General features: G+C 73.0%; 50 protein-coding genes and 1 pseudogene (1 of these 51 only partly in view). 25 read left to right on the plus strand and 26 right to left on the minus strand.

Annotated features, from left to right (window positions below):
* From BLU82_RS19950 to BLU82_RS19995, 10 genes and pseudogenes are all read left to right on the plus strand, one after another.
* A protein-coding gene (locus tag BLU82_RS19950) for a DUF4389 domain-containing protein (RefSeq protein ID WP_092622844.1) crosses the window boundary here: on the plus strand, positions 1–74 show its end. It extends 574 nt beyond the left edge of the window; the window shows 74 of its 648 coding nt (coding positions 575–648); the start codon falls outside the window, past its left edge; it ends in the stop codon at positions 72–74.
* 53 nt (positions 75–127) lie between these two features.
* Positions 128–808, plus strand: coding sequence for a response regulator transcription factor (locus BLU82_RS19955; protein WP_092622845.1), 681 nt, complete (start codon positions 128–130; stop codon positions 806–808).
* Complete coding sequence (locus BLU82_RS19960; RefSeq protein WP_092622846.1) at positions 805–2,211, plus strand: ATP-binding protein; 1,407 nt, start codon at positions 805–807, stop codon at positions 2,209–2,211. The genes BLU82_RS19955 and BLU82_RS19960 overlap by 4 nt, the downstream gene beginning before the upstream one ends.
* Before the next feature lie 66 nt (positions 2,212–2,277).
* Complete coding sequence (locus tag BLU82_RS19965; RefSeq protein WP_092622847.1) at positions 2,278–2,832, plus strand: hypothetical protein; 555 nt, start codon at positions 2,278–2,280, stop codon at positions 2,830–2,832.
* Positions 2,829–3,965: a peptidoglycan-binding protein gene (locus tag BLU82_RS19970; protein ID WP_092622848.1), complete on the plus strand. Its 1,137-nt coding sequence runs from the start codon at positions 2,829–2,831 to the stop codon at positions 3,963–3,965. Before BLU82_RS19965 ends, BLU82_RS19970 begins: the two co-directional genes overlap by 4 nt.
* On the plus strand, positions 3,962–4,669 hold the full coding sequence (locus BLU82_RS19975; protein ID WP_092622849.1) for an ABC transporter ATP-binding protein: 708 nt from the start codon (positions 3,962–3,964) through the stop codon (positions 4,667–4,669). Before BLU82_RS19970 ends, BLU82_RS19975 begins: the two co-directional genes overlap by 4 nt.
* The gene (locus tag BLU82_RS19980; RefSeq protein ID WP_092622850.1) at positions 4,666–5,859 is read left to right on the plus strand and encodes an ABC transporter permease; all 1,194 of its coding nucleotides are present in this window, start codon (positions 4,666–4,668) and stop codon (positions 5,857–5,859) included. Before BLU82_RS19975 ends, BLU82_RS19980 begins: the two co-directional genes overlap by 4 nt.
* A 155-nt stretch (positions 5,860–6,014) precedes the next feature.
* A complete protein-coding gene (locus BLU82_RS19985) occupies positions 6,015–7,493 on the plus strand; it encodes a carboxypeptidase regulatory-like domain-containing protein (protein WP_092622851.1) in 1,479 nt (492 codons plus the stop codon).
* Positions 7,494–7,514: 21 nt separating this feature from the next.
* Positions 7,515–7,865, plus strand: a pseudogene (locus BLU82_RS19990) (DNA polymerase ligase N-terminal domain-containing protein); the annotation flags it as partial.
* Between the two features lie 80 nt (positions 7,866–7,945).
* The gene (locus BLU82_RS19995) at positions 7,946–8,428 is read left to right on the plus strand and encodes a VOC family protein (protein WP_092622853.1); all 483 of its coding nucleotides are present in this window, start codon (positions 7,946–7,948) and stop codon (positions 8,426–8,428) included.
* Between the two features lie 268 nt (positions 8,429–8,696).
* Here the strand turns inward: BLU82_RS19995 and BLU82_RS20000 are convergent, their stop codons facing one another.
* From BLU82_RS20000 to BLU82_RS20055, 12 genes are all read right to left on the minus strand, one after another.
* Positions 8,697–9,839 carry a zinc-binding dehydrogenase gene (locus tag BLU82_RS20000; protein WP_092622854.1) on the minus strand — a complete coding sequence of 381 codons (1,143 nt, stop codon included), beginning with the start codon at positions 9,837–9,839 and terminating at the stop codon, positions 8,697–8,699.
* On the minus strand, positions 9,836–10,672 hold the full coding sequence (locus tag BLU82_RS20005) for an amidohydrolase family protein (protein ID WP_092622855.1): 837 nt from the start codon (positions 10,670–10,672) through the stop codon (positions 9,836–9,838). Before BLU82_RS20005 ends, BLU82_RS20000 begins: the two co-directional genes overlap by 4 nt.
* A 13-nt stretch (positions 10,673–10,685) precedes the next feature.
* Entirely contained in the window at positions 10,686–11,552 is an 867-nt protein-coding gene (locus BLU82_RS20010) for an IclR family transcriptional regulator (protein ID WP_092622856.1), read from the minus strand.
* Positions 11,549–13,165 (minus strand): amidohydrolase family protein, encoded by a 1,617-nt coding sequence (locus tag BLU82_RS20015; RefSeq protein WP_157741144.1) that lies wholly within the window; start codon positions 13,163–13,165, stop codon positions 11,549–11,551. The genes BLU82_RS20010 and BLU82_RS20015 overlap by 4 nt, the downstream gene beginning before the upstream one ends.
* A complete protein-coding gene (locus BLU82_RS20020) occupies positions 13,162–14,205 on the minus strand; it encodes an ABC transporter ATP-binding protein (RefSeq protein WP_092622857.1) in 1,044 nt (347 codons plus the stop codon). Before BLU82_RS20020 ends, BLU82_RS20015 begins: the two co-directional genes overlap by 4 nt.
* Entirely contained in the window at positions 14,202–15,206 is a 1,005-nt protein-coding gene (locus tag BLU82_RS20025) for an ABC transporter ATP-binding protein (RefSeq protein ID WP_092622858.1), read from the minus strand. Before BLU82_RS20025 ends, BLU82_RS20020 begins: the two co-directional genes overlap by 4 nt.
* Complete coding sequence (gene opp4C, locus BLU82_RS20030; protein WP_197682345.1) at positions 15,206–16,156, minus strand: oligopeptide ABC transporter permease; 951 nt, start codon at positions 16,154–16,156, stop codon at positions 15,206–15,208. Before opp4C ends, BLU82_RS20025 begins: the two co-directional genes overlap by 1 nt.
* A 4-nt stretch (positions 16,157–16,160) precedes the next feature.
* A complete protein-coding gene (locus tag BLU82_RS20035) occupies positions 16,161–17,120 on the minus strand; it encodes an ABC transporter permease (protein WP_092622859.1) in 960 nt (319 codons plus the stop codon).
* 63 nt (positions 17,121–17,183) lie between these two features.
* A complete protein-coding gene (locus tag BLU82_RS20040) occupies positions 17,184–18,836 on the minus strand; it encodes an ABC transporter substrate-binding protein (RefSeq protein ID WP_092622860.1) in 1,653 nt (550 codons plus the stop codon).
* 53 nt (positions 18,837–18,889) lie between these two features.
* Entirely contained in the window at positions 18,890–19,762 is an 873-nt protein-coding gene (locus tag BLU82_RS20045; RefSeq protein WP_157741145.1) for a fumarylacetoacetate hydrolase family protein, read from the minus strand.
* On the minus strand, positions 19,759–20,697 hold the full coding sequence (locus BLU82_RS20050; protein WP_092622861.1) for a Gfo/Idh/MocA family protein: 939 nt from the start codon (positions 20,695–20,697) through the stop codon (positions 19,759–19,761). The genes BLU82_RS20045 and BLU82_RS20050 overlap by 4 nt, the downstream gene beginning before the upstream one ends.
* Positions 20,694–21,725 carry a Gfo/Idh/MocA family protein gene (locus tag BLU82_RS20055; protein WP_157741146.1) on the minus strand — a complete coding sequence of 344 codons (1,032 nt, stop codon included), beginning with the start codon at positions 21,723–21,725 and terminating at the stop codon, positions 20,694–20,696. The genes BLU82_RS20050 and BLU82_RS20055 overlap by 4 nt, the downstream gene beginning before the upstream one ends.
* Positions 21,726–21,926: 201 nt before the next feature.
* On the opposite strand from BLU82_RS20055, the gene BLU82_RS20060 reads away from it, so the two are divergent.
* Positions 21,927–23,279 carry an aspartate aminotransferase family protein gene (locus BLU82_RS20060; RefSeq protein ID WP_092622863.1) on the plus strand — a complete coding sequence of 451 codons (1,353 nt, stop codon included), beginning with the start codon at positions 21,927–21,929 and terminating at the stop codon, positions 23,277–23,279.
* Here BLU82_RS20060 and BLU82_RS20065 read toward each other — a convergent pair.
* Both BLU82_RS20065 and BLU82_RS20070 read right to left on the minus strand, forming a co-directional pair.
* Entirely contained in the window at positions 23,276–24,037 is a 762-nt protein-coding gene (locus BLU82_RS20065) for a helix-turn-helix transcriptional regulator (RefSeq protein WP_092622864.1), read from the minus strand. The two genes, BLU82_RS20060 and BLU82_RS20065, sit on opposite strands and share 4 nt — an antisense overlap.
* 1,066 nt (positions 24,038–25,103) lie before the next feature.
* A complete protein-coding gene (locus BLU82_RS20070) occupies positions 25,104–25,943 on the minus strand; it encodes an IclR family transcriptional regulator (RefSeq protein ID WP_092622865.1) in 840 nt (279 codons plus the stop codon).
* Between the two features lie 235 nt (positions 25,944–26,178).
* On the opposite strand from BLU82_RS20070, the gene BLU82_RS20075 reads away from it, so the two are divergent.
* A complete protein-coding gene (locus BLU82_RS20075; protein ID WP_157741147.1) occupies positions 26,179–28,371 on the plus strand; it encodes a hypothetical protein in 2,193 nt (730 codons plus the stop codon).
* 9 nt (positions 28,372–28,380) lie between these two features.
* Positions 28,381–29,211, plus strand: coding sequence for an amidohydrolase family protein (locus BLU82_RS20080; protein ID WP_092622867.1), 831 nt, complete (start codon positions 28,381–28,383; stop codon positions 29,209–29,211).
* A 14-nt stretch (positions 29,212–29,225) separates the two neighbouring features.
* On the opposite strand, the gene BLU82_RS20085 is transcribed toward BLU82_RS20080, so the two are convergent.
* Genes BLU82_RS20085 through BLU82_RS20100 form a run of 4 tightly spaced genes read right to left on the minus strand, consistent with a single transcriptional unit; the run spans position 29,226 to position 35,692 of the window.
* Positions 29,226–30,155, minus strand: a complete 930-nt coding sequence (locus tag BLU82_RS20085; RefSeq protein ID WP_092622868.1) for a dihydrodipicolinate synthase family protein — start codon at positions 30,153–30,155, stop codon at positions 29,226–29,228.
* Positions 30,155–31,486, minus strand: a complete 1,332-nt coding sequence (locus BLU82_RS20090; RefSeq protein ID WP_092622869.1) for a prolyl oligopeptidase family serine peptidase — start codon at positions 31,484–31,486, stop codon at positions 30,155–30,157. Before BLU82_RS20090 ends, BLU82_RS20085 begins: the two co-directional genes overlap by 1 nt.
* 12 nt (positions 31,487–31,498) lie before the next feature.
* Positions 31,499–33,571: a carbohydrate binding domain-containing protein gene (locus BLU82_RS20095; RefSeq protein ID WP_092622870.1), complete on the minus strand. Its 2,073-nt coding sequence runs from the start codon at positions 33,569–33,571 to the stop codon at positions 31,499–31,501.
* Positions 33,572–33,580: 9 nt separating this feature from the next.
* Entirely contained in the window at positions 33,581–35,692 is a 2,112-nt protein-coding gene (locus BLU82_RS20100) for a hypothetical protein (protein WP_092622871.1), read from the minus strand.
* Positions 35,693–35,859: 167 nt separating this feature from the next.
* Between BLU82_RS20100 and BLU82_RS20105 the strand changes: the two genes are divergently transcribed.
* The 8 genes from BLU82_RS20105 to BLU82_RS20140 all read left to right on the plus strand — a co-directional run bounded on the left by BLU82_RS20105 (position 35,860) and on the right by BLU82_RS20140 (position 45,522).
* Positions 35,860–37,080 carry a mandelate racemase/muconate lactonizing enzyme family protein gene (locus BLU82_RS20105; protein ID WP_172885653.1) on the plus strand — a complete coding sequence of 407 codons (1,221 nt, stop codon included), beginning with the start codon at positions 35,860–35,862 and terminating at the stop codon, positions 37,078–37,080.
* 4 nt (positions 37,081–37,084) lie between these two features.
* A complete protein-coding gene (locus tag BLU82_RS20110; RefSeq protein WP_092622873.1) occupies positions 37,085–38,101 on the plus strand; it encodes an NAD(P)-dependent oxidoreductase in 1,017 nt (338 codons plus the stop codon).
* 267 nt (positions 38,102–38,368) lie between these two features.
* On the plus strand, positions 38,369–40,501 hold the full coding sequence (locus BLU82_RS20115; RefSeq protein WP_172885654.1) for an exo-alpha-sialidase: 2,133 nt from the start codon (positions 38,369–38,371) through the stop codon (positions 40,499–40,501).
* A gap of 94 nt (positions 40,502–40,595) precedes the next feature.
* Positions 40,596–42,683, plus strand: coding sequence for an alpha-galactosidase (locus tag BLU82_RS20120; protein WP_092622875.1), 2,088 nt, complete (start codon positions 40,596–40,598; stop codon positions 42,681–42,683).
* A gap of 91 nt (positions 42,684–42,774) precedes the next feature.
* Entirely contained in the window at positions 42,775–43,617 is an 843-nt protein-coding gene (locus tag BLU82_RS20125; RefSeq protein ID WP_157741148.1) for a PIG-L deacetylase family protein, read from the plus strand.
* 5 nt (positions 43,618–43,622) lie between these two features.
* On the plus strand, positions 43,623–44,771 hold the full coding sequence (locus tag BLU82_RS20130; RefSeq protein ID WP_092622877.1) for an alanine racemase: 1,149 nt from the start codon (positions 43,623–43,625) through the stop codon (positions 44,769–44,771).
* Positions 44,772–44,798: 27 nt separating this feature from the next.
* The gene (locus BLU82_RS20135) at positions 44,799–45,107 is read left to right on the plus strand and encodes a ribbon-helix-helix protein, CopG family (RefSeq protein WP_092622878.1); all 309 of its coding nucleotides are present in this window, start codon (positions 44,799–44,801) and stop codon (positions 45,105–45,107) included.
* Between the two features lies 1 nt (position 45,108).
* A complete protein-coding gene (locus BLU82_RS20140) occupies positions 45,109–45,522 on the plus strand; it encodes a type II toxin-antitoxin system VapC family toxin (protein WP_092622879.1) in 414 nt (137 codons plus the stop codon).
* On the opposite strand, the gene BLU82_RS20145 is transcribed toward BLU82_RS20140, so the two are convergent.
* Genes BLU82_RS20145 through BLU82_RS20155 form a run of 3 tightly spaced genes read right to left on the minus strand, consistent with a single transcriptional unit; the run spans position 45,512 to position 47,308 of the window.
* Entirely contained in the window at positions 45,512–45,907 is a 396-nt protein-coding gene (locus tag BLU82_RS20145) for an NUDIX domain-containing protein (RefSeq protein WP_092622880.1), read from the minus strand. The genes BLU82_RS20140 and BLU82_RS20145 overlap by 11 nt on opposite strands.
* A 19-nt stretch (positions 45,908–45,926) precedes the next feature.
* On the minus strand, positions 45,927–46,310 hold the full coding sequence (locus BLU82_RS35185; protein WP_197682347.1) for a hypothetical protein: 384 nt from the start codon (positions 46,308–46,310) through the stop codon (positions 45,927–45,929).
* Positions 46,310–47,308: a DMT family transporter gene (locus BLU82_RS20155; RefSeq protein WP_092622881.1), complete on the minus strand. Its 999-nt coding sequence runs from the start codon at positions 47,306–47,308 to the stop codon at positions 46,310–46,312. Before BLU82_RS20155 ends, BLU82_RS35185 begins: the two co-directional genes overlap by 1 nt.
* A 177-nt stretch (positions 47,309–47,485) precedes the next feature.
* Between BLU82_RS20155 and BLU82_RS20160 the strand changes: the two genes are divergently transcribed.
* Positions 47,486–48,082, plus strand: a complete 597-nt coding sequence (locus BLU82_RS20160; RefSeq protein WP_197682348.1) for a LysE family translocator — start codon at positions 47,486–47,488, stop codon at positions 48,080–48,082.
* On the opposite strand, the gene BLU82_RS20165 is transcribed toward BLU82_RS20160, so the two are convergent.
* The 4 genes from BLU82_RS20165 to BLU82_RS20180 all read right to left on the minus strand — a co-directional run bounded on the left by BLU82_RS20165 (position 48,075) and on the right by BLU82_RS20180 (position 54,365).
* A complete protein-coding gene (locus BLU82_RS20165) occupies positions 48,075–48,617 on the minus strand; it encodes a mismatch-specific DNA-glycosylase (protein ID WP_092622883.1) in 543 nt (180 codons plus the stop codon). The genes BLU82_RS20160 and BLU82_RS20165 overlap by 8 nt on opposite strands.
* Positions 48,618–48,719: 102 nt before the next feature.
* The gene (locus BLU82_RS20170) at positions 48,720–49,517 is read right to left on the minus strand and encodes an alpha/beta fold hydrolase (protein ID WP_092622884.1); all 798 of its coding nucleotides are present in this window, start codon (positions 49,515–49,517) and stop codon (positions 48,720–48,722) included.
* Between the two features lie 108 nt (positions 49,518–49,625).
* Positions 49,626–52,277: a M64 family metallopeptidase gene (locus tag BLU82_RS20175; protein WP_092622885.1), complete on the minus strand. Its 2,652-nt coding sequence runs from the start codon at positions 52,275–52,277 to the stop codon at positions 49,626–49,628.
* 162 nt (positions 52,278–52,439) lie between these two features.
* Positions 52,440–54,365, minus strand: a complete 1,926-nt coding sequence (locus BLU82_RS20180; RefSeq protein WP_231947540.1) for a primary-amine oxidase — start codon at positions 54,363–54,365, stop codon at positions 52,440–52,442.
* Positions 54,366–54,668: 303 nt separating this feature from the next.
* Here BLU82_RS20180 and BLU82_RS20185 point away from each other — a divergent pair, with 303 nt between their 5' ends.
* The 3 genes from BLU82_RS20185 (at position 54,669) to BLU82_RS20195 (ending at position 57,203) form a co-directional block, all read left to right on the plus strand.
* Positions 54,669–55,292, plus strand: coding sequence for a GPP34 family phosphoprotein (locus BLU82_RS20185; protein WP_157741149.1), 624 nt, complete (start codon positions 54,669–54,671; stop codon positions 55,290–55,292).
* A gap of 100 nt (positions 55,293–55,392) precedes the next feature.
* A complete protein-coding gene (locus BLU82_RS20190; RefSeq protein WP_370246325.1) occupies positions 55,393–56,886 on the plus strand; it encodes an APC family permease in 1,494 nt (497 codons plus the stop codon).
* A gap of 113 nt (positions 56,887–56,999) precedes the next feature.
* Positions 57,000–57,203: a hypothetical protein gene (locus BLU82_RS20195; RefSeq protein WP_092622888.1), complete on the plus strand. Its 204-nt coding sequence runs from the start codon at positions 57,000–57,002 to the stop codon at positions 57,201–57,203.
* Here BLU82_RS20195 and BLU82_RS20200 read toward each other — a convergent pair.
* Positions 57,200–57,580 carry a helix-turn-helix domain-containing protein gene (locus BLU82_RS20200; protein WP_092622889.1) on the minus strand — a complete coding sequence of 127 codons (381 nt, stop codon included), beginning with the start codon at positions 57,578–57,580 and terminating at the stop codon, positions 57,200–57,202. The genes BLU82_RS20195 and BLU82_RS20200 overlap by 4 nt on opposite strands.
* Between the last annotated feature and the right edge of the window lie 91 nt (positions 57,581–57,671).

The raw sequence follows: 57,671 nt of genomic DNA on the forward strand, positions 1-57,671 counted from the left end.
GGCAGAACCGCGTCACCGGGTACGCCGTCACGCTCGTGACGGACCAGTACCCGCCGTTCCGGCTGGCGCCCTGACCGGCGCCGGCGCTTCTCAGGCTGCTCTTAACCTCGCATCGCACACTGGGACCGTGCGGGTCCTTGTCGTCGACGACGAGCCGGTGCTCCGGGAGTCCCTGGCGCGGTCGCTGCGCTTCGAGGGCTACGCCGTCACGACCGCGGCCGACGGGGTCGAGGCGCTGCACCGGTTACCCGACGTGCGCCCGGACGTGCTCGTGGTGGACGTGATGATGCCGCACCTCGACGGCATCGAGGTGTGCCGCCGGCTGCGCCGCGACGGCGACCGCACCCCCGTCCTGATGCTCACCGCCCGCGACGCCGTGCGCGACCGCGTGCTCGGCCTGGACGCCGGCGCCGACGACTACCTGGTGAAGCCGTTCGCCCACGAGGAGCTGCTGGCGCGGCTGCGAGCGATGCTGCGGCGCACGGGATCGACGGCGGACGAGGCGCCGCTGGCGGTCGGCGACCTGCGGCTGGACCCGCAGACGTGGCAGGTGCGGCGGGCGGACCGGGACATTTCGCTGACGCGGACGGAGTTCGGCCTGCTGGAGCTGCTCATGCGGCACCCCCGCCAGGTGCTAACGCGCGCCCAGCTGTACGAGGGCGTCTGGGGCTGCGACCTGGACGGGTCGACGAACTCACTGGACGTCTACATCGGCTACCTGCGCAGGAAGCTGGAGTCCGGCGGCGAGGCGCGGATGCTGCACACCGTCCGCGGCGTCGGCTACACCCTGCGCGCGGTGGGGCCGTGACGCTGCGCGCGCGGCTGGCGCTGCTGACGTCGGCCGCGGTGGCGCTGGCGGTGGTCGCGGCCTCGGTCGCGGCCTGGCTGCTGATCCGGGCCAGCCTGTTGGACGAGATCGACCAGCGGCTGCTGTCGCGCATCCCCGACGTCGAGGAGATGGCGCGGACGGCCGCCGAGCTGCCGCAGGGCTCCCGGCACCGAATCTCACTGGTGATGGGGAATGAACCACTCGGGCTGCAGACCATCACCCCGGACGGCGCCGTCGAGCCCGGGCTGCCGCCGGGCAACGACCCGGGCGCGCTGGTCCTGGACGACGAGGAACAGCGCATGCTGGCCGGCGAGATCGAGAGCCCGTTGCTGCGCAGCGAGACCATCGACGGCGAGGACGTCCGGGTGATGACGGCGTCGCTGGACGCCGGCGGCGCGTTGCGGCTGGTGCAGCCGTTGGCGAACGTGCACGACACGCTGACCAGGATCGCCTGGCTGCTGGCCGGCATCACCGGCGTCGGCGTGGCCGCGGCCGCCGCGCTGGGCTGGACGACGGCCCGCACCGGGCTGCGTCCGATCGACCGGCTGGTCGACGCCGCGGAGCAGGTCGCGACGACGAAGGACCTCGCGCACCGCATCGACCCGCCGGGCAACCACCGCGACGAGGTCGCGCGGCTGGCCGGCTCGGTGAACGCGATGCTGGCCGCGCTGGACGACGCCCGGACGCAGCAGCGGCAGCTGGTGGAGGACGCCGGCCACGAGCTGCGCACCCCGCTGACGACGCTGCGCAACGACCTCGGCGTGCTGTTGCGCAGCGAGCAGCACCCGGACCGCCGCCTGGCGCCGTCCGACCGGGCCGGACTGCTGCGCGATCTGGAGGCGGAGGCGGCCGCGCTGTCCGACATGGTCGGCGAGATCGTGGAGCTGGCCCGCGGCGGCGCCGAGCCGGAGCCGCTGCTGGAGACCGACCTGCGCGCACTGGTCGACCGGGCCGCCGCCCGCACCCGGCGGATCGACCCGGCCGTCACGGTCACCGTCGCCGGCCGCCCGTTCGAGGCGGTCGTGCACCCGGTGTTGCTGGAGCGCGCGGTCGCGAACCTGATCCGCAACGCCGTCCAGGTCAGCCCGCCGGGCGGCGCCGTCGAGGTGCTGCTGGACGAGACCGCCGACGGCGCGCGGGTGCGGGTGCTGGACCGCGGACCGGGCATCTCCGACGGCGACCTGCCGCGGATCTTCGACCGCTTCTACCGCGGCCAGGCCGCCCGCGAACGGCACGGCTCCGGGCTGGGGCTGGCCATCGTCGCGCAGGCGGCGGAGCTGCACGGCGGCTCCGTGACGGCCGGACGGCGCAAGGGCGGCGGCGCCGCGTTCAGCCTGGTGCTGCCGCAGCCGATTCTCAGCCCGCTCTTAGACCGGCCCTAAGGACGTCTCATGCCGCGCCGGGAGCGTGGGTGTCGCACAGACAACCACGACGTCCCGGAGGACATCATGACCCGATCCACCCGGCGCGGTTCCCGCCTGCTGCCGGTCGTCGCCCTGGTGCTGACCGTCGCGCTGACGGCGTGCGGTTCCGACGACGGCGGCGACGACGACGTGAGCGCGGCCGGCACCGGTGGCGGCGGCAGCACGTCGGACGGCGGAGGCGGCAGCGGCGGCGTGACCGACCCGGAGCAGGCCGAGCTGGACTTCTACGCGTGCATGCGCGAGAACGGCGTCGACATGCCCGACCCGGACCCGGGCCAGCCCGGCGTCCAGCTGCAGCTGCCACCGGGCTCCGAGGCGGCCATGGAGGAGTGCCGGTCGCTGCTGCCCAACGGCGGCGAGATGCAGGAGACCAGCCCCGACGACCTGGAGTCGCTGCGCGCCTTCACCGAGTGCATGCGCGAGAACGGCGTCGACATGCCCGACCCCGCCGCCGACGGCAGGCTGACCATGCCCGCGGGCGTCGACCCGCAGAGCGCGGAGTTCCAGGCCGCCATGACGACCTGCCAGCCCGAGCTCGACGGCGCGCCGATCCGGATCGGCCCGGGCGGCGGCCGGTGACCGCGACCCTCGACCACCAGGACGACCTCGACGCCGAGCTGGACCGGCCTCGACGGGGCAGGGCGAAGCTGGTCTGGCTGACGCTCGGCGTCGTCGCCGCGGCCGGGGCCGGCGGTGCGTATTGGTACCTGCCGCGCGACGACGGCGGCGAGGCGGTGGACGCGGCCACCGGACCGGCCGCGACCGCCGAGGTGGTGCGCGACACCATCGCCGCCACCGAGACGTGGTCCGGCACGCTCGGCCACGGCGACGCGCTCGGCGTCCCGGCCGCCCAGGGCACGCTCACGCGGGTCGCGGCCACCGACACCGAGGTCACCCGCGGCACCGAGCTGTTCCGTCTGGACGAACAGCCGGTGACGGCGTTGCTCGGGACGATCCCGATGTACCGCGACCTGGGGATCGGCGACGAGGGGATCGACGTGGAGCAACTGGAGGCGAACCTGGAGGCCCTCGGGTACGACGGGTTCACGGCCGACGACGAGTACACCGGCAACACCGCCGAGGCGGTCGAGGAGTGGCAGGAGGACGTCGGCGCCCCCGAAACAGGGACAGTGGCCCGGTCCGACGTCGTGTTCCTGCCCGAGGGCGGCCGCGTCGGGACGGTGTACGGCGACCTCGGCGCCCCGGTCACCCCGGGGTCACCGGTCCTCGACGTCACCGGCACCGACCAGGTCGCGACGCTCGAGGTGGACGTCGCCGACCGTGACCTGCTCGCCGTCGGCACCGCCGTCACCGTCGTCCTGCCTGGCGGCGCCGAGACCGCCGGGACCGTGACCGCGGCGACGGTGGTGGAGGCGCCCCCGGCGGCCGGCGCGCCGGGCGAGGAGGAGGCGGCGAGCGCCGAGGACGCCGTCGTCGAGGTCGAGGTGGCGCTGGCCGAGCCGGTGGACGCCGCGCTGGTCGGCTCGCCGGTCGACGTGGTGCGGCCGGTGGACGAGCGGCCGGACGTGCTGGTGGTGCCGGTGACGGCGTTGCTGGCGGTCGCGGGCGGCGGGTACGGCCTGGAGGTGATCGCGGCCGACGGCACGACGTCGGTCGTCCCGGTCGAGCTGGGGCTGTTCGCCGACGGCCGGGTCGAGGTCGTCGGCGACGGCATCGCGGAGGGCGACGTCGTGGGGGTGGCCGGGCGATGACCGTCACAACCGCGGAGCCGGTGATCCGGCTGCGCGACGTCCACCGCCGCTACCCCGGCCGGCCGCCGGTGCGGGCGCTCGACGGCGTCAGCCTGAGCGTCGCGCCCGGCGAGCTGGTCGCGATCGTCGGGCCGTCCGGGTCGGGGAAGTCCACGCTGCTGAACATCCTCGGCACGCTGGACCGGGCCGACGCCGGCGAGGTGCGCATCGACGGGCGCGACGTCGGCACGCTGTCCGACAAGCAGCTGTCGGCGCTGCGGGCGCACTCGATCGGGTTCGTGTTCCAGCAGTTCTTCCTCTCCCCCGGCGTCAGCGCGCTGGACAACGTCGCCGACGGGCTGCTGTACACGGGGGTGTCGCTGCGCGAGCGGCGCCGCCGGGCGGCCCGCACGCTGTCCCGCGTCGGGCTGGCCGACCGGCTGCGGCACCGCGGGAACGAGTTGTCCGGCGGGCAGCGGCAGCGGGTCGCGGTGGCCCGGGCGCTGGTCGGGCGGCCGTCGTTCCTGCTGGCCGACGAGCCGACCGGCGCGCTGGACTCCGCGTCCGGCGCGGCGGTGCTCAAGCTGCTGCACGAGCTGCACGACGGCGGCACGACCGTCATCGTCATCACCCACGACCACGGGGTGGCGGCCGAGCTCCCGCGTCAGGTGCACATCCTGGACGGGCGGATCGAGTCCGACGAGTCCGTCGCGGTGGCGACGTGAGCGCGGCACGGTCGCGGCTGCGCCCGCGCGACACCGTCCGGGTGGCGTTCTCCGGGCTGCGGGCGCGGCCGCTGCGTGCGGTGCTGTCGGCGCTGGGCATCGCGGTCGGCATCGCGGCGATGGTCGCCGTCGTCGGGATCTCCGCGTCCAGCCGCGAGCAGGTGAACCAGCAGCTCGACGCGCTCGGCACCAACCTGCTGACGGTCGCGCCGAGCCAGTCGTTCGTCAGCGAGGCGGAGCTGCCGCGCGAGGCCGTCGACATGGTCGGCCGGCTCGACGACGTCGACTCGGTGAGCGCGGCCGGGATCGTCCCGGACACCGCGGTGTACCGCAACGACGAGATCGACCCGAACCAGACCAACGCGATCGCCGTCAGCGCGGCCCGGACCGACCTGCTGGACACCGTCAGCGCGACGGTGGCCTCCGGCCGCTGGCTGGACGACGTGCTCAGCGCGTTCCCGGTGGTGGTGCTGGGCGCCGACACGGCGGAGCTGCTCGGGATCTCGCGCACCGACGGCGACGTGCAGGTGTGGCTGGGCGGCGAGTGGTTCACCGTCGCGGGCGTGCTCGACCCGGTGCCGCTGGCGCCGGAGCTGGACACGTCGGCGCTGATCGGCTGGCCGGTCGCGGAGTCGCTGCTCGGCTTCGACGGCGCGCCGACGACGGTGTACCAGCGGGTGGCCGAGGGATCGGTCGACGAGGTGCGGGCGCTGCTGCCGGCCACCGTCGACCCCGCGGCGCCGGAGGAGGTCGCCGTCAGCCGGCCGTCCGACGCGCTGGCCGCACAGGCCGCGACCGACGAGACGCTGACAACGCTGCTGCTGGCGCTGGGCGGGGTCGCGCTGCTGGTCGGCGGCATCGGGGTGGCGAACACGATGGTCATCGCGGTGCTGGAACGGCGCTCGGAGGTCGGGCTGCGGCGGGCGCTGGGCGCCACCCGGGCGCACATCCGGCGGCAGTTCCTCGGCGAGTCGGTGCTGCTGGCGGCGCTCGGCGGCGGTGGCGGCGCGCTGCTCGGCGGCGCGGCGACGGCGGCGTTCGCGTCGAGCCGGGAGTGGCCGTTCGCGCTGCCGGTGTGGGTGCTCGCGGGCGCGGCCGGCGCGACCATCGTCGTCGGGGCGCTGGCCGGGGCCTACCCGGCGGCGCGCGCGGCCCGGATGCCACCGACGGCGGCGCTGTCGTCGGTGTGAGCCCGGGGTGATTGCCCGCCCGGCTGGGAGGGCTTCCCACCCTACGGGCGGGCACCGACAACCCCGCCCGTTTGCCCGAATCGGTGGCGGCGGGCGGGGACCGTGGGTTGAATGACCGCGTTCACCTGCTGGAATGCGAAGGGACAAACGGGGACATGCGGCGCGGCCTGGGACGAGTGGCGGCGGTCGCCGCGACAGCGGGGGCGCTGATGCTGGCGACCGTCGGGACGGCGTACGCGGAGGCGTCGTACGGCGAGATCACGCTGACGGGCGGCGGCGGCGACTACTCGGGCACGGTGACGCTGCCGCCCGGCTTCCCGTCGACGACGTTCACCAGCGACTCGCGGGCCGCGGCGTCGGTGCCCAGCGGGGCGTCCAACTGGATCTCCGCGGCCACGCCGTGGGGCGAGGAGTTCGGGTCCAGCCAGGGCCATCCGTACGTCAACCTGCGCCCGGCCGCCGACGCCGCGGGGTCGCCGTCCACCACCACCTACGTCTTCGACACGCCGACGCCGGCCGGCGGGTGGGGGTTCGCGCTCGGCGACATCGACTCCGACACCGCCGTCGTGACCGCCCTGGACGCCGCCGGCGATCCCGTCTCCGGCGCCGACCTCGGCTTCGAGGACGTCTTCAACTACTGCGACGCGTCGCCGCGGCCCAGCGGCGTGTGCTCGTCCGGCCCGCCCGCCGGCGAGCCCGGCTTCGACCTGCCGGTGTCGGCCGTCGACGCGTCGTCCGTGACGCTGACCGGCAACGGTCCCGACACCGGCGGCGCGTCCGGCTGGTTCCGGCCGCGGGTCGCGCTGTCGTCGCTGACCGTCGAGTTCGCCTGGCAGACCGGCTTCCCCGTCTACCACACCTGGTTCGCGTCGCGGCTGCGGTCGGTCGCGGGCACGGTGACCCTGGACGGGTCGCAGCCGCAGGCCTGGGTGGAGCTGACGCTGACCGGCCCGTCCGGCGAGGTCGTCGCGACCACGTCGACCGCCGACGACGGCACGTACTCGTTCGACGGGATCGCGCCCGGCGACTACGAGGTGACGATGACGGTCCCGGACGGGCTGGTCGCGGTCGGCCCGTCGACGCTGCCGGCCGACGTGGTCGACGAGGACGCGACCGGCGTCGACTTCGACCTCATGCCGGACGAGTCCGAGGTGTTCGAGGTGCCGGGGACGGTCACCGACCCGGACGGCGAGCCGATCCCGGACGCCGAGGTCGTGCTCGAGGACGGCGACGGCGACGTGGTCGCCGAGACCACCACCGACGAGGACGGGCACTTCGTGCTGCCCGACGTGCCGGCCGGCGAGTACGAGCTGATCGTGACGCCGCCGGGCGGGTCGCCGACGGAGGTCCCGGTGACGGTGCCGGTCGAGGAGCCGCTGCAGGTGACGGCCGACCCGACGCCGACGCCCACGCCGACGCCCACGCCGACGGAGGAGCCGAGCGAGACGCCGTCGCCCACGGACGAGCCCAGCGCGACGCCGTCACCGTCCGCGTCGCCCACCCCGTCGCCCACCGAGGAGCCGGGCGGGGAACTGCCCGACACCGGCGCCGGAACCGGGCCCGCCGCCGTCGCCGTCCTGCTCGTGGCCGCCGGCGCCGCCGCCTTCGCCGTCCGCCGCCGCGTCATGGGGTGACCGACGGGGTATACCCGTCGCATGGGGGATGACGCGCGGCCGGCGTTCGTGCTGCACGAGCACCGCCGGCCACGGCACCACTTCGACCTGCGCCTCGAGGAGGACGGCGTGCTGCGGTCGTGGGCGGTGCCGCGCGGCCTCCCCCGCGCGCCGGGCGAGAACCGGCTCGCCGTCGAGGTGCCCGACCACGACCTCGACCATCTCGGCTACGAGGACGAGGACAAGTCCGTCGCCGACACCGGCTGGTGGGAGGAGCACGACCGCACCGAGCGGCGGATGATCTTCACCCTGCACGGCCGCGACGACCCGGCCCGGTACGCGCTGATCCGCACCGGCGACGGGTGGCTGCTGCGCCGGACGCTCGAACAGCCGGAGGTGTCGAGAACCGTCCGGCGGCTCCGACCCACTGCTGAGCCGCCGGACGGACCGGCGCCGAAACGAAGGAGCCAGCCATGAGCCAGAAGATCATCCCGTTCCTGTGGTTCGAGGACACCGCCGAGGACGCCCTGAACCTGTACACGTCGATCTTCCCCGACGCGCGCATCACCGACCTGACCCGCTACGGCGCCGGCGGCCCGTTCCCGGCCGGCACCCTCCAGTCGGCGACGTTCGAGCTGGCCGGCCAGCAGTTCATGGCGATCAACGGCGGGCCGCACGACCGGTTCAACGACGCGGTCTCGCTGTTCGTCGCGTGCGAGTCGCAGGAGGAGATCGACCGCTACTGGGACGCCCTGCTGGCCGGTGGCGGCACCGCCACCCAGTGCGGCTGGCTGAAGGACCGCTTCGGCGTCTCGTGGCAGATCACGCCGGTGCAACTGCTGCGCTACCTCAGCGACCCGGACCCGGAGAAGGCCGGGCGCACCGCCGCCGCGATGATGTCGATGGTCAAGCTCGACCTCCCCGCCCTGACGGCCGCCTACGAGGGCACGGCCTGACGAACCGATTCGGGCTGGCGGGCGCCGACACCCGCGACGCCGGGGATGGTTGGCGGTTCGTGGGTGCCAGAGCGCCGTCAAACCGCCAACCACCGTTCAACCCGCCACGTCTGCACCGCATCCTTCAGGAGCCACTCCCTAGGTGTGACGTCCAGGCAGGTTGTGCGATCGGTTACGGCGTTGCGGTAGATGGGTGAAGGCCTCCCGGATGTGGAGTGGAGCTGTCGGCCTTCCACCCATCATCCGGTTTGGACAACCTTGCTGAACATCACGCCTGGGTGGACGGGCGGAGGAGCTGGCGGACGGCGCGGCCGGAGGCGAGTTCGTCGAAGGCGGCGGGGAGGCCGTCGAAGGCGAGGTCGGCGGTGTGGAGGCGGTCGATGGGCAGCTTGCCGGCCTCCCACAGCCGGATCAGCCGCGGGATGTCGCGGGCCGGCGCGGCCGAGCCCATGTAGGAGCCGCGCAGCACGCGGCCCTCGCCGGTCAGGGTGACGGCGGGCAGGGCGGAGCGGTGCGACGGGTCGGGGAGGCCGACGGCGACGGTGGCGCCGCCGCGGGCGGTCGCGGCGAACGCGGTCTCGAGGACGGCGGCGCTGCCGACGCACTCGAAGGCGTGGTCGGCACCGCCGCCGGTGAGGTCGCGGACGGCGTCCACGAGGCCGTCCGCGGTGGCGTCGAGCACGTGCGACGCGCCGAGAGAAGCGGCCAGCGAGAGCTTCGACGGCACGGTGTCGACGGCGACGACGGGGTGCGCGCCGGCCAGCACGGCCGCCATGACCGCGGACAGCCCCACCCCGCCCAGCCCGAACACGACCGCCGACTCCCCCGGCCGCACGCCGGCCGTGTTGACGACGGCGCCGAAGCCGGTGAGGACGGCGCAGCCGAGCATCGCCGCGACGTCGAACGGGACGGACGGCGGCACGACGACGACGGAGCCGCGCGACACGACGGTCCGTTCGGCGAACGCCGACACACCGAGGTGCTGCGCGAACTCCTCGTCGCCACGGGAGAACCGGGTGCCGCCGGACACGAGTACGCCGGCGCCGTTGGCGGCAGCGCCGACGGTGCACATGGCCGGCCGTCCGGCGGCGCACTCGAGGCAGTGCCCGCACGACGGCACGAACGTCATGACGACGTGATCGCCGGGCGCGACGTCGATGACGCCGGGACCGGCCGCCTCGACGACGCCGGCCGCCTCGTGGCCCAGCACCATCGGCGTCGGCCGCGGCCGGCTGCCGTTGATGACCGAGAGGTCGGAGTGGCAGAGCCCGGCCGCCTCGACGCGCACCAGCAGCTCACCGGCCTCGGGGCCGGAAAGAGCCAGCGACTCCACCGTCAGCGCCGAGCCACCGGCGTACGGCGGCGGCGCACCCAACCGCCACAGCACCGCTGCGCGGGTGGCGACGCTCACAGCAGCCCCAGCGCCTCGCGCGGATCGCCGTCGAGCAGCCACTCGAGCGTCGACGGCAGCACGTACGGCATCGTCGGCGGCCGGATCGCGGCGATCTCGCGCAGCCCGGCGACCGCCTGCGCCGGCGTCCAGATCGGGAAGTCCGAGCCGAACAGCAGCTTGTCGACGACGCCCCACTCCTGGGCGCGGACCAGCGCGTGGTACCCGTCGAACGGCCGCGCCCACGACGCGGAGACGTCGGTGAAGACGCGCCGGTTCTTCCGGCACACGACCATCGCCTCGCGCTGCCACGGGTGCCCCATGTGCGCCATCACCATGGTGAGGTCCGGATGCCGGCGGGCCACCTCGTCGACCACCAGCGGCTGGCTGACCAGGAGCGATCCGGACGGGCTCGGCGTCGCGCCCATGTGCCACAGGATGACCAGCCCGGCCGCCGTCGCGGCACGGTAGAACTCGTCGAACCGCTCGTCGCGCGCGTCGAACAGCGACAGCACGGGGTACAGCTTGATGCCGCGCAGGCCGCGGGCCACGCCATCCGCCAGCTGCTCGAGCACGTCGGGGTCGGTGGGGTCCAGCGCCATGAACCCGATCGTCTCGGTGCTGGTCGACGCGCAGAACCACTCGACGTACTCGTTCGGCGTCGCGACCCCGGCCGCCGTCGCCCGCAGGCCGAACACGCAGGCCACGGAGACGCCGCCCTCCTTCATCGCCCGGTCGTACTCCTCGGGCGTGAACGAGTGCGCCTCCTCCTGGTGGTAGACGGGCGCCCAGTTGGCCCGCCACTCCGGACCCCAGTGCTCGGGCTGGTGACAGTGGGTGTGGACGTCGAACATCGCGGGCGGCCTCCTAGCCGGCGGAACGGGCGGGACGCAGTGAGCTGTGCACGATGCGCATGGCGGCGGCGGTGTCGGGGTCGCCAGCCAGCTCGGCCGCCGTCTCCATCAGCCGCTCCAGGTAGAACTGCTGACGGTCCTGGCCGAACTCGCCGGACGGGCCCGAGACGCTGACCGCCGCGAGCACCTCGCCGTCCAGCTCGACGGGGACGGCGACGCAGCGCAGGCCGACGCTGCGCTCGTTGTCGTCGAAGGCGTAGCCGCGCCGCTCGATCAGCCGCAGCTCGCGGGTCAGCTCGTCCATCGTGGTGACGGTGTCGTCGGTGAACCGGGTGAACGGGGCCGGCGGGAGGTGCTCGGCCAGCCGCTCCGCGGGCAGCCGCGAGAGCAGCAGCTTGCCCAGGCCGGTGCAGTAGGTGTGGTCGCGCACGCCGGGACTGGCGTGGAACCGGATCGGCCGGTCCGGCTCGTGCACCCCGACGTGGATCACCTGGTCGCCGTCGAGCATGCCCAGGTTCGCCGTCTGGCCCGTGCGGTCGGCCAGCGGCGCGAGATACCGATCGGCGACGACGGACAGGTCCAGCGACGACATGTACGCGTTGGACAGCCGCAGCACCTTGTGCCCGAGCCGGTACGACGGCCGCTCGTCGACGCGGACGATGTACTCCATCTCCGCCAGCACCGCGAGCAGCCGGACCAGCGTGCTCTTCGGCAGCCCGGTCGACTCGCTGATCTCGACCAGCGTGAACGGCTCGGAGCCGGTCGACAGCAGCTCCATCAGCGCGAGGCCGCGCGCGAGTGCGTTCGCGTGGTAGTTCGCCGACGCCGGCCGATCGTCGTCGACCGAGGTGCGGCGGGTGGTTCTGGCGACGGGTCTCATGTTCGCTGCCCCTTGTCCTTCGTCCCTGCTCTGAGTACGTGTCCGGCGCGGGCGCCGGTGTGCTGCCCGTGGGCGATCGTCGGCTCGCCGTTGACGATCACGGCGTCGACGCCGGCGGGGTACTGCCTGGGGTCGGCGAACGTGGCGCGGTCGGCGAGCCGTCCGACGTCGAGGATCACGATGTCGGCCGCCTGCCCTGCGGTGATCGTGCCACGATCGGTGATCCCCGCCCGGCGCGCCGCACCCGAGGTGCACTTGCGGATCGCCTCGGGCAGCGTCAGGGTGCCGTCGGCGACGTGATCGGAGAGCAGCCGCGGGTAGGCGCCGTACGACCGCGGGTGCGGCATGCCGTTGCCCGTCGGCCCGTCGACGTCGAGCGCCTGACCGTCCGAGCCGATCACTGACGCGGGATGGGCCAGCACGGCGCGCAGGTCGCCCGCGTCGCGGCCGCCGGCCACCATCGACACCGCGTTGCCGTGCCGGGCCAGCAGGTCCAGCGCGACGGTGTCGGCGTCGACGCCGCGGTCGGCGGCCAGCGTGGTGACGGTGTGCCCGACGACGGCCGGGTCGGGCGCGGAGTTGACGGTGACCTCGTCCCAGCCCAGCGGCTGCTCGGACCAGTGCGCCCGGATCCGCGCGACCGCCTCGGGGTCGGCCAGCCGGGACCGCATCGCGACGTCGCCGCCGGCCTGCGCCCACGCGGGCAGCCGCTGCGCCATCGGCGCGTTGCCGGCGAGGTACGGGTACATGTCGACGGCGACGTCGAGGCCGTCGGCGCGCGCGGCGTCGACCAGCTCCAGCGCCGCCGCCACGCTGCCCCAGTTACGCCGGCCGACGGAGGTGAGGTGGGACAGCTGGGTGCGCACGCCGGTGGCGGCGGCGACCTCCAGCGCCTCGCGCACCGCCGCCAGCCCGTCGTCGGCGTAGTCGCGCAGGTGCCAGGCGAACACGGCGTCGTACTCGGCGACGACGCGCGCCAGCGCGACCAGCTCGCCCCGCGCGGCGAACGTCAGCGGCGCGTACATCAGCCCGGTCGACAGCCCGGCGGCGCCGTCGTCCAGCGCTGCGGCCAGCAGCGACGTCATCTCGTCCAGCTCGGACGGCGTCGGCGGGCGGTCGTCGAACCCGACGACGCCCGCGTGCAGCGGCAGGTGCCCGGCCAGCCCGGCGACGTTGACGCTGGGGCGGGCGGCGGCGACGGCGTCGAGGTACTCGCCGTACGAGCGCCAGTTCCAGTCGACGGACGGGTCGAGGTCGAGGTAGCCGACCGCGGCCCGCACGCCGTCGACGTCGGCGCCGCCGGCCAGCGGCGCGACGCCCAGCCCGCAGTTGCCGATCACCGTCGTCGTGACGCCCTGGTGGACGGCGCTGCGCGCGTGCGGCGCGGACAGCAGCGTGAGGTCGGAGTGGGTGTGCAGGTCGACGAAGCCCGGGCAGACGACCTTCCCGGTGGCGTCGATCGTCGCGGCGCCCTCGGCGGCGGCGGCGGATCCGGCGGCCAGGCCCGGCCCGACCGCGGCGATCGCCCCGCCGGACACCAGCACGTCGGCCCGGACGCCGTCCGCGCCCGTGCCGTCGACGATCGTGCCGCCGCTGATCACCAGGTCGGTCACGAGGCGGCTCCAGGCAACACCGGCAGCAGTTCCGGGAAGTGGCAGGCGCTCGGGTGGCCGGCGCCGAGCCGGTCCTCCAGCACGGGCACCTCCTCGGCGCACTTGGCCTGCGCCTTCCAGCAGCGGGTCCGGAACCGGCAGCCCGACGGCGGGTTCGCCGGGTTGGGCACGTCGCCGGTCAGCGTGATCCGCTCGCGGGCGCCGCGCAGCCGCGGGTCCGGCACCGGCACGGCCGACAGCAGCGCCTGGGTGTACGGGTGCTGGGGCGCGGTGAAGATCTCGTCGCGGGTGCCGGTCTCGACGATCACGCCGAGGTACATGACGGCGATGCGGTGCGACACGTGCCGCACGATCGACAGGTCGTGCGAGATGAACAGGTACGCCAGCCCGAGGCGGCGCTGCAGCTCGCGCAGCTGGTTCACCACCTGCGCCTGGATCGACACGTCCAGCGCGCTGACCGGTTCGTCCAGCACGAGCAGCTCGGGGTCGAGCGCGAGCGCGCGGGCGATGCCGATGCGCTGGCGCTGGCCGCCGGAGAACTCGTGGGCGTACCGGTTGGCGTGCTCGGGCTGCAGCCCGACGAGGTCGAGTAGCTCGGCCACCCGCTCGGCGCCGCCGTTGCGGTAGCGGCCCTGCACGCGCAGCGGCTCGGCGACGATGTCGTGCACCGTCATGCGCGGCGACAGCGACGCGTACGGGTCCTGGAAGACGATCTGCGACTTGCTGCGCCACGGCCGCAGCTCGTCCTCGCCCATCGTCGCGACGTCGTTGCCGCGGTAGAGGATCCGCCCGGACGTCGGCTCCAGCAGCCGCACCACCATGCGCCCGGTGGTCGACTTGCCGCAGCCGGACTCGCCGACCAGGCTCAGCGTCTCGCCCTGGTCGAGGGCGAACGAGACGCCGTCGACCGCCCGCACCGCGCCGACCGGGCGGCGCAGCACGCCGCCGCGGATCGGGAAGTGCATCGTCAGGTCCTCGACCCGCAGCACCTCCTCGCCCAGCCGGTCCAGCCGTTCGGCGGCCGCGGTCTCGACACTCATCGGGTCACCTCCGGGTGGACGGCCGCGAGTTCCTCGGCGAAGTGGCAGGCACTGTGGTGCCCGGCACCGACGACGCGCGGCTGCGGCCGTTCGGTGCGGCAGCGGTCGCGGGCCAGCGGGCAGCGCGGATGGAACGGGCAGCCCGACGGCGGTGCGAGCAGGCTCGGCGGGCTGCCCGGGATCGGGTGCAGCTCGTCGACGTCGCGGTCCAGCCGGGGCAGGCTCTCCAGCAGCCCCACGGTGTACGGGTGCCGCGGCTCGGTGAAGACGGTGGTGACGTCGCCCTGCTCGACCACCCGCCCGGCGTACATGACGACGACGCGGTCGGCCAGCTCGGCCACCACGCCGAGGTCGTGCGTGATCAGCAGCGTCGCCGCCTGGGTCTCCTGCTGCGCCACACTGAGCAGGTCGAGCACCTGCGCCTGGATGGTGACGTCCAGCGCCGTGGTCGGCTCGTCCGCGATCAGCAGGCTGGGGCCGTTGGCGATCGCCATGGCGATCATGGCGCGCTGGCGCATGCCGCCGGAGAACTCGTGCGGATACTGCTTGAACCGGGCCGCGGCGTCGGGCATGCCGACCAGCGCGAGCAGCTCGATCGCGCGGTCGCGGGCGGCTGACCTCGACAGCTTCCGGTCGTGCAGCTTCAGCGCCTCGACGATCTGCCGGCCGACCGTGACGACCGGGTTGAGCGCCGTCATCGGGTCCTGGAAGATCATCGCGATCTCGGCGCCGCGGATGCCGCGCAGCTCCTTCGCCGGCAGCGTCGCGAGGTCGCGGCCGCGGAACCGGATGGTCCCGCCGGCCCGCCGGCCCGACTTCACCAGGCCCAGGATCGACATCGCGGTGACGCTCTTGCCGGAACCGGACTCGCCCACGACGCCGACGATCTCGCCCCGCCCGACGGTGAACGACGCGCCGTCGACGGCCTTGACCACGCCCTCGTCGGTGCGGAACTCGACAGCCAGGTCCTCGATCACCAGAAGCGGCTCGGTGCTCTGCACTACGACCTCCCCGACTGCCGCGGATCGACGGCATCGCGCAGGCCGTCGCCGACGAAGTTGACCGACAATACCGTCGCCGCGATCGCCAGACCCGGCGGCAGCCAGAGCCACGGCATCGACTGGATCACCGTCAGGCTCTGCGCGTCGTTGAGCATGTTGCCCCAGCTGGCCTGCGGCGGCTGAACACCGAGGCCGAGGAACGACAGCACCGCCTCGGACAGGATCGCGCCGGCCACCGCGAGGGTCCCGACGACGACGATCTGGCCCATCGCGGCCGGCACGATGTGCTTGCGCAGCAGCCAGCCGCGCGACGCCCCGGCCACCCGAGCCGCGTGCAGGTACTCACGCTCGCGCACCGCCAGAGTGACGCCGCGGACCAGCCGCGCCGCCGTCGGCCACTCCGACGCGGCGATGGCGATGACGAGGATCGGGATGCTCGGGCCGAGCAGGCCCGCCAGCACGATCACGACCACGATGTTCGGGAACGACAGCATCATGTCCGCCGTGCGCATCAACGCGGTGTCCAGCCAGCCGCCGAACAGCCCGGCGACCGCACCGACGAGCGTCCCGAACAGCACCGCCAGCAGCGCCGCGAACACGCCGACCATCAGCGAGACCCGGGCCGCGTACACCAGCCGCGCGAACACGTCGCGGCCGGACGCGTCGGTCCCGAGCCAGTGCTCCGACGACGGCGGCTGCCGGATCGCGCCGAGATCGACGGAGTACGGCGACTGGCCCGCGACCAGCGGCGCGAAGACCGCCAGGAGCAGCAGGATCACCAGGAAGACCGCGCCACCGACGGCCACCTTGTTGCGGCGGAAGCGGCGCACCGCCATGGCCCGGGGCGAACGACGGCGCGGCGACGGGCCGCCGGCGCCCGGCTCGGCGGCCACCGCCTCCTGAGCGGCGGCGACGTCGGCGGTGTCCAGGGAGGGTCGCAGATCGCTCATGACGTCATGCCACCTTCACTCTCGGGTCGACGACGGCGTAGGCGATGTCCGCGACCAGGTTGCAGACCAGCACCAGCGCGGCCACGTACAGCGCGAACCCGACGATCACCGGGTAGTCCTGGGTGTTCACCGCCCGCACGGCCAGCTGGCCCATGCCCGGCCAGGCGAACACCTGCTCCAGCACGACGGCGCCGGCCAGCATCTGCGGGATGTTGATCATCACGATGGTGATCAGCGGGATCAGCGAGTTGCGCAGCGCGTGCCGGCTGACCACCCGCGCCGGTGACCCGCCCTTCGCCTCGGCGGTGCGCACGTAGTCGGCCGACAGTTCGTCGATGAGGCTGCCGCGTACGTAGCGCGTGAGCGGCCCGGCCGCGGCGAGGCCGAGGATCGCCGCCGGCATCAGCAGGTGTTGCAGCACGTCGCCGCCGCCTCCGCCGCCGGGCGTGGACATGCCCGACGACGGCAGCCAGCCCAGCTGCAGCGAGAAGACGTAGATCGCGGTGATGCCGAGGAAGAACGACGGCACCGAGATGACACCGAGGCTCAGCGCCGCGGCCGCGTAGTCGACGCCGGTGTTGCGGCGTACCGCCGCGACGGTGCCCAGCGGGATCGCGATCAGCAGCGAGATCCCCAGCGCCGTCGACATCAGCAGGACGGTCGGGCCGAGCCGCTCCAGCAGCAGGCCGCTGACCGGCTCGCGGTTGAGGAACGACGAGCCCAGGTCGCCGCTGACCGCGTCCACGAGCCACCGGCCGTACTGCACGAGGATCGGATCGTCCAGCCCCAGCTCCGCACGGCGGGCCTGGATGAACTGCTCGCTGCCCTCCTGCAGGTCCTCCGGACTGATCATCATCCGCACCGGGTCGCCCGGTGCCGCGCGGACCAGCAGGAACACGCCGATCCCGATCAACATGAAGACCACGATGTTGACCAGGATCCGCCTGACGACGAACGCCGCCACCGCTCACCTCCTCATCCCGGGGTGTGGCGGGCGGGACCGAGCCCGCCCGCCACACGCCTCGCGCTAGCCGTCGAGGGACCACTCCTGGACGTTCCAGAACGGGTTCGTCTGGTCGCCCATCGGCTCGAAGCCCTGGATCCGGTCGCTGTACGCCCAGATGGTGTCGGGGTTGTACAGGTAGATCATCGGCACCTCGGCGTTCTCGATCCGCGCGGCCTGCTGGAAGAGGTCGTAGCGGGCGGCCTCGTCGACAGTCGCGTTGGCCTCGAGCATCAGCTGGTCGAACTCCTCGTTGCACCAGTACGACAGGTTGGCGCCGCCCGGGTACCAGGTGGAGCAGCTGTCGATCGGGTAGACGGCGAACGGCTCGGTCGCGTAGTTGCCGCCACCGTAGAGCGTCATGTCGTAGGACTGCGCGTTCATCATGTCGGTCATCTCACCGGGCTGGACCTGGTTCAGCTCGAGCTTGATGCCGACCTCGCCGAGCTGCGCCTCCAGGACGGTGGCCGCCGTGTCACGGTCGCGCTGGCCCGGGATCCAGGTGAGCTGGATGACCTGGTTGGGGTCCCAGTTCATCTCCGCCAGCAGCTCGCGCGCCTTGTCCGGGTCGTAGTCGTACGTCTCCAGGTCGTCCGGGAGCGCGTTCGTCATGAAGCTGGAGTTCACCGGCTGCGCCTTGCCGCCGAGGGCCTCGTCGATCAGCTGCTGCCGGTCGACGGCGTACAGCATCGCCTGCCGCAGCCGGACGTCGGAGAGATAGGGCTTCTGCTGGTTCACCGACGTGCGGATGAAGCCGGCGCCCGGGCCGGAGGCCACCTCGATGCCGTCGAGGTCCTCGACCGTCGCGAGGTCGGCCGGCGAGATCTGCGCCAGGTCCATCTCGCCGGTGCCCAGCTGGGCGGTGGCGACGTCGGAGGTCACCGGGCGCAGGTAGATCTCGTCGATGTCGACCTCGCCCTCGCGGAAGTTCGGGTTCTTGACGAGGTGGACGTACTGGTCGGTCTTGTACTCCTGGAAGACGTACGGGCCGAGGCCGACGTTCGGGCTCTTCGTGAAGAAGTCCGTCGTGTCCATCTCGTCGACCGGGACGTCGGCCAGCGCGTGCTGCGGGATGATGAAGATGTTCCCGGTCAGGCCGACGATGCCGATGTTCGGCTTGGTCAGCGTGATCTGGAAGGTGTGCTCGTCGGGCGCGCTGAAGCCGCTGACGGTGTCGGCGGTGCCGGCCGCCACCTCGGCGGCGCCCTGGACGTCGGCGAACTTGCCCGCCGACGGGCTGCCGGTCGCCGGGTTGGCCACCATGTTGTAGGTGAAGACGACGTCCTCGGCGGTGAACGGCTCGCCGTCGCTCCAGGTCACCCCCTCCTGGAGGGTGTAGGTGACGGTGAGGCCGTCCTCGGAGATCTCCGGCAGCCCCGTCGCGAGCCGCGGGTAGAGCTGGTAGTCCGGGTCCACGCCCAGCAGCGAGTCGTAGATGAGGTTCATGACGACCTGGTCGGGCCCGTGCGCCGGCGCCATCGGGCTCCAGTTGGAGTTCGGCGCCTGGTACAGGTACGCGTTGAGGGCGGTGTCCTCGGCGGCGGCGCCGTCGGTGCCCTCGTCGCTGGTGTTGCCGGTGTCGTCGCTCTGCGTCGGATCCGAACAGGCCGCGACGGTGAGGATCAGGGACAGGCCGGCGGAGATCAGGGCTGCGCGTTGCGCTCGGGAACGTCTCACAGCTACCTCTCAGGATCTGTTCTGGCCGGGACCGGCCCGGCGAGGGTTGGGGTTCAGACGACGCGGTTCGTGAGGGTGCCGAGGCCGGCGATGCGCACCGTCATCTCGTCGCCCGCGGCGAGATAGTTGCCCGAGGCCTGACCGACACCGGCCGGCGTGCCGGTCATGATGATGTCGGTGGACTCGAGCGTCATCAGCCGCGACGCGAACGCGACCAACTCGGCGACGGTGAAGATCATGCCGGCCGTGCTCCCGTTCTGCCGGAGCGTGCCGTTGACCTCGAGCTGCACGCCGAGGTCCTGCGGGTCGGGCACCTCGTCGGCCGTGACGAGGTAGGGGCCGTACGGCGCGAAGCCGTCCGGCCACTTGCCGGCCAGCCAGTCGAAGTAGCCGACCGCCGGTGACGAGGTCTCGCGCGGGTACCCGTAGTCGACCGATCGGGCCGACACGTCGTTGCCCACGGCATAGCCCGCCACGTGGTCCAGGGCCTTCTCGACCGGGATGTCCCGGCCGCCCCGGCCCACGACGACGACCAGCTCGGCCTCCCAGTCGACCTGGGTGCTGATCGCCGGCAGGACGATGTCCGCGCCCGGGTCGGCGACGGACGTGCCCGGCTTGAGGAACAGCCGCGGCGCCAGGGTGCTCTTGTCCAGCGGCTTCCCGCCACCCTCGGCGACGTGGTCCTGGTAGTTCGCGGCCACCGCGAGCACCTTCGTGGGGCGCGCGATCGGGGCGCGGACGGCGAGATCGGCCAGCCGGTGGGTGCCGGCGACCTCACCCGGCCGCCAGGCGGCGTCGGTGCCGGCGCCGGCCTGCACCAACCCGGCGAGGTCGCCGTCGCCGAGCTCGGCGACGGTGCCGGCGGCCTCGTCGGAGACGTACCCGTGCCGGGTCGCGCCGTCGCGGGTGTAGCTGACCAGCTTCATCGGCTGCCTTCCTGGGAGAGGTCGACGGGCGTGCCGGACGCGGCCGCGGCGCGGGCCGCGTCGACGATCTCGGCGATGTGGACGGCGTCGGCGGCGGACGGGCTGGTCGGGCGACCCGCGGCGATGGCCGCGCGCAACTCGTCCAGCAGCCGGTCCACCGTCCCGGGGCCGTGCCACACGTGGCTCGACGCCTCGGCCCGGCGTTGGACGACAGCCGGGCGCGAGGCGTCGATGTCGAGGACACCGTGCGAGCCGCTGACACGGTAGCGGTGCACGGCGAGTCCGGCCGGCCGGGTGTCTGCGAGCGAACCGGTCCGGCCGACGCTGATCGTGCTGGTCAGGCCGTTCTCGTGGGTGAGGAAGAGCAACGCGAAGTCGTCCGCGTCGCCGCCGCCCCAGTGCGTCGCGAGGCGCGCGAACACCCGGCGGACCCGCAGCCCGGTGAGCGCGAGCACGACGTCGAGCGGGTAGACGGCGAAGTTGGCCAGCTCGCCGGCCGGCGACGGCGTGCCGCCGGCCACGAGGAAGTCGGCCTGCACGTTCCACGGCAGCCCGACCTTGCCCCCGGCGACGGCGCCGCGCGCGGCCGCGATCATCGGGTGGAAGCGCTGGTGGTGCGCGGGCAGGCAGACCTTCCCAGTCTCGGCGGCCACGGCGGCGACCTTGGCCGCGTCGGCCGCGGTCAGCGCCAGCGGCTTGTCGACCAGCACGTGCTTGCCGGCCTGCAGCGCGGCGATCACGGCGTCGGCACGGCGGTCCGGCTCGACGCAGACACTGACGACGTCGACGGCGGGGTCGTCGACGGCGGTCGTGTCCGGCAGCACGGTGAAACCGGGATGCGCCTCGAACGCCGGCCGGTACATCGCGCTCTGGTGGTCCTGATCCGGGCCGAGGCCTGCGGAGCCGAGCAGCAGCACGCCGAGGGTGTCGCTCATGCGGCCACACCTCCCATGACCTCGTCGAGCGTGACCGGCTCGCCACGCTCGATGGACAGCTCGGTGGCGACGCCCAGCGCGACCGCGCGGACGGCGTCGGCCGGGGTCATCGCCCGCTCCGTGGCCGGGTCGGCGATCGCGTCCAGCCAGGCGTCCAGTTGGACGGCGAACCCGTTGGCGCCCTGCGGGTGCAGCAGGCTGGTGCCGGACTCCGTCACGACGGTGGAGCCCCAGCCGTCGGCCGGGAGCTGCAGCACGCCGTCGGTGCCGGCGACCAGCACGTCGCGGCGGTCCAGCGTGGACGGGCGGTGGCCGCGGCTCATCTCGCACACGGCGTCGGCGCCGCCGGCGTAGCGCACGTGCATCTCCAGGTAGTCGTGGATGCGCAGCTCGGCGGCCGTCTGCGCCCGGCCGCGCGCGAAGACGGAGACCGGCTCGTCGCGCAGCCACCAGCTGACGAGGTCGAGCAGGTGGACGCCGTTGTGCAGCGCGTGCCCACCGGACTTGGCCGGGTCGAGCACCCAGGCCCGCCAGTCCGGCCAGATCCAGCCGCCGAGCAGCGCCAGCCGGGCGAACACCGGCCGGCCGACGGCGCCACCGGCGATCGCGTCGTTCACCGCCCGGGCGTAGTCGTAGAACCGGTGCGTGTGCGCCGCCATCACGACCGTGCCCGCGGCGTCGAAGGCCTCGACGACCGCCTGAGCGGCCGGAACCGTGATCGTCAGCGGCTTCTCCATCAGCAGGTGCTTGCCAGCGGCGGCGATCTGCAGTGCGATGGGCTCGTGCGTCATGTTCGGCGTGCAGACGATGGCCGCGCCGACGTCCGGACGGGCCAAGGCCTCGGCGAGGTCGGTGCTCCACGGCACGCCGCCGGCGGCGGTCGCGGCGGCGCTCGCGCGGCCCGCGTCCACGTCGACGATGCCGGCGAGACGGGCGCGGGCGCTGCCACGCAGCGCGGCGCCGTGGTGGTCGGCGATGAAGCCGGCGCCGACGATGACCACGCCCAGCGGCGTTGTGTCGTCAGTCACGGAATGGCGTGCCATGCCGAGTCATCCTGGATCTCGGCGCTGGCCCTGTCAAGGCCCGTCGCTGTGACGATCGCGTAACGTGGTGAGAAATGGAACGTCTTGCCATGCTTGGCGATGCCCCCTACGCTTCCTGGCAACGACACCACCGAGAGGCGTCGCGCGACGGCCGTGAGCCGGCCGCGACGCGGGAACAGGAGTCCGATGTCCCCGGGGATCGGCACGGCAGCCTCCGACCACAGTCCACGCAACTCGTCCACCCGCGGCTGGGCCCTGCAGCAAGCCGCCGCGGAGGTGCTGCCCGGCGGCGTGAACTCCGCGACGCGCTACGTGGGGCACCCGTACGCGTTCGGCGGCGGCGACGGCGCGTACGTCGTCGACCTCGACGGCAACCGCTACCTCGACTACCACGCGGCGTTCGGGGCGATCCTGCTCGGGCACAACTCCCCCGTGGTCGACGACCCCGTGCGCGACGCCGTCGGCAAGCTCGACCTGTTCGGCCTCGGCGTCACCGAGCTGGAGGTCGAGCTGGCCACCCGGGTCACCGAGGTGATCCCGTCGGCGGAGATGATGATCGCGACGATGAGCGGGTCGGAGGCCACCGCGCAGGCGGTCCGGCTGGCCCGCGCCGCGACCGGCCGCCAGTTGCTGGTGAAGTTCCAGGGCGGCTTCCACGGCTGGCACGACGCCGTCGCCCGCAACGTCATCTCCCGCCCGGAGCTGGCCTACGGCCGCGACCCGCTCTCGGCCGGCATCCTCGACACCGCGCTCGAGTCGACGCTGATCGCCGAGTTCAACGACCTCGACTCCGTGAAGGCGCTGTTCGAGCAGCACCCGGAGCGCATCGCCGCCGTCATCATGGAGCCGATCCCGCACAACGTCGGCGCGCTCGTCCCCACCCAGGAGTTCGTCACCGGGCTGCGGGAGCTGACGTCGGCCGAGGGCGCCGTGCTGATCTTCGACGAGGTCATCACCGGCTTCCGGCACGCCCTCGGCGGCTACCAGGAGGTCTGCGGCGTCCAGCCCGACCTCACCACGTTCGGCAAGGGCATGGCCAACGGCTACCCGATCGGCGGACTGGCCGGGCCGCGCTCGCTGATGGAGCGGTTCGACGGCCAGAAGGGCGACGTGCTGCTGGCCGGCACGTTCAACGGCTACGCCCTCGGCGCCACGGCCGCCATCGCCACCATCGACCACCTGCGCGCCAACCCGGACTTCTACACCCGGACGCACGCGCTGGGCGCCCGGATCCGCGACGGCCTGACGTCGATCGTCACCGAACTGGACCTCGAGGCGACCGTGGCCGGCTACGGCGGCGTGTTCTCGCTCTACTTCGCGGCCGCGCCGATCAGGGGCTACCGCGACCTCATGCGCAACGACAACCAGGCCTACGCCGCGTTCCACCGCCGGATGACCGACAAGGGGTTCCTGATGATCCCGATGTCGCTCAAGCGCAACCACGTCTCCGGCTCGCACACCGACGCTGACGTCGACCGCACGCTCGAGGCCGCCCGCGACGTCCTCGCCGGCATGAAGGCCGACGGCACCGCGCACTAGCCGGGCCGGGTGGCGCCCGCGTCGTCGCGCAGGACCCGCAGCACTCGCGACACCCGCGGGTCGGTGCTCTCGATCTCGTGCAGCGGCGCCACCCGGACCACGCCCGCCGGGAGCACCACCTCGACGTACCGCGCGACGTCGGCGGGCGGTACCAGTCGCACCCGGGCCCAGCACTGCGCCGACATCATCCAGAACGTGTCGTCGGGGCACTCCCGGCGCAGCAACTCGCGCAGCCGCGCCGCGAGCTCCGCGACGTCGCTGTCGGTCGCGTCGCGCCCCGCCCGCGGGCATGAGAAGGGCCAGGTGGTGCGCTGGAACGCGATCTTCGGCGGGAACAGCTCGGACGAGCGCACCAGCGTTTCGCAGGCCGCCGGCAGATCGGCGATCGCGAGGTCGAGGTGGTCGACCGGTACCGGCGCGCCGAGCAGCTGCGCCGCGGCGACCCCTTCGACGCGGTGTTCCGGGGCGACGTACTCGTGCAGCCAGTACCAGTGGCCGACCGCCTTCCGGTCCTCGATCGGGCTGGCCGCGACCCGCGCGATGGCCCGCCGCACATCGGCGTCGAGCGGCTCGAGCTCGGCGTACAGCTGCTTGCCGGCAGCCGCCAGAACCGCACGCAGCACCCCCAGGGTCGGAAGCCGGCGGCCCGCCTCGTAGTGCGAGATGGCGAAGCGGCTCACCCCTGCCCGCTCGGCCAGCTCCAGTTGCGTGAGCCTCGCCTCGTGTCGGGCCTGGCTGATCAGCGCTCCCACATCCATGTCGCCATCCTGGGGCGCCGGCGGGTGGCTGGCACCGCGCACGAGGCCGAATGTGGATAACCCGCGGGCGCGCACCGCTCTGTGGACGACACCACCCCGCCCTTCGCCCGGCGCGGCAGGACGGCGACCGGGCCGGCGATGACTGTCCCGGCGGGGTGACCTGAGCGCCAACCGTTGGCGTTGACGTCACAGTGCCGAGTGGGAGACGCCGGGCCGGGACCGGCCGGCCCGCGGCCCGCCGCCCGGCGCGGCAGGACGGGGACCGGGCCGGCGATGACTGTCCCGGCGGGGTGACCTGAGCGCCAACCGTTGGCGTTGAGGTCACCGTGCGGAGAGGGACCTGCCAGGGGTCGGCCGTCAGCCGGGCACAGACCGGCTGGGGGAGGCCGCCTGCGCGGCGCGGACCCGCCGGTGGACAACCCGTCGACGACAACCCGCCCTTCGCCCGGCGCGGCAGGACGGGGACCGGGCCGGCGATGACTGTTCCGGCGGGGTGACCTGAGCGCCAACCGTTGGCGTTGACGTCACGGTGCGGAGAGGGACCTGCCAGGGGTCGGCCGTCAGCCGGGCACAGACCGGCCGGGGGGAGGCCGGCTGCGCGGCGCGGACCCGCCGGTGGACAACCCGTCGACGACAACCCGCCCTTCGCCCGGCGTGGCAGGACGGGGACCGGGCCGGCGATGACTGTCCCGGCGGGGTGACCTGAGCGCCAACCGTTGGCGTTGACGTCACCGTGCGGAGAGGGACCTGCCAGGGGTCGACCGTCAGCCGGGCACAGACCGGCCGGGGGAGGCCGGCTGCGCGGCGCGGACCCGCCGGTGGACAACCCGTCGACGACAACCCGCCCTTCGCCCGGCGCGGCACGACGGCGACAGGGCCGCCGATGACTGTTCCGGCGGGGTGACCAGAGCGCCAACCGTTGGCGTTGACGTCACCGCGCCGAGAGCAAGCTGCCAGGCCGGGACCAGCCGGCGCCCGACCGGCCGGGCCCGGATCAACCGGCGCCCGACCGGCCGAACCGGGACCGGCAGACCGCGCCGCCGCTCGATGCGGGCCATCGCCGGGCTCAGCCGCGGCGACCGAGGGCTCCCCTGGCGAACATCCCCAGCACCGGCCCGACCCTGGCGTCGGCGACCAGCTCGCCGGCGACGTCGCGGAGGGTGGCGACGATGTGGGGTTCGCGCTCCGGCGTCAGCTCGGCGGCCGGCCCGGAGACGCCGAGGGCGCCGAGGAGCTCGCCGTCGACGCGGACGGCGACGGCGACGCAGCGCAGTCCGCGGGCGCACTCCTCGTCGTCGACGGCGTAGCCGCGGTCGCGAATGCGCCGCAGCTCGGCCTCCAGCGCCCGCTCGGTGACGATGGTGCGCTCGGTGAACTGCTGAAACGGCTGCGCCGGCAGGTGCTCTCGCGCTTCCTCGAGGGTGAGGCCGGCCAGCAGCGCCTTGCCGACGCCGGACGCGTGGGCAGGTGAGCGCCCACCCTCCTTCCCGGTGAAGTGCAGCGGCCGCTCCGGGAACTCGACGCACAGGTCGGCGGCGTGCACGCCGTCGAGAGCCGCGTACTTCGCCGTCCAGCCGACCTCGTGGGCCAGCGCGCGCACGTGCGGCCGGAGCAGGTCGACCGGCGTGCCGCTGTCGAGGTAGGCGGTGACGATCGGCAGCACGCCGTGGCCGAGCACGAAGGCCGGCCGGTCGTCGACCCGCAGCACGAAGTCCTGCTCCTCGAGCACCGCCAGCAACCGGACCAGCGTGCTCTTCGGCTGCTGCGTCGCCTCGTGCAGATCGGTGAGCGTGACGGGCGCACCGGCGGACGCCACGTGTACCAGGACGCGCAGCCCCCGCGTCAGCGCGTGCGAGTGGTAGTGAGCGCGGTCGGCACCGGCCGCGCCGTCTGTAGGCGTCTCCATGCCCACCTCCTTGTGGAAACTCTTTTCACGTATTGGCGTCGCGAGCGGCGTCGGCGACGCTCTCGCGCCTTGCGCGCAGACTAGCACCGCCTCCGATCATCGCTGGAAGAGCACGGTACGGCCGTCGTCCCCGGCGTGCGTGCAGCGGGCACCCAACTGCCGTTGACATGGCATCAGATTCCATATAGTCATGGGTCACGCAGTCCCCAGCCCGCACGACGTGAGGTGGAGACCGATGAGACTTCGGCACCGACGACCCGGCATCGTGCTGTTCGCGGCCGCCGCGCTGCTCCTGGGCGCGGTGCCCGGCGGCTCCGCCCAGCCCGGCGCGCAGCCGGACGCCCAGCCCGGCGCCGCGACCGGCCCGGCCGGCGAGACGCAGCACCCGATCGTCAACCCGTCGTTCGAGGACTCCGCGCCCGGCGCGGCGCCGGCCGGCTGGACCGTCCGGACCACCGGGACCGGCGGCTCCGCCCTCGTCACCGACGCCGACGCCGCGGCCGGCGAGCAGAGCCTGCGCGTCGTCCAGCCGGCCGGCGGTACGGTGACGGTGACGAGCAGCGCGACGCCGGTCGTGCAGGAGCAGCGGCTGTCGATCCGGGGGCGGCTGCTGCTGGAGGCGGGCGCGTTGGCGTCGCTGCAGATCTACTACCGCAAGGCCGACGGCACCCGCATGGCCGACCGGCAGCTCACGACGACCGGGACGGGCTGGCAGGAGCTCGAGCTCGCCCTGGCGGCGCCGCCGGTCGCGACCGACGTCGTGGTCATCGTCCGAGCCGGCTCGGCCACCGGCGGCACCACGCTGGTCGACGACCTCAGCCTGGTCGAGGAGGCGCCGGAGAGCTACGACCCGGCGCTCGGGCAGCAGCAGGAGCTGCTCATCGACGACTACCGCATCGACGCGGTCAGCGACCTCGAGCGCGTGGTCCACCCGGGCACGAAGACCGGCCCCGTCCTGACCCCCACGAAGCCGTGGGAGTCGAACATGGTGCAGATCTACGGCTCGGCGTTCTGGGACCCGTCCTACGGCAGGTACCGGATGTACTACGCCGGCATCGCCAGCGGCTGGCGCATGCTCTACGCCGAGAGCGACGACGGCCTCACCTGGGAGAAGCCCGAGCTCGGCGTGGTCGAGTACCAGGGGTCGACGGCGAACAACATCGTGCTCGCGCCGGGCGGGAGCGGCGGAGTGGTCTACGACCCGCACGACCCCGACCCGAACCGCCGCTACAAGATGCTGACGCTGCCCAACCCGCCGCGCACGTACCAGGCGTTCTTCTCCCCCGATGGCTTCACCTGGACGCCGTCGCCGGTCGATCCCGCGCTGCCCGCGGCCGACGTGATCACCGTCGACTACGACGAGGAGAACGGCCGATTCATCGCGATGTCGAAGCAGCCCTACGGCGTCCGCGCGTTCTTCCTCTCCACCAGCACCGACTTCGTGCACTGGTCGACGCCGGAGTACGCGCTCGCCGCGGACGAGCTCGACCAGCAGCTCGCGCACGCCAACGGTGCGCTGGAGGCGCAGACCTACGGCCTGCCGGCGATGGCCTACGGCAACGACTACGTCGGGTTCCCCTGGATGCTCGAGATCACCGAGCTGGCGCCCGACGGCACCACCGGCGGCGGCGTCGACGGGCCGTCGTACGTGCAGATCGCGGCCTCCCGCGACCTGCGGCACTGGCACCGGCCGGACCGCTCGCAGGTCGTCGAGCTCGGACCGGACGGCACGTGGGACGACGGCATGATCTTCACCAGCAGCAACCTCATCGTCACCGACACCGAGGTGTCGATGTACTACGGCGGCTGGGACGACACCCACGGCGTGCCCGGCGGGCAGCGCAGCGCCGCCATCGGCAAGGTGACGTGGCGCAAGGACGGCTGGGTCTCCATGCGCGCCGGCAGCGAGACCGGCACGCTGACGACGAAGGTGCTGGAGGTCTCCGGCGACTCGCTGGTGGTCAACGCCGACCTCGGCGGCGACGGCTCGCTGCGGGCGGAACTGCTCGACGCCGACGGCGACCCGCTGCCCGGCTTCGGCCTGGCCGCGTCGAACCCTGTCACCGGCGACCAGCTGGCCGCCGAGCTGACCTGGGCGGGCGCCGACCTCGCCGCGGTCGCCGGCCGGCCGCTGCGGATCCGGTTCCACCTCACCGATGGCGACCTGTACTCGTTCACCGTCGCCGACGGGGCGACGATCGCCTTCGGCGCCAGCGACTCCGGCGTCGAGAACCGGACCGGCGCCGACGACCGCACGCTGGTCGACGACGTGTGGTCGCACGCCCCCATCCGCGACCACGGCCGGTTCGTCCGCACCGTCCGCGACGTCGCCGAGCGCTGGCGCGGCGAGGGCCTGCTGACCCGCGGCGAGGCGCGGGCGGTGCAGCTCGCCGCGGCCCGCTCGGACATCGGCCGCACCTACTTCTGAGGAGATCCGTTGATCGTCGACGTGCACACCCACTGCAACACCTCGGCCCACCACGGCCGGTACGAGAAGGACCGGGCCCGGATCTACGGCGGCCGACCGGAGAACCCGCCGGACAAGTACGACGAGGCGATGAAGGACGTCGACGTCAGCATCGTCGTCGGCCTGCGTGCCACCCGGCTCGGCGTGGCGACGCCGAACGCGTACATCGCCGACTTCGTCCGGCAGACCACCGGCCCGACGATCGGCTACATGGCGCTGGACCTGTGCGACGACGACGTCATGGACCAGCTGGAGGACGGCCTCGCGCGCGGCCTCAAGGGGGTGAAGCTCTACCCGATCCTGGCCGGCTTCGACGTGCGCGAGCCGAAGCACGACCCGTTCTTCCGTGAGGTGGCCCGGCTCGGCGTGCCGTTGCTCATCCACACCGGCACCAGCGCGTCGCCCGACGCGATCCTGGAGCTGAGCCACCCGCTGGTCTACGACGGGCTGGCCCGCCGGCACCCGGACGTGCGGATGGTGCTGGCGCACATGTCCCACCCGTGGCAGCGCGAGTGCGTCATCGTGCTGCGCAAGCACGCCAACGTGTACGCGGACGTGTCGGCGATGTGGCTGCGCACGATGGAGGGATACCAGGCGATCGTCCGGGCGCAGGAGTGGGGCGTCGTGGACAAGCTGGTGTTCGGCTCGGACTACCCCATCTGGACGCCGCGGCAGGGCATCGACGGGCTGCGGGCGATGGCGGCGCGCGACTGGTCGCCGTTCCCCAGCATCGAGCCGGAGACGATCGAGAGCATCCTCAACCGCGACAGCCTGGAGCTGCTGGGGCTGGAGCTGCCCTGACGACGCCGGGTGGGTCAGGACGGGTCCAGCCAGCGCGGGTGGTGGGCGCGCAGGGCGGCTCGGAACGCCTCGTAGGCGTCGTCCGAGGTGCCCTGGTACGGCGGCAGCAGCGCCAGCGGGAACCGCGGGTCGCGCATCCGGGCGAACACCTTGTCGAAGGCGCCGTCCATGTGCGGGCCCGGCCCGACCGCCCGGCGCAGCTCGGCGCTCAGGTCGAGCAGCTCGGCGCAGGTGGCCATCAGTGCGTCGGCGTCGCGGGCGACGCCGGCGTCGAAGTACTCGCGAGCCAGCCGGGGACGCACCGACGCGATCGACACCAGGAAGCCGGCCGGGCCCACCAGGCTCGCGTAGCTGTACATGGCCTCGGTGAAGAAGTGCCGCAGCTGCGGCGCCCGGGCGAACAGGCGGTGCACGGTCGCGTAGTCGGCCCGGGTGTGCTTGACGGCCACCAGGTTCGGGTGCTCGGCGGCCAGCGCCGCGTAGTCGTCGGGGGTGAGCATCCGGCCCGACCGGCCCAAGTTGTAGTGCAGGAAGTCCGCTTCCGGGAAGCGTCCGCAGGTCTCGGCGAAGAACGTGGCCAGCTCGGCGTCGTTGAGCGCTCCCCACGACGGCAGCGACAGCTGGAACGACCGGATCCCGCGGGCGGCGCACCGCTCGATCCGGCCGATCACCGCCGGTAGCGACAGGCTGATCAGCCCGATCATCGGGTCGACGCCGTGCCGCCGCGCCTCGTCGGCGAACACGTCCACGACCTGGTCGAATCGCTGCTCGTCGACCGCGTGGCCCTCGCCGGCAGTGCCGAAGACGTACAGGTCGCGCAGCCCGTGCGCCACCAGGTCGGCGATGCTGTCGCGGAACAGCGGCTCCACCAGGGCGCCGGTGTCGTCCCACGGCACACAGCAGGCGGCGAGGACGGTGCGCGGGCTGCGCGCGGTGTCGGTCATCAGGCGTTCACGATCCCGTCGATCCAGGCGGCGGACAGTTCGGCGGCGCCGGCGGGCGTCGTGTGCCCGCGCGGCTCGGAGAGCACGTGCAGCGCCACCTCGCTCGGCACGCTGCGCGCCAGGGTGACGTCGTCGTGGTACGAGACGCCCGCCGCCGCGACGGCGCCGTAGATCAGCACGTCCACGGTGGCCGTGCCGGCCGGCGCGACGGCGCTGACGGAGGTCTCCTCCCAGGTACTGCTGGCCGCCGGCGCCACGAACTGGTTGGCGATGCGGGAGCCGGACGCGTTGAAGAACTCCAGGAACATCGTGGCGGGCGTTCCGGACTCGGTGTACACCCAGCTGGTCGCGGTGTACGTCGAGCCGGGCTCGGCCGGCATCCGTGGCGTGCGCACGCCGACCGAGGTGCCGCTCGCGTTCTCGACCCGCAGGCTGCGGGTCCCGGTGTGCGCCTGCGCGGTGCTGGGTCCGGCGGTCTGCGTCTTGGGCAGCGGGTCCAGGGTCCACGGCGCCGGCCAGCCGCCGACGAGGTCGTCGAACGACGGGTTCACGACGTCGGCCACGGGCAGGCCGGTCACCGCGGCCGCGCTCAGCGCCCGGGCGACGTCGATCGCGGCGTCGGTGCCGACCCGGACGTCCCGGTCGCCAATGACGATGAAGACCGGCCGCCCCGTGAGCGGCGCGACGTGCGCGCCCAGGCTGAGCTCGTCGACGAACGGCACCGACGCGGCGATCTCGAACTCCCGCAGCTGCCGCAGGTCCGTCACCGGTGCGTACCCCACGCCGCAGGCGACCCGCGGGTCGAAGGCGGCGTAGCGCAACGCCAGGAAGCCGCCGCGGGAGGTCCCGGCGACGGCGATGCGATCGGGGTCGGCCAGGTCCTCGTCGACGAGGTGGTCGAGCACCTCGGACAGCCTCGCGTTGAAGTCGGCGACGAAGTCGTACTCGTCCGCCGCGAGCTCGGCCCAGCCCGGCAGCCCCTCGGACCGGCCCGGATACAGGTGGGTGCCGTGGCAGGGCGGGTCGATGGAGACGCAGAGATAGCCGGCCGGCGGCTCGACGAGGATCGCGCCGGCCTGCAGGTGGCTGGTGGTGAGCGCCTGCTCGATCGTCAGGGACAGGACGACCAGCGTGGGCGCCGGCGACGACGGGATGGTGCCCCACAGGCCGTACGGCACGCCGCCCGGCGTGGTCCCGTGGACGATCGAGTACGACGACGGCGCGGCCGCCTGGGCCGGTGCGGCCAGGGCGCCGGCCGCACCGGCCGTGCCCGCCGTCACGAGCGACGCCGCCGTGCCTTTGAGCACCGTGCGCCTGGAGAGATTCGTCATGTCCCGGTCCTCCTACACGAGGTAGATGGCGCTGAGCTTGATGGTGGTGTTGGCGGTGCCGGCGAAGACGCCCCTGATCCGGATCCGCTCGGGCGGCGCCGCCGTGCCCGGCCACGTGACCGGCGTGCGGAACCCGTCCGTCGCGACCACCGCGGTGTCCGCGCCCGAGTACCCGGGCAACGGCGTCAGCCGGTCGTCGAGCAGCTCCAGCCGCAGCGTCGCGTCCGGGCCGAGTCCCTCGACGTTGACGAAGACGTCCGGCGCCGCCGTGCGGCTGCCGATGTCGATCGGCGCGGTCAGGAACTCGCTGGTGATCTCCGCCATCTGGTAGTCGCCGGAGCCCTTGGCCCGCAGGTCGACCACGAGGTCGCCGAACCGGTCCTTCGGCAGCACGGCGATGCCGACGCCGCCCCGTCCGGCGCGCGGCTCGGGATCGTCGCTGGTGCGCGGGTCCCAGGCGCCGTAGTAGACGAACGTCTCGTCGCCGACGTGCTCGAACCCCTGCCCCTGCAGCAGGCCGCCGGCGTCCCAGTCGACCGGCGCCACGGCGATGTCGTCGTGGTACGACACCCCGGCCGCCGCCGTCGTGCCCCAGACCATGACGTCGAGGGTCTGCGTCCCGGCCGGCGCCGTCGCGGTCACCGACACCTGTTGCCAGGTCCCGCTCGCGGCCGGTTGGACGAACCGCGAGCCGATGCGGGTGCCGGCGGCGTTGAAGTACTCCAGGTACAGCTGCGCCGTGGTGCCGCTCTCGGTCAGCGTCCACATCGACGCCGTGTACGGCACGCCGGGCTGAGCGGGCAGCCGCGCCGAGCGCACGCCGATGGGCGTCCCGGCGACGTTCTGCACCCGCAGGCTCCGGGTGCCGGTGTGCGCCTGCACGGTGCTGCTCGACGCGGTCTGGCCGCGCGGCGACGGGTCCAGCGTCCAGTCCGCCGGCCAGCCACCCGCGAGGTCCTCGAACGACGGGTTGCCGACCGTGACCGGCGGGGCCAGCCCGCCGCGCTCGAGGAAGGTGAACTCGTGCGCCGGCTCACGGAAGTTGACGCCGTCGTTGCTGATGACGAAGCCGAGGTCGATGCTGACGTCGTCCCAGTCGGCGGCGCCGTGCCAGCGTCCGACGGTGCCGATCAGCACGTTGCCCCGGTTCCAGACGCTGACGCCCTCGTGCTGCTGCTCGCCCTCGAGGCTGCGCCCGGCGCCGAGCAGCGTGTGCTGCTCGGTGCGGGCGAAGCTCATGACGTTCGTCTGCGACCAGGTGACGAAGTCGCCGGAGATCCAGCCGCGGCCCACGCGCCCGTGGTACGGCCGCACCGACGGGTTCCCGTTCTGCCCGGACAGGTGGTAGTTCCCCTCCCACCGGTACAGGCCGCCGACCGGCTCGGCGTGCAGCGCCGGCAGCACCAGGTCGCTCGGCTCGAGCGTGAAGTCGACCGGGGCGATGCCGGTGAGCGACGTCCAGTCGAGGCCGTCCGGGCTGGCGAACAGCGCCAGCGTGCCGTGGTTGTTTCCCCGGTTGTCCCAGTAGACGTGCGCCGCCATCTTGTAGCGCAGGTCCGGATCGGGGTCGTCGGGCTCGTAGAGGACCTTGACGTTCTGCACCCCGACGCCGGGGGTCATGCGCACCAGGTTGTTGGCGGTGTTGCCGCGGTAGGTCACCAGCCCGAGGTCGGGCTTCGTCCACGTGACGCCGTCGGTGCTCTCGGCGTACGCGACCTTCCACCACTCGGGCCGGCCGCCGAACTCGTCCCGCTCGTCGCCCACCGCCGTATACCACATGCGGTAGGTGCTCCCGATCTTGATCACCGAGCCGTAGAACTGCGCGGCCCAGGAGTCCGGCTCGCCCGGTCCGCCGCGCGGGACGACCGGGTTGGCCGGGTGCTTCGACGGCGTGCGCAGCTCCACCTTCAGGTTCTGCACGAACGGGATGGACACCTGGTCGAAGGCGAAGATCGTCATCTCGCCGCTCGGCACGGACGCGGCCGCCGCCTCGGCGGCCCCGGCGGGCCGGACACCGGCCAGCGCGAGGCCGCCGGCCGCCGCGCCAGCGAGACCGGCCCGCCGGGTGAATCGCACGGACTCCATGCCGGCCCCTCAGTCGACGTAGATCGCGCTGAGCTTGATGGAGGTGTTCTGCTCGCCGTCGAAGAAGCCGCGGAGGCGGACCTTCTCCGGGAGCCGGCCGCGTCCCCACGAGAGCGGCGTGCGGAACCCGTCGGTGGCCACGATCGCCGCGTCGGCGCCGGAGTAGCCGGGGATCGGGGTGAAGTCGTGCTCCAGCAGCTCGAACCGCAGCGTCGCGCCCTCGCCCAGGCCCTCGGCGTTGACGTGGAACCGCGGCCGCCGGTGCCGCGCGCCCAGCACGATCGTCGCGGTGATGAACTCGCTGGTCACCTCGGGGATCTGGTAGTCACCGGATCCCTCGCCGCGCAGGTCGACCATGAGGTCGCCGAACCGGTCGCGAGGCAGGATGGCGATGCCGACGCCGCCGCGCGGCGGCAGCGGGACGCCGGGGATGTTCACCCGCGGGTCCCAGGCGCCGTAGTAGACGAACGTCTCGTCGCCGACGTTCTCGAACCCCTGGCCCTGGATGACGCCGCCGCGGTCCCACTCGGGCTCGCCCTCGCCGGAGCCGGGCCAGCTGACGGCGACGTCGTCGTGGAAGGAGACCCCGACCCCCGCCGTGGCGCCGTAGATCATGACGTCGAGCGTGGCGGTGCCGGCCGGCGCGGTGGCGGCCAGCGTCACCTCGGCCCAGTCGGCGGACGGCTCGGGCTGGACGAAGTGGTTGGCCAGCCGCCGGCCGATGTCGTCGTAGAAGTCCACGTACAGCTGGGCGGGGGTGCCGGACTCGGTGAGCGCCCACATCGACGCGGTGTACTCGACGCCCTCGGTGGCCGGCAACTTGGGCGTGCGCACGCCGATCGACGTCCCGGCGACGTTCTCGACCCGCAGGCTGGTGCTGCCGGTGCGGGAGCGGTCGGTGCTCGGGGCCGCCGTCTGGCCGCGGTTGGCGTCGAGCGTCCACGGCGCCGGCCAGCCGTCGCCGTCGAGCGTCTCGAACGAGGCGTTCGCGACCAGCTCGGCCGGTGCGCCGTCGCCGCCGCGCGGGATGAACGTCCACTCGTGCGCCGGCTCGCGGAAGGCCATGCCGTCGTTGCTGACCAGGAACCCCAGGTCGATGGTGACGTTCTGCCAGCTCATGTCGCCGTGCCAGCGGCCGACGACGCCGAGCAGGACGTTGCCGCGGTTCCACACGCTGACGCCCTCGTGCTGCTGCTCGCCGTCGAGGCTGCGGCCGGGACCGAGGATGGTGTGCTGCTGGTGCCGGATCCAGGTCATGGTGCTGGTCTGCTGCCAGTTCGCGAAGTCGCCGGACTCCCAGGTGCGCCCGACCCGGCCGTGGACCGGCCGCACCGCGCCGATGCCGTTCTGGCCGCTGGCGTAGTACGTGCCCTTCCACTTGTAGAGCCCGCCGACCGGCTCGGCGTGGAAGGCCGGCAGCAGCAGCTCGTCGGGGACCATCTCGGCCTCGACCGGCGCGACGTCGGTGAGCGACGTCCACGTCAGGCCGTCCGGGCTGGCGTAGACCGCGAGCGTGCCGTGCCGATTGCCCTTGTTCTGCCAGTAGACGTGGCAGCCCATCTTGTAGCGGCGGCTGGGGTCGTCGTCGGGCTCGTACAGCACCTTGAGGTTGAGCACGCCGATCGGCGGGTCCATCCGGACCAGGTTGTTGTGCGTGCTGCCGCGGAACTCCACCAGGCCGAGGTCGGGCTTGGTCCAGGTGACGCCGTCGGTGCTCTCGGCGTACGCCACCCGCCACAGCGCGGACGTGCTGCCGCCGGTGTGCTCGGCGCGCTCCTCGGCGCTGACGGCGCAGTACCACATGCGGTACACGTCGCCGACCTTGATGACCGAGCCGTAGAACTGCACCGCCCACGAGTCCGGCGCCCCGGCCTCGCCGCGCGGGACGACCGGGTTGGCCGGATGCTTGACGGGGTCGCGCATCTCCAGCTTGAGGTTCTGCACCGACGGGATGGACACCTGGTCGAACGCGAAGAGCGTCAGCTCGTCCAGGTCGTCCGTCCAGTGCACCTCGGTCGCCGACGCGGCCGTGCCGGCGAGGGTCCCGGCGCCGGCGAGAGTGAGCCCGCCCGCCACCGCACCGGCCAGCCCTGCGCGCCGGGAGAACCTGATCTCGTCCATCGACTGCTCCTGTTCGTCGAACCGGACATCGCGGAAAGGTGGGATGAGAATTCATGGAAGCTGGTTCCATGTCAAGGGTGTCGTGGCGGCTCACCGGCCCCGGGCACGGTCAGCGGGCGGCTGATTCCGCCCTTGACATGGCACCGGATTCCATATCTGATGGCGGCATGCGCATCACCGAGGTCAGCCCGGTCCTGCTCACCGGGCCGTCGAGCAACGATCCGTGGATCACCTTCGCCAAGCGCACCCGCACGGCCGGGTTCGTCGAGCTGCGCACCGACGCCGGGCTGACGGGCGTGGGCGAGACCTACGCGGGCTACTTCGCGCCCGAGCTGATCGGCCCGGTGGTCGACTACGTCCGTCCGATCCTGCTCGGCGCCGAGACCCTCGACCCGCGCGTGCTCACCGCTCGGATGCGGCAGAGCCTGGCCTACTTCGCCCGGGTGGGCGTCGGGGCGGCGGTCATCTCCGGCATCGAGGCGGCACTGTGGGACCTCGCCGGGAAGGCCGAGGGCGTCCCGGTGCACCAGCTGCTCGGCGGCGCCCGGTACGACCGGTTGCCCGCCTACGCCACCGGCGGCCCGTCGCCGTGGCCGCCCGACCAGCTCATGCGCAAGGTCGACCGGTACCTCGAGCTCGGCTTCACCGCGGTGAAGGTCGCCTCCGGCTACCTCGACATGGCCGAGCGGCGCCCCGTCCCGGCGCCGGGCGGCCCCGAGGGCGCGGTCGCGGTCGAGGTGGAGAAGCTGGAGCTGCTGCGCGCCCACGCCGGCAAGGACGTCGCCATCATGCTCGACGGCCACATGGGCCACCGCGACGGCACCGCCCGCTGGGACCTCGCCACCGCGACGGCCGTGCTCACCGCGCTCGAGCCCTACGACCTCACCTTCTTCGAGGAGCCGCTCGCCTACCGCGACCCGGACGAGTACGCGGACCTGACCCGGGTGTCGCCCGTCCCGGTGGCCGGCGGCGAGCAGCTGAGCAGCTACGACGAGTTCCGGCTCTGGATGCTCCGCGACGCGTTCGCGGTGGCGCAGCCGGACGCGTCCTGGCTCGGGCTGTCCGAGTTCGTCGACGTCGGCCGGCTCGCCGCGGAGCGCGGGGCGAGCGTCGCCTCGCACGCGTGGAGCGCGGGCGTGGGCGTCATGCAGAACGTGCACGCGGCGTTCGCGTCGCCGTCGACGCTGATCGTGGAGATCCCGCCGGACGCAGGGGAGCTGCACACCCTGCTCTGGGGCGAGAACCTGGTCATCGAGGACGGCCAGGTGCTGCGGCCCGACGCGCCAGGCCTGGGGGTCACGCTGTCCGACGAGGTCAAGGCGCGGTTCCCGTTCCGGCCCGGCATGGAGGAGTTCTCCAGCGTGCCCGGCAAGCAGCTGCGGAGCTGAGCCGGTGAGCGAGCACATCGTGGTGGCCCAGCCGGTCGACGACGACGGCCTGCGCCGGGTGCGCGACCTCGTGGGCCCGGCACGCGTCGACCACATCGCGCCGTACGGCGCGGGCGACCGGCTGCCCGGCGCACTGGCCCGCACCGCGACCGTCCTGTTCGCCGACCAGCTCCCCGCCGGCGTCGAGGACCTGACGGCGCTGCGCTGGCTCCAGCTCGGATCCGCCGGCTTCGCCCAGGTGGCCGGCGCGCCGCTGCGTCCGGATGTCGCCGTCACCAACGCCAGCGGGGTCAACGACATCCCGATCGCCGAGTGGTGCCTGCTGATGATGCTCACCCTCCGGCGGCGGCTCCCGGCCATGCTGGCCGAGCAGCGGGCCCGCAGCTGGAACCGGGCGGCCGCGTTCCAGGCGGAGCTGCGCGGCGGGCGGGTGGGCTTCGTCGGCTACGGCAACGTCGGGCAGGAGGCGGCCCGGCTGGCGCGCTCCGCCGGTCTGGAGATCTGGACGCTGACCCGTTCCGCGCCCGGACCCCGCACGGGCCGGTTCGACCCGCTGGACCGGCCGGCGTCGGACTGGCCGGAGCCGGACCGCGCGTTCGGCTTCGACCGCGGCGCCGAGTTCTACGCCGGCCTCGACTACCTCGTCGTCGCGACGCCGTCGACGTCCTCGACCCGCGGGCTGGTCGACGCCGCGGCGCTGGCGGCGCTACCGTCGCACGCGGTGCTGCTCAACCCGGCCCGGGCGCACGTCGTCGACGAGTCCGCGCTCCGAGAGGCGCTGAACAGCGGCGCGATCGCCGGCGCCGCCCTGGACGTCCACTACCGGTCGCCGCTGACCGCCGACGACCCCGTGTGGGACCTGCCGAACACGGTCATCACGCCGCACGTCTCCGGCTCCACCGGCAGCACGTACTTCCTGCCCCGGCTGTGGGAGCTGTTCCACCGCAACCTCGCCCGGCATCTCGCGGGCGAGCCGCTGCTCAACCTGATCGACCCGGCGGACCTCGAACTGGGCCGGTAGACGTTCAGAAGGTCGACCACTCCGCCCAGGAACGCACAACGTCATTCCATGTCAGCATCGACTTGCGATGTGACCTGAGGCCATTGACATGGAATGCCGTGCCGGGTTTCCTCGTCCCACGTGACTGGCCCCGGAAACCCAGCACGCGGAGGTGTTTCGATGAGTCGACCTGCCCGGACCGCGGCCTGCGGTTGCGAACGGTGTCACCAGAGGACTGGGCCGCATTGGCGCAGGTTCGGTGGTATCGCCTTGTCGGGGATCGCGATCATGGCGCTACTGGCCGGCGATCCGCGGAGCTCACTGGCCACCGCGGTCCCACTGGTGTCAGGCGCCGCACCCGGCGAGTACGGCGTGACGCCCGGCGCGGAGTGGAGTGTGAGCAGCCCTGGCCCCGGCCAGCTCAGCGCCTTCCCGCAAGCGTTCGCGACCGACCGGGTCACCGATGGCGTCACCGAGCGGCAGGTCCACGTCAGCTGGGCGGAGAACCGTGATTCCACCCTGGTCGAGAGCATCGATGCGCATGCGGTGTCGAAGGACGGTGCGATCACCTTCGACCGGCACGACGAGTTCCTGCCCGCCTTGAGCATGGCCCGCCTGGACGACGGGTCGCTGCTGTCGGTCGAGTTCGTGCCGGGCCCGGTCGATGCGCAGACCGGCGACATCACGCTGAACATCGCCCGTTCCACCGATCTGGGCGAGACCTGGACCCGGGGCACAGCGACAGTCGAGGACACCGTCGGGTTCTCGTGGATCCGGGTTCACCGGGGCATCCTCCAACTCGTCGACGGCACCTTGCTGATGCCCATCTACGGCCTGGCACGTGGCGACACACGCAACCGGTCGGCGCTGCTGGCGAGCGTGGACCGGGGCGACACCTGGACCGTGCGCAATCCCGCGATCCTGCCGCCCACGGCGACGCTCGGCACGAACGAGATGGCGATCAGCCGCACCAGTGACGGCCGCCTGATCGGCTTCCTGCGTGGTGACGGCCAGGCGGCGGTCTTCCAGACCTACTCCGACGACGACGGCGTGACCTGGACGACGCCGCAGGTCATCGACGCTCCCGACGGTGCGCCCACGGGCGCGGTGGACCCGGGTGTGGTGCTCCAGCCCAACGGCATGCTCCTGCTCACCTACGGCAGGCCGGACAACTCGTTGCTGGTGAGCCGCGACGGGACCGGACGCACCTGGGACGACTACCACAACATCTTCGCCAACGCTCCTCGCGGGGGTCCCGCACGGACCACCGGTTCCAGCGGCAACACCGCGATCGTCAGCGTCAGCGCGAACCAGTCGGTCATGTTCGGCGACGCCTGCGCCAACGTCTGGGGTTGCCGGGAGTACGGCCAGTTGCACCGCGTCTGGGCCCGGGTGATCGACGCCGTCACACCTGGCACCGGCAAGCTCGACCTCGAGACGAAGGTCGCCTCCGGCAGCGTGAGGCTGTCCGGCGACGTACTCGATGGGCCGGACGCCTTCCCCGAGACGCGCATCGAGGGCGCCGTCGACGGCAGCGCCGACCGCTACGCCGCCGCCCCGATCGCCGAGGACGGCACGTTGATCATCGAGCTGGATCAGGTGTACACGCTGGACAGGATCGGGTTGATGCTGGCCTACGGCACGGCTCAGGACGCCGACGTCCAGCTGTCCGTCGACGGAAGGGCGTGGGGTCAGCCGGTCGTCAAGGTCCGCGAGACCGTCGACTACTCGGTGCGCTACCACCAGATCGAGCCCACCCAGGCTAAGTACGTCAAGATCAACGCCCCTGATGGCGGCACTCTGGACGCGGTCACCGAGCTGGAGTTGTATGCCGCGGACACCATGACCTTCGAGAACGACGCCGTGAACGCCGTACCGCGAGGATTCACCGACACCCGCCATGCCGTGGTCGCGGACACGATCATCCCCGGCGCCGACAGCAGCCGCCGGCTGACGCTGGTCGACTGGGACGCCGAGGCGACCGCCACCGCGACGCTCCCGGCGCCGGCGACACCCGAGCAGCGCGTCTCCTTCCAGTACGCCGGTTCGGCCTACGGCTCGACCGGGGTCGTCTTCTCCATCCCCGGCCAGACCGCCGGTGGGGAGACGACGACCGCCTGGCAGTTCTGGGTGACGGCCAACGCGGCCGCCGGCACCTTCCGCGTGCGGGCGCACACAGGTTCCGGTTGGGCCGACATCGGAACCGTGCCATACGCGCCGCCCGAGACCTGGATGCCGGTGACGATCGACACCACCGCCACCGAGGCTCGATTCAGCCTCAACGGGGCGACCTTGGACACCACCGCTCGCTGGAACGACGCCGCCGGCTACACCGGCGTCACCGTCAGCTCCTACACCGTCGAGTCCGCTTCCGGCTCGCAACACGACTTCGACGACTTCCGGGTGAGTCCATTGAGCTGACGGCGCAGCGGCCGGCCCGGGTTCGGACGCACGCCGAGCCCGGGCCGACCCGACGTCATTGACATGGAACGTCATGCCATGACTAGGCTTCGGCGTGACAGCCGTCAACCACCTCACCGACCGGAACGCCTTCCTGCTGCGTGGCGACGGGTTCGCCTACGCGCTCGCCGTCACCCCTGACGGCGACCTGCGCCATCTGCACTGGGGCGGCCCGCTGGAGCCGGACGACGTCACCGGCTTGCTGGCGGACGACCCGCGCGAGTTCGGCTCGAACACCTGGTCCAGCCCGCGGGCGCACACCGAGGAGCTGGTGGCGCACGGCGGCCGGCGGCTGGACGAGTCCGCGCTCAAGGTGGAGTTCGCCGACGGCGTCCGTGCGCTCGACCTGGCCTACCGGTCGCACACCATCAGCGCCGATCAGCTGACGGTCCGGCTCGCCGACCGGCATTACCCGTTCGCCGCCGAGCTGCACTACCGGGTTCGCGGCGGCGCGCTGGAGCGGTGGACCATGCTGGTCAATGACGGCGACGCGCCCGTCGTGCTCGACCGGGCGTACTCCGCGACCTGGGGATTGCCGTGGCAGCCGCGCTGGGAGGCGACCTGGCTGGCCGGCATGTACGCCACGGAGACGCAGGTGACGCGGCGCCCGCTCGGTGCGGGCCGGCTGGTACTGGAGTCGCGGCGCGGCATCCCCGGGCACGCGGCGCAGCCGTGGCTGGCTCTGGACGCCGGCGCGGGCGACGAGGCGGGTGCGGTCTGGAGCGTCGCGGTGGCGTGGAGCGGCTCGTGGCGGCTGGCGGCCGAGCTCGCCCACGACGGCCGGCTGCACGTCACCGCCGGCGTCAACGACTTCGACCTGCGGCATCCCCTGGCGCCGGGCACGTCGTGGACCACCCCCGTCACCGTCGGCGTGTACGCGTCCGCCGGGCACGACGACCTCACCGACCGCTGGCACGCCTACGAGCGCCGGTTCGTCGTGCCGCGGCCCGATGTCGTCCGGCCGGTCCTCTACAACGGCTGGGAGGCGACGTTCTTCGACGTCCGCCCGGAGTCGCAGCTCGAGCTGGCCCGGCGGGCGGCCGGCCTGGGCGCCGAGCTGTTCGTCATCGACGACGGCTGGTTCGCCGGCCGGAAGGACGAGAGCGCGGGCGTCGGCGACTGGACGCCAGACCCCACGGCCTTCCCCGACGGCCTGCAGCCACTGGCCGACGAGGTGCACGCGCTGGGCATGCGGTTCGGCGTCTGGGTCGAACCGGAGGCCGTCAGCCCCGACAGCGACCTCTTCCGCGCCCACCCGGACTGGATCTACCAGTGGCCGACCCGCCCGCGCACCCTCGCCCGGCAGACCCACATGCTGGCGCTGAGCCGCCCGGACGTCCGCACGCACCTCGTCGAGGCCCTGAACGCGCTGCTGTCGTCGGCGCCGATCGACGCCCTGAAGTGGGACCTCAACCGGCCACTCACCGAGGCGTCGGACGGGGTCGGCAACGGCTCGGTCTGGCTCGGGCACGTCGAGGGCTTCTACGAGGTGCTCGACCGTGTCCGCGCCCGGCACCCGGACGTCTGGATCGAGAGCTGCGCGTCCGGCGGCGGCCGGGCCGACCTCGGCGTCATGGCGCGCACCGAGTGGGTCTGGCCCAGCGACAACACCGACGCGCTGGAGCGGCTGACGATCCAGCACGGTTACACCTATGCCCACTCACCGCACACGATGATGGCCTGGGTCACCGACTCCCCCACCTACCTCACCAAACGCGAGATCCCGCTGCGATTCCGGTTCCACTCGGCGATGACCGGGCTGCTGGGCATCGGCGGAAACCTCGCCGACTGGCCGCAGTCCGCGCTGGCGGAGGCCGCCGAGTACGTCGCGCAGTACAAGCAGGTGCGGGCGACGGTGCAGTACGGCGTCATGCGGCGGCTGAGCGGCGCGCCCGACGACGTGACGGCGCTCAGCTACCGGTCGCCGTCGGGTCATCAGGTCGCGGTGTTCGCGTTCGCGCCGTCGGTGCGGCACCTGCGGCGGACGGTGCAGCTACGGCTGCGCGGCCTCGACCCGGCGGCCGTATACGTGGACGGGGCGACCGGGACGCGGTACAGCGGGGCGCTGCTCATGCATCACGGCCTGCGGGTCGGGCTGGTCGGCGACTACGCCAGCGAGTTGGTGGTCCTGGACCGCGCGTGAGCCCGCCGGCCCGCCGCAGCCTTGACATGGAATGATGTTCCGTGTTGGCTCCTGGCACGCGTTGGCGCACCTTCGGAACCTGGAGACCTCCATGAAGATCATGACGATCTACGCCCACCCCGCCGACACCATCACCAACTGCGGCGGCACGCTGGCCCGGCACGCGCAGCGCGGCGACGAGGTGGTCGCGCTGATCCTCAGCCATGGCGGGCGCATCCACGCGAACAAGTACGCCGAGGAGTGGCGCAAGGACGCGCCCGACGACGCCGTCGCGACCGCCGGCCTGGACGCCATCGTCGCGAACAAGAAGGACGAGCTGGACCGCGCGGCCAAGATCATCGGGATCGACCGGATCATCACGCTGGACCACGAGGACACCTACGCGACCGTCCACGAGGACGTCGTCGAGGAGATCGCCGAGCATCTGGCCGCCGAGCAGCCCGAGATCGTCATCGCCGACCATCCGCGCAGCCCCGCCTACTTCGACGCGCACTCCGTCGCCACCGGCATGGCGCTCGCCGCGCTCGCCCGTGCCGGGACCTACCTGCGCAACCTCGACGGCCGCGACGAGGTGCCGGTGCGGCAGGTGTTCCTCACCGGCCTGCCGGTCTACAACCTCGACGCGCTCAGCCTGAACGGGGTGCGCAACGACTGCTACGTCGACATCACCGAGGTCGTCGGGACGAAGCTGGCGGCGATGGACCAGTTCGTCAGCCAGGGCTACCACGGCGTGTTCGCGCGCAAGCTGGTGGAGTCTTACAACGGCGAGGCCGGCCGGGCCGCCGGGGTGAACTTCGCCGAGGCGTTCGTCCGCCTCTACAACGAGACCCACCAGCACCTGCCGGTCACCGAGGCCGCCCTGGCGACCGATCCGCTGACCAGGCACATCGCCTACTCCTCGGTGAACCTGCGGGGCACCTACCCGGTACCGTGACGCCCGTGACGCCTTCGATCACCGGCCGGTCCGTCCACGAGCTGCCCACCCCGCTCGCCGTCCTCGACGACGCCGCGCTGGAACACAACCTCGCCACCATGGCGGCGTGGTGCCGCGAGCACGGCGCCGAGCTGCAGCCGCACGGCAAGACGACGATGGCGCCGGCGCTGTTCGCCCGCCAGCTGGCGGCCGGCGCGACCGGCATCACGGCCGCGACGCCGGCCCAGGTGCGGGTCATGCGGGCGCACGGCGTGCCCGCGGTGCAGCTGGCCAACGAGCTGGTGCAGCCCGGCGAGGCGGCCTGGGTGGCGCGCGAGGTGGCGGGTGGGTTCGGGTTCCGCTGCTGGGTCGACTCCGTGGACGGGGTGGAGATCCTGCAGGAGGCGTTCGCCCCGTCGGGGGCCATCGCGGACGTGCTGCTGGAGGTCGGGAAGGAGGGCGGGCGCACCGGCACCCGCGGCGTGGGCGACCGCGACGCCGTCCGGGCCGCCATCGACCGCTCGCCGAACGTCCGGCTCACCGGCGTCGCGGGGTACGAGGGCTCGGTGGCGGGCGACCGCACCCCGCCGTCGATGGCCGCCGTCCGGGCGTACCTGGAGACCCTGCGGGCCGCGGGCGAGTCCGTCGCCTCCGACGTCGACGGCCAGGTGGTGCTGTCGGCGGGCGGCAGCATGTTCTACGACGTCGTGGCGGACGTGCTGGGCGGCGGCGGGCGGGTGATCCTGCGCAGCGGCTGCTACGTCACGCACGACTCCGGCATGTTCCGCCGCAACTCGCCGCTGGACGGACCGGACGCGCCGGCCCGGCTGCGGGCCGCGCTCACCGTCTGGGGCACCGTCGTGTCGGCGCCCGAGCCCGGCCGCGCCTTCCTCGACGTCGGCCGCCGCGACGCCTCGTTCGACCAAGGGCTGCCGATCCCGCTCGCCGTGCTCCCACGCGGCGTCGCCGACGTCCGCCCGCTGGACGGCGCCGAGGTCACCGCGCTCAACGACCAGCACGCGTTCGTTTCGGTACCGCCCGGTACCACGCTGGCCGTCGGCGACCGCGTCCAGCTCGGCATCTCGCACCCCTGCACCACCTTCGACAAGTGGCGGCAGATCGCTTTGACCAGCCCCGACGCCATCGTCACCGACGTCGTCGAGACCTGGTTCTGATCGGTACCACGCTGGTACCATGTTCGCATGGCCACCAACCTGAGGCTTCGCCCCGAAGCCGTGGCGGCTCTGCGGGCCGAGGCCGAGCGCAGCGGCCGGTCGCAGCAGGACGTCCTGCGCGCTGCCGTCGACAGCTACCTCGGAATCGACACCGGGCTCGGCGCCGAGCCGGTGCATCGTCGCGAAGCGCCCGAAGGCGCCGGCGAGCTGGAGCAGCTGGTCGCCGCCCGGATGGTCCGCCCGCCGCGCACGCCGTACCGGCGCCCGTCCCGGCGACTCACGCTGCCGTCCGGCGTCACCTCGGCCGAACTGCTCGACCGCGACGACCGAGTCTGACATGCGCGTCTACGTCGACACCAGCGCACTGCTCAAGCGCGCGATCCAGGAGGACGAGTCCGACCCGCTCGAGCGGGCGCTGGAGCGGCACGTCGACGACGGCGACGCCATCGTCACGTCGTCGCTGGCCGGGCTCGAGCTCGGCCGCGCCCTGCTGCGCGTCACCGAGGGTCTGGCCGTGCAGGACGGCGTCGACGACGCGCTGGCCGGGGTCGCCGAACGGCACCTCACCGAGGACATCGTCGGCCTGGCCCGGCGCGTCCGGCCCTCGGTGCTGCGCTCCCTCGACGCCATCCACCTGGCCACCGCGTTCGTGCTCGACGTCGAGCTGATGATCACCTACGACCACAGGCTGGCCGACGCCTGCCGGTACAACGCCCTCCGCGTCGCCGCGCCGGGCGGCCCTACGCGCTGAGCAGCGCCGGGAAGACGTGGTCACGGAGGAGCGGCGCCACGGCGGCGACGCCGGCCGGGTGCAGCCAGCGCAGCTCGGCGATCTCACGGGCCGCGACGGGCGGGGCCGGCAGCGTGGCGGTGTACACCGTCGCGGTGACGGAGGCGCCGGGCTCGTTGGCGGCGGGCGCCGTCCAGACGCCCAGCGGGGTGAGGTCGGCCGGGCGCAGCGCGACGCCGATCTCCTCGTCGACCTCGCGCAGGGCGGCCGCCGCGGCGTTCTCGCCGGGCTCGAGCTTGCCGCCGGGCAGCATGAACGCGTGGGTGTCGCGCTTGCGGACGGTCAGCACCCGCGACTCCGCGTCGAGGAAGCACACCGCCGCGACGACGAAGTGGGGCGAGAGCACGCCCCCACCGTACCGTCCGTCAGGCCCGCCGCAGCAGCCAGAACGCCACCGCCGCCGCCACGGCGACCACCACGTTGAGCGCGGTCAGCCAGGCCCGGGCCCGCCGCCGGCGCGGGTAGCCACCGGCCCGCACGCCGAGCCCGGCGACGGCCCGCGCGATGCCGGCGAGCACGGCGGCGGCGACCGCGATCATGGCGTAGTTCGGGCCGTCGCATGAGACGGAGTCGGCGGTGCAGGAGCGGAACGGACCGCCCTGCCCGCTGGAGTCGTACCGCCCGGCCGCCAGCACCGCGACCGCCACGAGGAACCCGTGCACCGGGACGAGCAGCGCCATCACGGCCGCCGAGACGGCCGCGCCGCGCGCCGGGCGGGCCGCCTCCGCCCGCTCCTCTGTGAGCGCCATCAGTGCGGCGCCGCCGCGGCCTCGGGCGACAGCGGCGCCAGGCCGGTCGCCACCGGGTCCGGTTGCCCCTCCGGCGGCGTGCCCGTGCCACCGATCTCCGCCAGGGCGATGCCGGCCAGCACCACCAGCCCGCCGACGACCTGGGCGGCGGACAGGCTCTGCCCGAGCCACACCCATGCCACGACGGCGGAGCCGACCGGCTCGCACATGCCGATGACGCCGCAGGCGGTCGGCGAGATGTGCCGCAGCGCCGCGAGGTTCAGCCCGTACGCGACGATCGTCCCGAACACCACGATCCACAGCACCGTCGACCACGCGGGCACCGACACCGTGTCGAACACGCCCAGCAGCGACGTCTCGCGGCCCAGCGGCGCGAGGTCGACCGTCCACCACGGCTGCGCGACCGCCCAGAACAGCGCCGCGAACGCGAACATGAAGAACGTCAGCGACAACGAGTCGCGGCTCCCGGACATCCGCGAGCCGACCAGGTAGTAGCTGGCCAGGCAGGCCGCCGCGCCGAACCCGGCCAGCACCCCGACGGCGTCCAGCCCGATGTCGGTCCACACCTGCGCGACCAGCGCGAGCCCGATCAGCGCGACGCCGATGCCCAGCCAGGTCTGCCGGCGGATCCGCTGGCGCAGCACCGCCCAGCTGAACAACGCGACCATCGCCGGCGCGGTGAACTCCAGCAGCAGCGCGATGCCCACCGGCAGCCGGTCGATCGCCGTGAAGTACAGCCACTGCACCAGCGCGCCGCCGGCCACGCCGAGCACGAGCAGGAACGGCAGCTCGCGCAGCCCGATACGCAGCTGCCGGGGCGCGATCACGGCCACCGCCACCAGCAGGATCAGCGCGGCGCCGGTCGAGCGCAGCGCCGCCAGCACCGACGGGTCCAGCCCCGCCTCCAGCGCGACCTTCGACATGGACGCGTTGACGGAGAAGAACACCGCGGCGAGGACGACGTAGGCGACGCCGCGGGCCGGGTTCTGACGACTCATCAGGCGACAGTAGTCAACGACTGGTTTGCCCCTCAAGAGCATTGTCACCAGGTGGGATGTCGGCCCTCGCGACGCAGGAAAGCGGCGAGAAAGCGCGCCGCAACCGGGCGGCCGCAGGATCTGACCGACACGACGGGGGACGTCGGGAGGACGATCGTGCCGGCGACGGATCAATGGATGGTGTTCCTGGGCACGGCGGTGGTGTTCGCGGTGACGCCGGGGCCGGCGATGCTCTACGTGCTGGCCCGGACGTTGCACGGCGGACGGCGGCCGGGGCTGGAGTCGGCGCTGGGCAACGCCATCGGCACCGTCGTGCACGTGTGCGCGGCGGCCGCCGGGCTGGCCGCGTTGCTGGCCGCCAGTCCAGCGGCGTACGCGCTGGTGAAGTACGTCGGCGCCGGCTACCTGGCGGTGCTCGGCGTGCAGGCGATCCGGCAGCGGCGGGGCGCCGCGATGATCGCCGGCGGCGACGCGTACGCGCGGTCTCCGCTGGCGCAGGGTGTCGTCGTCGAGACGCTGAACCCGAAGACGGCGCTGTACTTCATGGCGCTGCTGCCGCACTTCGTGCACCCCGAGCGGGCGCACCCGGCGATGGTCCTGGCGGTGCTCGGGCTGATCGTGGTGGTGATCGTGCTGGCCGCCGACGTGACGGTGGCGCTCGCCGCGGGCCGGTTGCACGGCCGGCTGGCACGGAGCGAGCGCTGGCAGGTGCGCCAGCGGACCGGCAGCGGTGCGCTGATGATCGGGCTCGGCACGTTCGTCGCGGTCAGCTGACGGGGGCGAGGTCGAGGCCGGCGGCGACGGCGGCCTCGCGGTAGGCGGCCGCCAGGCTGTCCGGCGTCTCGTGCGCGTTCAGCCCGCTCGGGTTCGGCAGCACCCACAGCTGCGCGCCGCCGAGGTGCTCGGGCTGCCGGCCGGCCACCGCCCGCGGCCGCGCGAACGCCGTCCGGTAGGCGGTGATGCCGAGCACCGCCACCACGGCGGGCGCCAGCCGGGCCACCTTGTCCGCCAGGGCGACGGCGCCCGCGCGCAGCTCCGCGGCGCTCAGCTCGTCGGCCCGCGCCGTCGCCCGCGCGACCAGGTTGGTGATGCCGACGCCGCGACCGGTCAGGTCGTCCGGGCTGTCGATGATGCCGGCCCGCTGCAGCGCCGGGTAGAACCGGTTGCCGGGACGGCCGAAGTGCGTCTGCACGGCCACCGTCATGAGGCCCGGGTTGATGCCGACGAACAGCAGCCGCAGGTCCGGCCCGAGCAGGTCCGGCAGCGTGCCGTCGCGAAACGCCTCCAGCTCGGCCCGCGTGAACCCCATCGGGGCAGCTTAGGGTGTGTCTCCCAGGTCTCGGCCGTAGCGAGCGGCGTCGAGGCGCCGCCTGGGCGTCGCGCAGTAGGCCACGGACCTGGGAGACACACCCTAAGCGAGCCGCCGGACGAACTCGACGACGACGGGGCCCGCGGGGTCGATGAGGTGTCCGCCGGGGACGACGGCCGCGGACGCGCGCGGCAGCCCGGCCGCCAGCCGCGGCACCGCGCGGCGCAGCGGGGCGGGTGAGCCCGCCGCGGACACCAGCAGGGCGGGGACGTCGATGCCGGCGAGGTCGGCGTCGCTCAGCTCGAGCGGCTCGGCGCTGAGGTCCAGTCCGCGGCCGTGGATCTCGGCCAGGACGGCGCGGCTGCCGGCCCGCAACAGCTCCCGCACGCCGGAGTCCATCCGGTCCCAGGCGTCGTCGCCGAGCGCGCCGCGGACGACGGCCTCGGCGGCGCGGGCCGGGTCCTCGCCGGCGGCCTCCAGGACCTTCGCGCGCAGCTGCGCGGCCCACGCCCTGGTGTCGCCGTCGACGGTGAGCAGCGCCGGCTCGAGCAGCACCAGGCCGTCGACCCGCTGTGGGCGGGTGCGGGCCAGCTCCAGCGCGATCAAGCCGCCCGTGCTCCGGCCGATGACGACGGCGGACTCGGCGCCCAGGCGGTCCAGCAGCGCGGCGGCGTCGGCCACTTGGTCGCCGAGGTCGGTCGACTCGAACGGCTCGGGCGCACCGCTGCGGCCGTAGCCGCGGCGGTCGTAGACGACGCACGTGCCCACGGCGCCGAGCCTGACGGCGGCCGGCTCCCACAGCACGGCCGAGCTCGGGCTGCCGTGGATGCCGAGGATGACCGGTCCCTGCCCGTGTGCCTCGTAGTACAGATCGACGCCGTTGGCGATCGCACTCGGCATGCCGCCACCGTACGCCCGCCCACCTGGCCCGGCCAGACCGTTGTGACCAGGTACGACAGGGCCCGGGCCACGGAGGTGGCCCGGGCCCCGTCATGGCGGCGGCGCGGGTCAGAGCGCCGAGCACTCCCCGGTCGCGACGCCGCGCAGCTCGTTCGCCGCGCCGAAGTCGCGCACGGGCGCGCTGCTGCCGGAGCAGCTGAGCCGGCCGGCGAACGAGTTGCCCGCCAGGACCGGCCCGTACGCCTCGCCGTACAGCGTGAATCGCTCCTCCGACTGGTTGCCCGGGATGCGCCCGTTGCCGGTCAGGGCGACCGAGCCGCGGAACGTCGACCCGGCGGCAGTGACGCCGTTCACCGTGCCGGTGACGCGGACCTGGCCGGCCAGCGTCGAGCCGAGCAGCTGGACCTCGGTGGCGCCGTCGGCCAGCAGGCTGCCGCTGACGGTGCTGTCGCGCACCACCAGGGACGCGCCGGAGCGGACGGTCACCGTGCCGGCCACCGTCGCACCGTCGAGGCAGGTCACGCCGGTGGTCACCAGCAGCGACCCGGCCTGCGGCCCGGTGATCGTCCGGGTGCACGCCAGCTCGGCGCCCGGCAGGACCGTCGCGGTGTACGACTCCGCCGCGCCGATGTTGCCGGCCGGGTCGACGGCGCGGTGCTCGACGGTGTGCGTGCCGTAGCCGGGCACGAACGGTCCGTTCGGGTCGTCCGGGCCGTAGTTCTGCTCGAACGCGGCCTTCGACAGCCCGCCGGTGCCGAGGTTGCCGTAGGTCAGCGCCTTGACGACCTGGCCGGAGTGGCGGAACTCGAACGGCGACTCCGGCATCGGCTGCTCCGGGAACCCGAAGTAGTTGAACCAGCCGTCGCCGTTGAGCCGCAGCTCGCCGACGACGTACGGCTCGCCCTCGTAGCCGGTGCGGTCGTCCTGCGGCTCCAGCCACATGTCCCAGCCGTCGAAGTAGATGCCGTGACCGGAGTCCGACGTCATGGTGGTGAGCGGCTCGGACAGCGTGCGCGGCGCCGTCGGCAGGGCGTTGTCGACGGTCCAGGTGGCGGCGTCGGAGCCGCCCGGCGCGGCCGGGTCCGTCACCGTCGCCGTCAGCTCGTGCGTGCCGGCCGGGAGGTCCAGCGCGCCGAGGTCGAGCGTCCGGCCGTCAGCGGGCGCGGCCACCGCCGCGCCGTTCAGCGTCCACGCGACGTCCAGGGCGCGGCCCGACGGGTGGGTGGTCTCGACGAACACGACCTCGTCGCCGGCGACCGGGCGGGTCGTGGGGGTCGAGCCGGTGATCTCCGGTGCGACGGCGTCGGGCGCGGCCGTCGTGTCGCCCACCGTCCAGGTGCGGGTCTGCACGAACCGCGGGCCGTTGTAGCCGGAGTCGGTGGCGGTGTTGTTCGTCGACGGGTTGCGCACCCAGTCGATGCCGTCCGGGCCGACCGGGTCGCGGACCTCGACGTGCACCGTCGTGCCGGGCGCGAGACCCAGCTCGCCGAGGTCGAGGTCGCGGGCGCCGGTGGCGAGGACCTCGCCCTGCGGACCGCCGGCCCGCCAGGTGATCTCCAGGTCGTGGAAGCGCGGGTGGGTGGTCTCCAGCCAGAGCACGTCGTCGCGGGCGACGGTGCCGGCCGGCGTGTGCAGCAGGCTCATCCGGCCCTTGTCGCGCTGGCCGGTGACCCGCGCGACCATGTGCTCGAGGCCGACCTGGTCGAAGTAGAAGCCGATCCACCGCATCATCGAGTGCGAGCTCGGCCGCCACACGTTCGAGCCGTTGTAGGTGCCGCTCTCGTGGCCGTCCTCGTCGGCGGCGCGGATAGGGCCGCCGGACAGGCTCTCCTCGCCCAGCCACCGCCACCACTTGGACTGGTTCGCCGTCATCTGCTCCGACGTCTGCCGGGTGTGGTGGAACGAGCTCGGTTCGTTCGGCCCGTGCGGCGGGCCGGGGTGCGGCCGGTCGGAGTACGGGTACTCGTCGGCCAGCGTGCCCAGCGAGTGGCCCAGCTCGTGCAGCGAGATCAGCGGCGACTGCGGGCTGCCGCCGGACGCCGTCGCGTCGCGGCCGCCGATGCCGCCGTAGGTGAACGTGTTCGAGATGGCCAGCGTCTGCACGTTCTGCGGCCCGGAGCTCGAGCCGCCGGTGGGCCGGAACACGCCCGGCTCCAGCCCCAGCGCCGGCGCGACGTACGAGTTCAGGTACATCGCCCGCTGCTGGTTGCCGCTGCACCGGGTGTCGCCGAGGATGCCCGGCGCCAGCGGGTACGTGGGGTTGGCGTTGCCCGACGGGTGCCCGGGGCAGCCGCCCGGGTCCAGCGCTTGGCCGTACGTGATGCCGCGGGCCAGGGGGTCGGTCAGCCCGTCGGAGTACCAGAGCCGCAGCGGCGTGTTCTTGCGGTCCCTCACCTCGTCGGACGCGTCCTCCTCCGGGTCGCGCCGCACGCCGGAGTCCTGCGACACGATCTGCAGCAGGTAGACGTTGATGTAGTCGCGGTAGCTGCGGAACGGCTCCACGCCCCACTGGATGGCCTGGTTGCGGTCGACGTCCTGCTCGCACCGGTCCATCTCGTCGGCCTGGTAGCCGTCGCAGATGACGATCAGGTTGAGGCGCTCGTTCGGCGAGCCCGTCTCCTGGAGCGGGACGACCCGCGCGCTGCCGGCCTCCGGCCACTGCGGCAGGGCCTCGTTGGCCGACGGGACGCCCGCCATGGGCACCGTCAGGAGGCCTGCCGACAGTGCCGCCGGCGCGAGCGCGGCGACGATCTTCTTCATACGGTCTCCGTCTCACCGTGCACGTGCCCCGTCACGGGCCGGAGCGGTCCGGCCCGTGATGAGAATGGTGCTCAGCGACGGTACCGGGCGCACGGTGACATGGCACCCGACAGATGACGGAAGCTCGGCACCACGCCCCCGTCGTTCGTCGGAGCCGGCCGGTCAGCCGTGGTGGTGGTCGCCGCCGTGGTGGTCGCAGTGGTGCGACGGCGTCGCGGGCACGTCCAGCGTCGGGTTGCGGTCGAAGAAGCCGACCGGGCGCAGCGTGAACCCGGCGTAGTCCACCGGCATGACCGGCCAGTCCTCCGGGCGCGGGAAGTGCACCGCGCCGAAGGTGTGCCAGAGCACGATGTCCTGGTCCTCGATCGCGCGGTCGGCCGCGACGTAGCGGGGCAGGCCGGCGCCGCCGGGGTGCTGGTTGACGAGGTCGCCGGCGGGATAGCGCTCGGCCGGGTCGTAGCGGGTGACCCACAGCGAGCGGGTCGCGAACCCGGCCCGGTTGGCCGTCGCCGACGCGGGGTCGGCCAGCAGCATCGGTTTGCCCTCGGGGCGCAGCTCGTAGGCGACCGGCCGGCCGAGCCGGTTGGTGGAGTCGGAGCTGGAGATCTGCCACGTCCGCCCGGCCAGCGGGTCGGCCGTGCGCGCGCCCTGGGCCTCGGTGCGCAGCCGGGTCGAGCGCCGGGTGAAGGCGTTGCCGTTCGGGTTGGCCGGGCCGATCGGCAGCGGCTGCACCTCCAGCTCGTCGACGGCGTTGTCGAGGCCGTCGACCATCATGTCGAGGCGGGCGCAGTAGAGGTGCTGGTGGTACGGCGCACCCAGGCCCGGCGCCACCTCCGCCGCGTACGCGCTGTCGGACTTGTAGGACGACGTGGCCACGACGCCGGTCGCTTTGACCTCCAGCTGGATGGTGCCGTCGAGGTACAGGTACCAGTAGAAGCCGTAGTCGTAGTTGCCGACGGTGACGAAGAACGAGATGACCAGCCGCCGCTGCCGCCGCGTCTCGGCCGACTCGGTGAAGATGTCGGTGTGCTTCCACAGCACGCCGTAGTCCTCTTCGTGCAGGCAGACGGCATTGCGGACCTCGCGCGGCGCGCCGTCGCCGTCAGCCAGCACCGCGTCGAAGTAGTGGATCTCGCCGAGGCAGTCGCACCCCAGCTCCAGCGAGTTGACCTGCTGGCCGAGCAGGTACTCGCCGGCGTCGAAGTAGCTGATCCAGAACCGCACCGGACTGGGGTCGGCGTACGGGACGACCATCTCGGCCACCGACGCCCGGTAGACGATCGGCCGCACGCGGTCGCCGTCGCGCCAGCCGAGCTGGTGCAGGACCAGGCCCTCGCGCGGGTCGAAGCCGACCCGGAAGGTCCAGTTCTCCCAGGTGACGACGTCGTCCTCGACGGTGAAGCTCGGCCCCTCGGGCTGGGTGATCTCGATCGGCTTCAGGGTCGTCCGCGGCGGCCCGGTGTAGGCGGGGTCGTCGTGGTTGGCCTCCTCGTCCGGGATCGGGAGGACGGCGTCGTCGATCAGCTCGATGACGGTCTTCTCGATGAGGTCCACGTAGGCGACGACGCCGTCGATGGGGTGCGCCCAGGCGTGGTCCTCGGGCCGGTGCTGCAGGAACGACAGCACGTGCAGCACCCGGCGGCCGCGCTCGCTGGGGATGCCGAAGTTGCCGGCCGCGAGCGGGCACGGGCGGACGAGGTCGAGGTCGGTGATGCCGCGGCGCTCCATGGCCGCGCGCCAGCCGGGGTCGGCCTTGACGATCTCGTCGACGGTCAGCACTTCCTCGAGCAGGATCGGCGGCTGGCCGTCGGTGACCGGGTCGACCGTCTCGACGGAGTCGACGGCGCCGCGGGAGAGCGAGGCGATGACGGTGCGAGCGGCGCCGGTCTCGAGGTCGAGCAGGACGGCGCGGATGCGGCGGTCGACGGGGTCGCCGTCGCGGTGGCCGAGCACCGTCAGCTTGTCCGGTTCCTCCAGGCCGAGCAGCGCGAACTTCGTCGACGCGGTGACCAGGCCGTTGTCGTCGAGGAGAGCGCGGGCCGCGCGGATCTCGTCCGCGGACAGGCGCTGGAGCGGGTGCGTGCGCACGGGCGTGACCGTCACAACGCCATAGACTCGCCGCCCGGCACCGATGTCGTCAAGACATTGCACCGCAAAGCGACTATGTAAGGCGTCTCGGGCGTCCGGCGCATTACCGCTGAAATTGCCTCTTGTCTCAGCGGACAAAGGCGGCCAAACTACCGGGCGTGAATCGGAACGCGGCATCGCGAGCACCGCAGTCGGTTCGAAACGCGCGTCTCGAGGGTGGGAGCGCGCGTGTCCCTGTCCCGTATGGCCCCGGCCGTCCGTTCTCATCCCGGTCCTCGCATCCGGGGTGGAGGTGCAGGCGGAGTGCTGCTGGCCAATGACTTCTTCCACATCGTTCACGATGTCGGCAGCGGCAAGCTCCGGCTGAACGCACGGGCCGCAGGGCTCGGGCTGGCCGGTGCGCTGCTCGGTGAGCTGATCCTCAACAACAACCTGCACGTCGCGTCTGGAACCCTGTCATTGACCGGCGCGCAGCCGCCGGCCGACGATCTGGGCTACCGGATCGTCCGCCAGCTGACGGCTGACCAGCAGACCCGGTCGCTGCGCACCTGGCTGGCGTTCCTCTCCCAGAGCGCGCTCGAGCGGGTCGCGGTCCGGCTGACGCGCGAGGGCGAGATCGAACCGGTCAAGTCCCGCAAGCTGTTCGGCAGCTCGGTCCGGTACCTGCCCGTCGACCCGAAGGTCGCCGCGTGGCCCACCGACCGGCTGTACGGACTGGTCAACCGAGGCGACCCACTGGACTTCCACGACGCCATGCTGGCCGGCCTGGTCGCGGTGACCGGCTTCACCAAGGGGGTGTGGTGGGACGGCGACGCCGTCACGTTGCGCCACATCGCCGCCGCGGTCGGATCGATGCCCATGTCGATGCGCGAGGTCCTGGCCCATACCGAAGCAGCTGTGGGTGACGCCACCCTCAGCCCCCGATAGCGCGACCTCCGGCGCACCCCCGACCCCGACGACGGAGATCCCGCAGATCCCATCAAGGAGAGTCCCCGTGTCCCATTCGAGCCGCCTGGGCGCCGACCGCGTGTCGCGGACGCTCGCCAGCAACAGGCTCGGCGTCCCTGCCGTCGTGTTCTTCGTCCTGAGCGCCGCGACGCCGCTCACCGTCGTCGCCGGAGTCGTGACCACCGGCTTCGCGGTCACCGGCATCATCGGCCTGCCCATCGCGTTCGTCGCGATCGCGCTGCTGCTGGCCCTGTTCAGCGTCGGCTACGTCGCGATGTCGCGGCACATCACCAACGCCGGCGCGTTCTACACCTACGTCACGCACGGTCTGGGCCGGCCCGCCGGCGTCGCGGCCGCCTACATGGCGCTGCTCGCGTACAACCTGCTGCAGGTCGGTCTCTACGGCATCATCGGCATCGCGGCCGGCCCGAAGCTGGATGAGTGGTTCGGCATCACCGTGGACTGGTGGGTGATCGCGTTGGTCGCGTGGGCCATCGTCGGCATCCTCGGCGTGCTGCGCATCGACGTCAACGGCACGATCCTCGCGGTGCTGCTGCTGGCCGAGATGGCGATCATCCTCATCTACGCGCTGGCCAGCCTCGGAAACCCGGCCGGCGACGACGTCTCGTTCGAGGCACTGCAGGTCGGGAACCTGTTCGAGTCCGGGGTCGGCGCGATCCTGGTGCTCGCGGTGCTCGGCTTCGTCGGCTTCGAGGCGTCGGTCGTGTACTCGGAGGAGTCCCGCAACCCGAAGCGGACCATCGCGCTGGCCACGTACATCTCCATCGCGGTCGTCGCCGGGGTGTACGTGCTGGCGTCGTGGGCGATGACGGTCGCGGCCGGCCCGGACAACATCGTCGGGATGGCCCAGGAACTGCAGAACGGGGTGATCTTCGTCCAGGCCGACGAGTTCCTCGGCGGCACGTGGGTGGACATCGGCGAGATCCTGTTCGTGACATCGGTGTTCGCCGCGATGATCTCGTTCCACAACACCGTCGCCCGGTACGTCTTCGCGCTCGGCCGCGAAAGGGTGCTGCCCAGCGTGCTCGGCCGCACGTCGCCGTCGTCGGGCGCCCCGGTGGCCGCGTCGATCGTGCAGAGCGTCATCGCTCTCGTGGTCATCCTGATCTACGCGTTCTTCGACCTCGACCCGCTGGTGCAGCTGTTCTTCAACCTCGGCACGACCGGCGGGTTCGGTGTGCTGGCGCTGGTGACGCTCACCTCCGTGGCCGTGATCGTGTTCTTCGCCCGGCACCCGTCCGGAGAGAACGTGTGGCGCCGGGCCATCGCCCCGGTGCTGGCGATGATCCTGCTGGTGATCGTCGTGATCCTGGCCATCGCGAACTACGACGTCCTCATCGGCGTCGCGCCGGACGCGCCGGAGCGGTGGATCCTGCCCGGTCTGTTCCTCATCGCGGCGCTGGCCGGCCTGCTGTGGGCGCGGTTCCTCAAGTCGGCCCGCCCGGACGTGTACGACGCCATCGGCCAGGGCGCCAACGCGGCCACCGGCATCTCCGTCCTGGACCTCTCGGGCCAGGAGGAGGACGAGCAGGGCGAGCCGTCCCTGCGCTGACCGCCGCACCCCGTGCCCCGTCGCGCCACCCGGCGCGGCGGGGCACGTCGCGTGTTTCGGCCGGAGCCGTCCGGGTACTCGACCACTCGGCGGGATCGAGAAGGGGGACTCCCATGGCACACCGTGAAGGCTCGGAGTCGCCGGGCGAGCCGACGACCACACCCGGAGAGGGCTCGGAGTCGCCGGGCGTACCGGTGCCCCCGCCCGACCGCGGTTCGGAGTCGCCGGGCAACCCGGTGCCCGCACCCGGATACGGCTCGGAGTCGCCGGGCATCCCGCCCGAGGACGACGAGGACGAGAACGAGGACGACGACTAGAGCGCGGCCTCCCGGGCGGCGAGGATCCGCGGCAGCTGCCGCTCGATCCAGCCGACCAGCCCGGCGACGTGCGCGGCGACCTGCTCGCCGGTGTCCGTCAGCCGGTAGCTGACCTGCGGCGGCGCCGCCGGGACGACCGTCCGCTCGACGAAGCCGTCGGCCGCCAGAGCGCGCAGCGTCTGGGCCAGCATCTTCTGGCTCACTCCGCCGATGCGCCGGTGGAGTTCGCCGAACCGCAGCTCCCGCTCCCCCAGTGCGGCCAGGACGAGCACGCCCCACCGGCTGGTGACGTGCTCGAGCACGCCCCGCGACGGGCAGTTCGGGTCGAACACGTCACCGGTCCGTGCCGGCCACCCGCTGCTGACCTCGGTGCTCACGTCGGCCTCCGTTGGTTACCTCAAGGTACGTACTTTCATCTGGTGAGTCTCCAGGTTAGCGTCGCTCTGGACAGCAGCCAAGACAAGGAGA

The sequence above is a fragment of the Jiangella sp. DSM 45060 genome (assembly GCF_900105175.1).
Classification (GTDB): Bacteria; Actinomycetota; Actinomycetes; order Jiangellales; family Jiangellaceae; genus Jiangella.

Coding starts and splice junctions, on each gene's coding strand:
- BLU82_RS19965 (WP_092622847.1), top strand. CDS start 2,278: ATGACCCGATCCACCCGGCGCGGTTCCCGCCTGCTGCCGGTCGTCGCC.
- BLU82_RS19975 (WP_092622849.1), top strand. CDS start 3,962: ATGACCGTCACAACCGCGGAGCCGGTGATCCGGCTGCGCGACGTCCAC.
- BLU82_RS19985 (WP_092622851.1), top strand. CDS start 6,015: ATGCGGCGCGGCCTGGGACGAGTGGCGGCGGTCGCCGCGACAGCGGGG.
- BLU82_RS19995 (WP_092622853.1), top strand. CDS start 7,946: ATGAGCCAGAAGATCATCCCGTTCCTGTGGTTCGAGGACACCGCCGAG.
- BLU82_RS20005 (WP_092622855.1), bottom strand. CDS start 10,672: ATGTTCGACGTCCACACCCACTGTCACCAGCCCGAGCACTGGGGTCCG.
- BLU82_RS20010 (WP_092622856.1), bottom strand. CDS start 11,552: ATGAGACCCGTCGCCAGAACCACCCGCCGCACCTCGGTCGACGACGAT.
- BLU82_RS20020 (WP_092622857.1), bottom strand. CDS start 14,205: ATGAGTGTCGAGACCGCGGCCGCCGAACGGCTGGACCGGCTGGGCGAG.
- opp4C (WP_197682345.1), bottom strand. CDS start 16,156: ATGAGCGATCTGCGACCCTCCCTGGACACCGCCGACGTCGCCGCCGCT.
- BLU82_RS20045 (WP_157741145.1), bottom strand. CDS start 19,762: ATGAAGCTGGTCAGCTACACCCGCGACGGCGCGACCCGGCACGGGTAC.
- BLU82_RS20050 (WP_092622861.1), bottom strand. CDS start 20,697: ATGAGCGACACCCTCGGCGTGCTGCTGCTCGGCTCCGCAGGCCTCGGC.
- BLU82_RS20060 (WP_092622863.1), top strand. CDS start 21,927: ATGTCCCCGGGGATCGGCACGGCAGCCTCCGACCACAGTCCACGCAAC.
- BLU82_RS20065 (WP_092622864.1), bottom strand. CDS start 24,037: ATGGATGTGGGAGCGCTGATCAGCCAGGCCCGACACGAGGCGAGGCTC.
- BLU82_RS20070 (WP_092622865.1), bottom strand. CDS start 25,943: ATGGAGACGCCTACAGACGGCGCGGCCGGTGCCGACCGCGCTCACTAC.
- BLU82_RS20075 (WP_157741147.1), top strand. CDS start 26,179: ATGAGACTTCGGCACCGACGACCCGGCATCGTGCTGTTCGCGGCCGCC.
- BLU82_RS20085 (WP_092622868.1), bottom strand. CDS start 30,155: ATGACCGACACCGCGCGCAGCCCGCGCACCGTCCTCGCCGCCTGCTGT.
- BLU82_RS20090 (WP_092622869.1), bottom strand. CDS start 31,486: ATGACGAATCTCTCCAGGCGCACGGTGCTCAAAGGCACGGCGGCGTCG.
- BLU82_RS20095 (WP_092622870.1), bottom strand. CDS start 33,571: ATGGAGTCCGTGCGATTCACCCGGCGGGCCGGTCTCGCTGGCGCGGCG.
- BLU82_RS20100 (WP_092622871.1), bottom strand. CDS start 35,692: ATGGACGAGATCAGGTTCTCCCGGCGCGCAGGGCTGGCCGGTGCGGTG.
- BLU82_RS20105 (WP_172885653.1), top strand. CDS start 35,860: ATGCGCATCACCGAGGTCAGCCCGGTCCTGCTCACCGGGCCGTCGAGC.
- BLU82_RS20115 (WP_172885654.1), top strand. CDS start 38,369: ATGGCGCTACTGGCCGGCGATCCGCGGAGCTCACTGGCCACCGCGGTC.
- BLU82_RS20125 (WP_157741148.1), top strand. CDS start 42,775: ATGAAGATCATGACGATCTACGCCCACCCCGCCGACACCATCACCAAC.
- BLU82_RS20135 (WP_092622878.1), top strand. CDS start 44,799: ATGGCCACCAACCTGAGGCTTCGCCCCGAAGCCGTGGCGGCTCTGCGG.
- BLU82_RS20140 (WP_092622879.1), top strand. CDS start 45,109: ATGCGCGTCTACGTCGACACCAGCGCACTGCTCAAGCGCGCGATCCAG.
- BLU82_RS35185 (WP_197682347.1), bottom strand. CDS start 46,310: ATGGCGCTCACAGAGGAGCGGGCGGAGGCGGCCCGCCCGGCGCGCGGC.
- BLU82_RS20155 (WP_092622881.1), bottom strand. CDS start 47,308: ATGAGTCGTCAGAACCCGGCCCGCGGCGTCGCCTACGTCGTCCTCGCC.
- BLU82_RS20160 (WP_197682348.1), top strand. CDS start 47,486: ATGGTGTTCCTGGGCACGGCGGTGGTGTTCGCGGTGACGCCGGGGCCG.
- BLU82_RS20165 (WP_092622883.1), bottom strand. CDS start 48,617: ATGGGGTTCACGCGGGCCGAGCTGGAGGCGTTTCGCGACGGCACGCTG.
- BLU82_RS20170 (WP_092622884.1), bottom strand. CDS start 49,517: ATGCCGAGTGCGATCGCCAACGGCGTCGATCTGTACTACGAGGCACAC.
- BLU82_RS20175 (WP_092622885.1), bottom strand. CDS start 52,277: ATGAAGAAGATCGTCGCCGCGCTCGCGCCGGCGGCACTGTCGGCAGGC.
- BLU82_RS20195 (WP_092622888.1), top strand. CDS start 57,000: ATGGCACACCGTGAAGGCTCGGAGTCGCCGGGCGAGCCGACGACCACA.